Raw genomic sequence first — 55555 nt, forward strand, 5'->3', positions numbered from 1 at the left:
TTGAGATGGTCCGTGCGGTTGCGGCTGCGTTGGACGACTTCGCGGCAGACGCCACTATCGCCACCGTGGTCGTATCGGGGCAGGGGGAACGCGGCTTCTGCGCCGGCGGCGACATCCGCGCATTGCACGAAAGCGGCCGTGCCGGCACGGATTTGGCCATGACCTTCTGGCGCGACGAGTTCCGCCTGAACTATCGCATCGCCACCTATCCGAAGCCCTATGTGGCGCTGATGGACGGGATCACCATGGGCGGAGGCGTCGGTCTGTCTTCACATGGCCGCCATCGCGTCGTGACCGAACGGACCAGGCTTGCCATGCCGGAAACCGGGATCGGCTATTTTCCGGATGTGGGGGCGACGTGGCTGCTGTCGCGCACGCCGGGCGAGGTCGGCACCTGGATGGGCCTGACTGGGCTGACCATCGACGCGGCAGACGTCATCTATGCTGGTCTGGCCGACCACCACATCGCCTCCTTTCGGCTGCCGGATCTTGTCGATACGCTGGCCGAGCTCCCGCGCAACGCCGCATCGCGCGATGTCGAAGCGGTGTTGAAGAATCTGTCCAGCGATCCGGGAACGAGCGCCGTCAAAAGCAATAGAGACCTGATCGAGCGCAGCTTTCATTTCGGCGCTGTCGAGGAGATCATCCATGCGCTTGAGAACGAGCCTGATGATTTTGCCGCCGAGATGCTGCGCATTCTCCATACGCGCTCCCCGACCAGTCTGAAGCTGGCGCTTCGTTTGTTGCGCCAGGGCAGGCAAAGTCGGAACCTCGCCGAATGCCTCAACCGCGAACTCGGTGCTTGCGTGCAGATATTGAAAAGCCCGGATTTTTATGAGGGCATTCGTGCTGCCATCATCGACAAGGATCGCAATCCGCGCTGGATGCCAGCGACCGTCGAAACGGTCGACCCGGCGGTCATCGATGCCTTCTTCCGGCCTGCCGAGCCGCCGTTGGCGCTGTAATCTCTTGTTTGACGCATGTCTTTGGCCCGAAACCGGCTCCCTGTTTCAGAAGACAGCTCTAGCGCCACATGCCGCGCATGCGCGCCCCGACATCGACGCGTACCTGCCGCGCCTGGTGCGATGCTCCGCCATCGGTCCTGGCCTGCGGCCAGCCCACCACCTCGAAGAACTGCAGCAGCGTCGCCGGAATGAAGCGTGTGCGTGACGCGTAGACATGCCGGTCGCCCTGCGCGTTCTGGCCGTGCGTGAAGAAGCGCTGCGGCACGACGAGGTCGAGATTGTCCTTGGCGCGGGTCATCGCGACGTAGAGCAGCCGCCGCTCTTCCTCGATCTCGGCGCTGGTTCCGACCGCGAGGTCGGAAGGGATGCAGCCATCGACAACGTTTAGCATGAACACTCTGGTCCACTCCTGCCCCTTGGCGGAATGGATCGTGGAGAGGATCAGATAGTCCTCGTCCAGCAGCGGCACGCCGGCCTGGTCGCTGGTCGCATCCGGCGGGTCGAGCGTCAGCTCGGTCAGGAAACGCTCTCGCGAAGGATAGCCGCCGGCGATCTGTTCCAGTTGCAACAGGTCGGCCTGGCGGGTCGAGGCATCCTCGTGCAGGCGTTCCAGATGCGGGCAATACCACTCGCGAACGAGACCAATCTCGGCCGGCCATCCGGCCTTGCCCGTCTTGACTTCCTGCAGCATCGAAACGAAGGCGGTCCAATTCTCGCCGGAACGGGGCGGGGCCGGCAGTTCGGCGAGCGCCTGCAGCGGGCTGGCATCGGCAGCCATTTGGTCGATGACGCGCTGTGCGGTCGAAGGCCCGACGCCCGGAAGCAACTGCATCAGCCGGAAGCCGGCGACGCGATCGCGCGGGTTCTGGGCGAAGCGCAGGGCGGAGAGCATGTCCTTCACATGCGCGCTGTCAAGGAACTTCAGTCCACCGAATTTCACGAACGGAATGTTGCGCCGGGTCAGTTCGACCTCCAGCGCGCCGCTGTGATGGGAGGCGCGGAACAGCACCGACTGCTGCTTCAGCCTCACGCCCTCTTCGCGGTTTTCCAGCACCTTGTCCACAACGTATCGCGCTTGATCGGCTTCGTCGCGCACCGTGACGAGACGTGGACGTTGGGCGGATTGCCGTTCTGTCCAGAGGTTCTTGGTGAAGCGCTCCGAGCCAAGGTCGATCACCGCATTGGCCGCTGCGAGAATCGGCTGTGTCGAGCGATAGTTGCGATCGAGCGTGACAATATTCGCGGCAGGACTGAATGCCGCCGGGAAGTCGAGGATGTTGCGCACAGTGGCGGCGCGGAAGGAATAGATCGACTGCGCGTCGTCGCCAACGACCGTCAGGCCTTGTCCGCCGGGCTTCAATGCCAGCAGGATTGATGCCTGCAGGCGGTTCGTATCCTGATACTCGTCGACGAGGACATGATCGAAACGGCGGCCTATATCGTCCGCGATGATTGGCTCGCTGACCATCTGCGCCCAGTAGAGAAGCAGATCGTCATAATCGAGAATGTTCTGGTTCTGCTTGGCTTCGACATAGGCGCCAAAGAGCTCCTGCAGCTGATTTTCCCAAGCCGAACACCAGGGAAAGGCGTCGCGCAGCACCAGGCTGAGCTCGCTTTCCGAATTGACCACGCGCGAATAGATCGCAAGACAGGTGCCCTTCGTCGGGAATCGGCTCTCCATCTTCGAGAAGCCCAGCTCGTGCCGGATGAGGTTCATCAGATCGGCGCTGTCTTCGCGATCGTGGATGGTGAAGGCCGGGTCGATGCCGATCTGCTCCGCATAATCGCGCAAGAGCCTCGCCCCGATACCGTGAAACGTTCCGCTCCAGGCGAGCGCGTCCGCCATGATGCCGGAATTGCTACCGAGCACCTGGGCGCAGATGCGCTCAACGCGGCGCGCCATCTCGGCGGCCGCGCGACGGGAAAATGTCATCAGGAGGATACGGCGCGGATCGGCGCCTTTGACGATCAGATGCGCGACGCGGTGCGCGAGCGTGTTCGTCTTTCCCGAGCCGGCTCCGGCGATCACGAGCAGCGGACCGGCAATGTGGGCGCCATCAGCGAGCGTGCCGTATTCGACGGCCGCGCGCTGCTGGGGATTGAGCTTTTCAAGATACATTCAGCCGTCCGGTTGCTTCGGCGGAGAATCGCACCGCGGAAATGTTGAACGTTCCTTGAATGTTCTCGAACGGCGTCGCTGTCAAGCGGCAGCATGTCAGGGGAAATCGGGAACGATGACACGCCTGGTCAACTTCAGGGTGCGATCCGGCTGGAGGATATAGGTTTCCCTAACCCTGGTGCCGGTGGAATCGTAGAAGGAATTATAGATGGCACTGCCGGGCGGCGATTTGGTCAACTTCGTGCGCGGCTGCCCGCCGTAGGTAATACTGCCCGGAATCGGCTGAACCTCGGTCGAACTATCCGTGGTGCAGCCCGATAGCATCACGACCGATAGAACCGTCGGAAGCAGTACCTTCATCGTTGCAACCCCGCCTAAACCCCAAGGATATATGGCTCGGCAGGTCGAAACGCCAAGTGCGAGCGCCGGCCTCGGCGAGCTTCTTCGGAGTATAGATTGGTGCAGTGCAACTAAAATTGCCCTCCGGCGTTAGCCAGTAACTGGCCTGGTCATTCGGAGGCGGTCATGGTGTTTCGATTTCAGACAACGGAAGGTCACTGCAGTACCTGCGAGCAAGGCCATGGCCTCGCATCGACCCGTGCCTCGGTCGAAAGCGCCCTCAGTGCCGCCTATGACGTTGATAGCAGCGAAATTGTCGTGTCGATCCTCGGACCTTACGTCGTTCTTGAGGGATTCGTTCGGCAGAAGGGCCATTTCAAGCGGGCGGTTGAGATAGCTGAAGGGGTGGTAGGAAAGGACTATGTCCGCAGCCGGATGTTGCGACGTTAGTCAGGCTACCCAAATATAATACTGTAAACTCATCAGTTTTGGCGCTCACATCCAGCATATAGCTGTGCACATGGATGCCAGTACCTACCATCATGTAAAATCATACAATTTAGCTTGATCGAAAATACGACGAATTCACTGTGCGAAAGTAGTAGCGGCAGCACTGGAACTAAAAACGCTTTTCATTAGTTAATGCTTGTAATCAAAACACAGGAGAAGCGCATGCAAAGACTTCTTCGACTGGGAGTGCCGGCTTTTGCGCTGGCAATAGGGACCTTTATCACGCCAGCTTCGGCTTCGCTCGAGATCACGAGCGACTATTCCGCTATGCCGCAGGATGAGATGGCAATGAACGAATATAGTGGCTCGGTGTCCTGCACCGCGCCGACGACGCATTATGTTCCATCCTTCATTCGGTCTTTTGACGGCGCCATTATCGGCGTCGGCTACCTCGAGGTGCAGAGTGACGGTCGCTGTTGATCGTCCCCGTTTCGTTTTGGAATTCCTGACATAGGGTCGCCAAGATCGCGCTCTCCCACGCAGGGCCGATCAACTTTTCTGGTTGCGCGTTGTGCATTGCAGCACATTGCGTTAGCTTCCGCGAAGCTGAGCCTCAACCGGAAGGATACCCGATGATCATTGAGAGCAAGCGGATCGGATGCCTTGACGGGCTGCGCGGCCTTGCTGCGCTTTGGGTCCTCTTAGGTCATAGCCTGCAACTGACAGGTTGGCATCTTCCGATCCTGTCGTCGCCGGATCTGGGCGTCGATCTTTTTATTATGCTGTCCGGCTTTCTGATGGTCTTTCACTATCGGTTACGCGAGACCGCCAATCCTTGGGAAAAGCCGACCACTTGGTTCGGTTTCTGGCTCAAGCGCTTCTTCCGTATTGCGCCGCTCTATTACGTGATGCTGTGCATCGCGCTGTTGCTGGGGCCGCAGCTCTATGAGAGCCGGATGGTCATCGACACCTTCCTCGCGCATGGCCCGCAATTGCCGGAGCGCTATCTGGACGGCAGCCTGCGCAACCTTCTCATCCACGCAAGTTTCCTCTTCGGGCTGCATCCGACCTATGCGTTTCGCACGCCGCTGCCTGACTGGAGCCTCGGCCTGGAGATGCAGTTCTATGTGGTTTTTCCGCTCGCGATGCTGCTTTTGAGGAAAACCAGATGGTTGCCCGGCGCCGCCTTGATTGCGCTTGCCGCCTTCATCGTCGCCAAGGCTGTCCAGGCCGCACATATCGATTTCCCGATGCCGTCTTTCCTGCCGCTGAAGATGCACGTCTTCCTGTGCGGCATGCTGATTGCCAATGGGTTGTTCGTGACGCAGCGGCAAACCGTGATGAACGGCTTGCTTGCCGTCATCCTGGTGATGATTCCGATCGGCGGCGACATGACCTCGACGAAGGTTTCCGTCCGCCTGCTACTCGTGGTCGCCTTCTTCGCGCTGGTGCACTATCATCTGTTGCCCGGCCTGGTCGGAAGGCTCGGCGACCGCGTCTCTTCTCTCATGGGAAATCGCTTCTGCCATTGGCTAGGCGAGCTTTCGTTCGGGGTCTACCTGATCCATCTGCTGCTGCTACAGCCGATCGCCGCATTCATCATCAGGCATTTCGGGTCTGAGATTTCGGCGCCGGTACGCTTTGCGATCGTGGTGACCGCTCTCCTGCCGCTAGCCTATGCGCTGGCTTACCTGGGTTTCACCCGCATCGAAGGGCCGGGCCAGAAGCTCGGGCGCAAAGTGTTGGACAAGATCGGGAGAAGGCGTCTGAAGCCGGCGTGAGACTGCTTATCGCAATCGAGGCTCGTCTGCTTTCGCAGAGGGTGACGAGCCTCTGACCATCATCATGATGGCTGCCAATGTTTTATTGAGGGACGTGCCTGAATGGCAATGAGGTTCGTCGCGATCCCAACAGCAAGCGCCGCCGAGGGTTAAGTAAAAATAAATCATTGCCCTGTTCCGGGACAGGTTATCGACAATCTGCCGGTAGTCAGCGGACCGAATGCCCGATCAATTGACCTTCAGCTTTGCTTCTTCCGCGGCGGCAACAAACTCCGCTCGAGCCTCTTCGACCGTCTTGCGACCGTCAAGGGCAGCTCTGCAGGTGCTTCTTGCCTTAAGATAACGCAACCCGCGAGCGCTCGGCCAAAGGTCTGCCAGGCACTTCAACGCGTCCAGCGGACCGAGGATGGTGCGCGCGCCGGTATTTTCGAACCCCACATGAATTGGATCATTCCATTTCTCTATGGCCATCGGCGTATTCCTCCATTGCTTACGCCAAAACATGCGAATCAGCCTCCACGTTCCTCCAGAAGGCCGCAAGCAAAGGATATTTTAGCGATATTTTCGGGGCTCGCAAACGGGAAAACCGGTGCGCTGCTTGATCCCGTATTCATCGGCATGCGCGTTTCCGATCTTTTTGCCGCGCAAGACGTTGTTCCCTCTGAGCGGCGGCAGATCGCTGCTTTTAACAGGCTGAAGACGACACTTTGTGCAACCATGGAAGGCTCAACGTCAGTCGCCCCTGTCAGCGTTGGAGATCGGTGATGCAGAACCTCAAGCATGTGCTGACTGCGGAGTGCCAGAAGTATGTTTCTCTGGTCGTCTTCATGCGGCGTGGCGAGCAGCGATGGCTCGAAATCGATGACGCCACGGGTAGGAACGTGGACGTTACCGATGCGAAGCTTGCTACATTTGAGGAGACTGTCCTAACGCTCAGACGGATGATCGAGGATCTCGACGCATCCGACTATCTGTCGTGCCGTCCGACGAAGGATTGGCACTTCGACGCCTGACCAAGACATTTCGTCTTCGAGCCAACGACTTCGCGGGGCCCGCGAACCCGAACTGAGGTTATAAAGCGATTCCGAATCGTAGACGCAGGCGCAGTCGAACAGGCACTGCCGCTTACAAGCCGCCTGTTGATGTGAGCGCACGCGCGCGACGGTTCACGAGTTTCGGCGTTCGCCCTGCCGGTTCTGAAGAGCGGTTTCAGCGACTTTCCGGAGCTCAATATCCGCGTTGCTTTCGAGGGCATACGAGACCTCTTGATTGCTAAGCTTGGTGTCATACCAACGAGCGCTAATCAAAACCGGTGCGCCCAGTCACGCATTCCAATCGACATGATCTTCCACGGCTGAGCGACCAGCTTGTTCCATGCGTCGCAGCAATGGGCGACGATGTCCTCGTAATCTTTGAAGATCCGGTTGGACAACCAGTTGTCACGCAGAAATTGCCACACGTTCTCGACGGGATTTAATTCGGGCGAGCGTGGCGGCAGGAAGAGCAGTGTGATGTTGTCGGGCACATCGAGCTTCGGCGTGACATGCCACCCCGCCTGATCAACGATCAGCACGGCATGAGCGCCGTCATCGACGGCCTGGCTGATTTCGATCAAATGCTGGTTCATGGCGCTGGTGTCGCAGTAGGGAAGAACGAGACCCGCACCTTTGCCCTTCTTGGGGCAGATAGCGCCGAAGATATAGGTCCACATCGTGCGTTGATCGTGTGGTGCCGAAGGCCTTGTTCCCCTGCGTGCCCATCGCCGGGTGATCTTGTTCTTCTGCCCTATCCGAGCTTCGTCGGCCCACCAGAGCTCAATCTCGATGTTCTTGGGGAGCCTGCTTTTGATGGTTGCCAGTGTGGCGGGGAAGTTTTTTTAAAACTCTCCAGGTCGCCTTCGTTCTGGGCGTAATGGCGCGGGCGGGCAGACAGCTTTGCAAAGCCGAGCGCCTTCAATTCGCGGCCAATGGTCGTTTCATCGACGGATATCCGATATTCTTGGAACAGCCATTGAGCAAGATCCTTGCGCCGCCAGCGCACAACGCCATGCACCGCCGGTATCGGGCCACTTTCGACGATCTTTGCCAAAGCCTGGCGATGCACGTCGGAAAGCTTTCCTTGATTGCCGGGTGCTTTGCCATTGATGAGCCCCGACGGGCCACGCGCATTGAAGCGAATAACCAGTCGCGGACAATTTGCAGGGTCACGCCTCCGATCCTGGCCGCATCGCTGCGGGAATGGCCATCATAGATTTCGGCAAGGGCAAGAAGCCGCCGAGCCTGTGCCGCATCCTTCGTGCCTTTGGCCAACGCCCGAAGAGCGAAGCCGTCGAAGTCATCGCGCAGTGGAATTCCTGATGTCATCCGCAAACCTCCGTTTGCGGTATTGATTCAGAACTCAACTGATTTGGAAACCTCAAAAAGAGTCAGAGATCGCTCACGCTGGTATCAGAACTGATCTTTAACCACGGGATCGCTGCCGTATCGACGTAGTCGGGGATCGGCTCCAGTAGCTCTGGCTGTGTCAGAATACGCTTCAAGAGAATAGGACCCTTTGACGCGAGTTTCGGGGTGGCTTGCCAAATAGCGAGCGCTTTGCGGTCAGTCCTTATGATGTACTCAAAAAGATACATGACCCAAAAGTAATGAAGGGGCTTCCCGCGCTTTGTATAGTATTTCACCATCAACCGGAACCACTTGCACACAAGGTAATTTTGCGGCTCCGCAGCAAGAAAAGAAATCCCCATTGTCCGGCCGGGATAACTGTCGGGAAATGCGAAAAATCCGCTCTCCATCAACGGTGGCAGCCATTCGTCCAGTGGTTTGACACAAAAAGTCGTCGCATCCACCCAAACCCCGCCAAAGTCCCGCAGCAGGGCGACCCTGATTAAGTCCGCCCGCCACTGAATTTTGCGGTTGCTTTTGGGAGGTGGTACGTTAACGAATTCGGCTACGTTTGCATCGCTCAGGACGTTCACATCCCAGGAGGGATTTTTCCTGATCCAAGAATCGACAGCATAGCGGACAACTGGCGGCGCTTGCTCCAGAGGTTTGTCCCAATACATCCACACTGCGCGAGGAAGTTTTTTAGGCATCGTTTCGAATGCATAGCGAGCATTCTCTGAATGGGACTTCTTCTTTCCAACAAAGCTGCGTCGTATCGAATGGGCTACTTTCTTCCAGATCAGAAATGCGTCAAATAAAAACATTGATAATCCCGCTGTCTCTTACAAAGGCAGGCTGCCCAGCAAAGCCGGAAAGGTGGCGCTCTATTGATTTCTTTAAGGAAAACTGGTGCTGCCGAGTGGGATTGAACCACCGACCTCACCCTTACCAAGGGTGTGCTCTACCACTGAGCTACGGCAGCAAGGACCAGACGCGCAACCGAACCGGCTGCATTGCGTGAACGGGGGGCTATTGCCACAGCTTCATGATAAGCGCAAGCCGCAATTTCCATCTTTGTAGAGATTAAGGTCGGGCCACTTTTGAATTGGCGCAAATTCGGGTAAGCCTGCGGCATGACTGAGAACACCGAAAAAGGCCAGCACAGCCGCAAGGCGGAGATCGAACGACAGGCGACACTGCGCCGCGAGCGCGCCGCCGAAAAGCTCCGTGAAAATCTGTCCCGCCGCAAACAGCAGACCCGTGCCCGTCGATCGGGGCAGGCGGATGAGACGAATGGGCTGCCTGCCGCAAAAATGGACGAATCGTAATGTTCGGTTCACAGCGAATTGAAGCCCCCGCTAATTTCGTCTAAACACCCGCATCTTTTTTTACAGACAGCCTTTCAGAAAGGCGGGCATCGCCCGTAAGCGCACATGGATCGTATTAGAATTGTCGGCGGTAATGAGCTTAACGGCATCATTCCGATTTCCGGCGCAAAGAATGCCGCCCTGCCGCTGATGATCGCCTCGCTGCTCACCAGCGATACACTGACGCTCGAAAACGTGCCGCATCTGGCCGATGTCGAGCTTCTGATGCGCATCCTTGGCAATCACGGCGTCGATGTTGCCGTCAACGGCCGCCGCGAGCGCCAGGAAGATTCCTACTCGCGCACCATCCACTTCACCTGCCGCACCATCGTCGATACCACCGCTCCCTACGAGCTTGTATCCAAGATGCGCGCTTCCTTCTGGGTCATTGGCCCGCTTCTGGCGCGCGAAGGCCAGTGCCGCGTCTCGTTGCCGGGTGGTTGCGCCATCGGCACGCGCCCCGTCGATCTGTTCCTCGATGGCCTGACCGCGCTTGGCGCGAACCTCGAGATCGACAGCGGCTATATCAATGCGACCGCTCCGAAGGGTGGCCTAATCGGCGCCCGCTACACCTTCCCGAAGGTATCGGTCGGCGCGACGCACGTGATGATGATGGCAGCGACGCTCGCCCGCGGCACAACCGTCATCGGCAACGCCGCCCGCGAGCCTGAGGTCGTCGACCTCGCCAACTGCCTGAACGCCATGGGCGCCAAGATTTCCGGCGCCGGCACGAGCACGATCACAATCGAAGGCGTCACCTCGCTCTCCGGCGCGCGTCACCGCGTCCTGCCGGACCGCATCGAGACCGGGACCTACGCCATGGCCGTTGCCATGGCCGGCGGCGATGTGACGCTTGAGAACACCGATGCCGCGCTCCTCGACACGGCGCTTGAAACGCTCCGCCGCGCCGGAGCCGAGATTTCGCCGACCAACAACGGCATGCGCATTCGCCGCAATGGCGCAGGCATCAAGCCGGTCGATATCGTCACCGATCCCTTCCCGGGCTTCCCGACCGATCTGCAGGCGCAGTTCATGGCGCTGATGACGCGCTCGACCGGCATCTCGCATGTCACCGAGACGATCTTCGAAAACCGCTTCATGCACGTGCAGGAACTGGCGCGTCTCGGTGCGAAGATTTCGCTGTCTGGCCAGACGGCGAAGATCGAGGGCGTTCCGCGGCTGAAGGGTGCGCCAGTCATGGCGACCGATCTGCGCGCTTCCGTTTCGCTCGTCATCGCCGGCCTTGCTGCCGAAGGCGAGACGATGGTGTCGCGGGTTTATCACCTCGATCGCGGCTTCGAGCGCTTGGAAGAAAAGCTCACCCGCTGCGGCGCCATCGTCGAGCGCGTCAGCGAGTAGTTAAAAGGGCGTCACTTCGCCCTTTGTGCCGGTTGCGCATTGCGTTGCCGCGCCTTATGTCCGTTGTCAGACGCATCGCCATTCCGGCGATGCATTGGCGATGGGGTATTGCCTGCATGACCGATCTGAGGCTTGTTGCGCTCGATAGCGAGGATCTTGCCGTCGTCTCTGCGCATTTGCAGGATAGCGTCTTCAAGATCGCCGATATCGCCTGGTCGCCGCGCGAGGGTCAGGTCTCGGTCGCCGTCAACCGCTTCGTGTGGGAGGAAGCCGGCAAGAAGCGCAAGGGCTTCGAACGCCGTCGCGCAGCTGTCGTCTTCAAGCGCGTGCTTGCGGTGCGTTCGACCGGCATCGATCGCAAGAATGGCGACGAAGTCTTGTCGCTGCTGGCCATCCGCTTCGAACAGAAAGGCGAGGGGCCGGAAGGCATGGTTGAGCTGGTACTATCGGGCACGGCAACGATTGCGCTGGATGTCGAGTGCATCGAGGTTCAGCTTGCGGATGTCGGCGGGGCGTGGGAAACCGCATCCAAACCGCGTCATCCCGGCGCTTGAGATCTGGTTCGTCTGTTATCAAAGAGGAATATCGCATTGGCAATCTGGCTGGAGCAGGCATCGGAAGGCTTCGAGCAACGGTTTGCCGCCTTCCTGACGACCAAGCGCGAAGTTTCAGAAGACGTGAACGCGGTCGTTCGCGCCATCATCGATGATGTCAGGGCGCGCGGCGACGTGGCGCTTGCGGAATATTCGAAGAAGTTCGACGGGATCGATTTTGCCGTGACGCCGATGCGCGTGACCGAGGCCGAGATCGACGCCGCCATTGAGGCGGTTCCTCCCGAAGTTCTGGGTGCGTTGAAGGTCGCGGCCCTGCGCATTGAATCGCATCACCGTCGGCAGCTCCCGAAGGACGATATCTACGAGGACGACATGGGCGTCGGGCTCGGCTCCCGCTGGACGGCTATCGAGGCGGTCGGCCTCTATGTGCCGGGCGGCACTGCGAGCTATCCGAGCTCGGTGCTGATGAATGCCGTGCCGGCGAAGGTCGCCGGCGTCGATCGCATTGTCATTGCCGTTCCCGCAACAGGCGGTGCCGTCAACCCGGCCGTGCTTGCTGCCGCCAAGCTCGCGGGCGTCACCGAAATCTACCGGCTCGGAGGCGCGCAGGCCATCGCTGCACTTGCCTATGGCACAGAAACCATCACGCCTGTCGCCAAGATCACTGGTCCCGGCAATGCCTATGTTGCCGCCGCCAAGCGCCAGGTCTTCGGCACCGTCGGCATCGACATGATCGCCGGTCCCTCGGAAGTGCTGGTGATTGCCGACAAGGACAACAATCCGGATTGGATCGCCGCCGATCTCATGGCGCAGGCCGAGCACGATACGAGCGCGCAGGCGATCCTCGCCACCGATGATGCCGAGTTCGCAAAGTCGGTAGAAGCAGCCGTCGAACGGCAGCTGAAGACGCTCAATCGCGCCGAGACCGCTGCCGCAAGCTGGCGGGACTTTGGCGCGATCATTCTCGTGAAGTCCCTGGAGGGCGCTATTCCGTTGGCAAACAGGATCGCGCCTGAACACCTCGAGCTTGCCGTTGCCGATCCGGATGCACTGCTGTCTCGTATCCGCAATGCTGGCGCGATCTTCCTCGGGGCCCACACGCCCGAAGTGATCGGCGACTATGTCGGGGGCTCGAACCACGTTTTGCCGACGGCACGTTCGGCGCGGTTCTCCTCCGGTCTTTCCGTGCTCGATTTCGTCAAGCGCACCTCGCTCCTACGTCTCGGTCCCGAGCAACTCCGCACGCTAGGCCCCGCTGCCATTGCGCTCGCCGTGTCCGAAGGGCTGGACGCGCATGCGCAATCGGTTGCGATCCGCCTCAATCTGGAAAGGTGAGAGATGGCAGCGGGCGACTTCCGGCTTTGCGACGTCGTCCTTGACGACACCATCGGCCGAGCGACGCCCGACGTCGAGCACGAGCGCGCGGTCGCTATTTTCGACCTCGTCGAGGAAAACAGCTTCACCCCTATCGGCCATCACGGTGGCCCGTACCGACTGAATATCTCGCTGGTCGATTCCAAGCTGGTTTTCGCGATCACGACCGAGGACGGAGGTGCCGTCGCGACCCACATCCTATCGCTGACCCCGTTTCGCCGCATCGTGAAGGATTATTTCCTGATCTGCGAAAGCTACTACGAGGCAATCCGCTCGGCGTCGCCGAGCCGCATCGAGGCGATAGACATGGGACGGCGCGGCATTCACAACGAGGGCTCGCAGACGCTGAGGGACCGTCTGAACGGCAAAATCGAGGTCGATTTCGACACTGCCCGGCGGCTGTTTACGCTGGTCTGCGTGCTCTACTGGCGCGGCTGACGGCGATGGAACCCGCGGTCGAGGCAGGCGAGGGGACAAGGCCGGGCGCCATCCTGTTCATGTGCGGAATGAACGCCATCCGCTCCCCCATGGCCGAGGTGATCGCCCGCAGCATGCTACCGGCGAACGTCTACATCAAGTCTGCAGGCGTTCGCGCCGGGGAGCGGGATCCCTTCGTCGACGTAGCACTGGAGGAGATCGGACTTTCTCTCGGTCGGCATCATCCGCACACGCTGGAGGAGCTCGAGGACGACTACTTCGATCTCATCATCACGCTCTCGCCGCCAGCGCACCACGCCGCGCTGGAGCTGACACGGTCAAATGCCATCGAAGTCGTTTACTGGCCGACCAAGGATCCGACCGTCGTTCAGGGCACACGAGAGCAGATTCTGGACAGCTATCGGGAAGTCCGTGATCATCTGACCGAACTCATCGAGAGCCGGCTGGTTAGAAGAAATACCATCGCCGCGCAATCGGCGTGAAACAAATGACAGAAACGCGATCAATTAGGTTCACAAACCTCCGTTGATTGTGTAGTTTCCGCGCAAAATTTGGGGCGGCTGCCGCCGTCATCTCAACCGACAGGAAGAAAACCACTATATGCCTAAAGAAGAAGTCCTCGAATTTCCGGGTATCGTGACCGAGCTTTTGCCGAACGCGACGTTCCGCGTAAAGCTCGAAAACGAACACGAGATCATCGCCCACACGGCCGGCCGTATGCGCAAGAACCGCATCCGCGTTCTGGCAGGCGACAAGGTTCTCGTTGAAATGACTCCCTACGACCTGACCAAGGGCCGCATCACCTACCGCTTCAAGTAGGCCTGGCCTCAAAGGCTCGAAAGGCTATTTTCTTCGTCTTCCGGTGGTCGAGGTTCCATGGCGCTGAAATACAAGCTCATTCTGGCTTCCGGCTCGCCCCGCCGCGTCGATCTGCTCAACCAGGCAGGGATCGAGCCTTCGCGTCTGATGCCGATGGATATCGACGAGACGCCGAAGAAGTCGGAACACCCGCGCTCGCTTGCGCGGCGTCTGTCGACGGAAAAGGCCGAGGCGGCGCTCGCTGCCATCAAGGGCGACATGATGTGGAAGGGCAGCTATATTCTGTCCGCCGATACCGTGGTCGCCGTCGGCCGCCGCATTTTGGGGAAGGCCGAGTTTGCGGATGAGGCATCGGCCTCGCTGTATCTCTTGTCTGGCCGCAGCCACTGGGTCTACACCGGCGTGTGCCTGGTGACGCCCGACCGCAAGATCCGCCAGAAGATTGTCGAGACCAAGGTTCGCTTCAAGCGGCTCTCCGGTTTCGAGATCGAGAACTACCTTGCCTCCGGGCAATGGCGCGGCAAGGCCGGCGCCTATGGCATCCAGGGCCTGGCCGGCACATTTGTGCAGAAGATGGTTGGCTCCTACTCCAATGTCGTCGGTCTGCCACTTTATGAAACCATCCTTCTGCTGACCGGCGAAGGCTTTGACGTGCATAGCCGGTGGCCCGAGGGCTGATCCTCGAAGGGACCGCTTATGTCTGACGAAAAGAAAGCAGCTGCCAAGGTGGAACCGCTGCGCAAGACGCACCCTTGCCCGGAATGCGGCAAGCCATCCCACCGCGAACACTACCCGTTTTGCTCGAACCGCTGCCGCGAAGTCGATCTTTCGCGCTGGCTCTCCGGCTCCTATGCCATCCCCGTTGCCGACGACGAGGCGAAGGCGGATTACGAGGACGAGGAATAGGCTCGTTTTCCACGGGCGAAGCCCTTAAATTCGTTGATGAATCCGGAAAATTCAAAGGGTTCTCAAAAAACTGTCATTTGGCGCTTGCCATGTCCCGACAAGATGCTATAACCCCGCTCGCTTCCGGGGCGAACCAAGGCCCCCGGTACTTTCTCGGGAAAGAACATCTGCGAAGCGGGTTAGCCCAGATAGCTCAGTTGGTAGAGCAGCGGATTGAAAATCCGCGTGTCGCTGGTTCGATTCCGGCTCTGGGCACCAAATCACCATTGATTTTATTGTGTTTTATTTTGCTAGGTGTCCAGAATCTCGTAGGGCTGGATACCACTATCTCTCAATGACCGTTCTCGGCCCCATTGCGGACACTCCGGTGACCGGAGTTCCGCGATAGCATGGGCTCCAGACCTGACGCGACGATTGGGATTTCGAACATGGTTGGGCGGCTGACTTAGCGTTGGTTTGCCGCTCAAGCGGGACACACGTTGCAACTCCTCTCGAGCTTTTCCAAAGCGGCAGCACCGGCCCAGCCCTCAAAGCCATATGCCTTGACGCGCTGCTTTATGAGGCAGCAGTCGGCACGACCGGCCAGGGCCGGCTCAAGCGGATCATCGGTCCAAAACCTTTCAGCAGGCTTCCAGTAGCCTAGAACATCGAGCAGCGACACGCCGAAATAATATTCGTCGGCATAGGAGTCCCCGTAGCCGGGATCGTGCCGATAGGTACCATCGGGGTTCAGGGTGTTCCCGATTGACCAGCGCAACATCTGGCGGATCTCATCGCGGGCCGTCCTGCGCTCCTCCTCGCTCATGTGCGGCCAGCCGAACTTGAAGATCGTCGCGACATCGTAGAGGTTGTGATTGTTAAACTTCCCGCCACTGCGCCACCCGAACGGATAAGGATCGTCTTTGATGGCGAGGGTCGTCCTGATGATCTGCGGCCAATGATCCACTTTATAGCGCGGCGATCTGGATGAGAGGCCGCATTGCCTCGCCAAAAATGCTCCTTGATTATTGGCCGTTGCCTCATCTGATTTGCTCCCAGCATTTGTGGGTGCGGAGCAAATCAGATGAGGCACATCAGCGTGACGACCAAGAAAGAATTGATTGCAGCTTTAGCAAAGCGCTACCTCCAAGGCAGCCGAGAGGAAAAATCGCGCATTCTCGATCAGTTCGTTGCGATCAGCGGCATGCACCGGAAACATGCGATGCGGTTACTCCGCGGCACACATAATCAAGTCGCGTCTCGACCACGTCCTCGGATCTATGACGAAGCCGCCCGCCAAGCGCTTATCGTGTTGTGGGAGTCGTCCGACCGTGTTTGTGGAAAGCGGCTAAAGGCGCTGCTCCCGACGCTGGTCATCTCCATGGAGCGGCACGGACACCTCAACCTGGATGACCGGGTTCGGGCTCTGTTATTGCAGATGAGCGCCGCGACGATTGATCGCGCTCTGAAAGACATTCGCGAAACAGCGGGCGGCCGGCGACGCCGGCATTCGGTGGCTTCGTCTGCGTTAAGGCGTAGCGTCCCCGTCCGGACATTCTCTGACTGGGATGATCCCGCGCCTGGGTTTGTTGAAGCAGATCTTGTCTCCCACTCCGGCCCCGTTGCGCGGGGCAGCTTCGTCCAAACGCTAGTCCTCACCGATATTGCCAGTGGCTGGACGGAATGTGCGCCTCTGCTTGTGCGTGAGCAGAAGCTTCTGACGGAAGTGTTGAGTGAGTTGCGGCGTCTGATGCCGTTTCCGCTGCTCGGCTTCGATACGGACAATGACAGCGTGTTCATCAACGAAACGATCAGGGATTACTGCCTTGATTCCAATATCGAGTTCACGCGTTGCCGTCCCTACCGCAAGAATGATCAGGCTTTCGTCGAGCAGAAGAATGGGTCGATCGTTCGCCGCATTGTTGGTTATCATCGCTATGAGGGGGTCGAGGCCGCTGCGACCCTGGCCGATCTATACCGATCGGTGCGCTTGTTCATAAACTTCTTTCAGCCATCCTTTAAGCTGCGGGAGAAGCGTCGCGATGGCGCGGTGGTCAAAAAGATCTATCATCCTCCTGCGACACCCTATCAGAGGCTCTTGGCAGATCCGAGAACACCGACCGAAGTCCGAAATCGGCTATCGCACATCGGCGATCAGTTGGATCCTGTGAAACTATTGCGCGATATTCGAACAGCGCAGCAGCGTCTTGTCGAGGTTGCCAGCAATGCCTCGCTGTCAACAGCCACGCCGGATATCGAAACGTTCTTGCAGAACCTGCGCCACGCCTGGACGGAAGGCGAAGTCCGTCCGACGGCCAAAGCGAAACCAAAACTGCGCCGAGAGCGACGTAGACCAGACCCGCTCATCCGCGTGACCGACGATCTCCGCTCTTGGTTTGAGGAGGAACCTTGGCGGACAGGCCGCGAGTTGCTCGAGCGGCTTCAAGAGCGTTATCCGAATGAGTACCCCGACGGACTCCTGCGAACAGTGCAACGGCGCGTCAAAGAGTGGCGTCGAAATAAAGCCCATGCCATGATCTTCGGCGCAAATTCCGAAACAGCTCAACTCTCCGCGACTTGAACGCTCGCAGCAGAAAGGAGCAATCTTGTGAGGCAATGATCAAGTGCATCAGGAACATTCACAGGCGAGGCAATACGATTCTCATCCTGATTGTCGCGCCGCACCACTTCGCCCTTGCTGTACCGCACGACATGAAATGTCATGCTGAGATCGGCGGTCTTGCGTATCTTACCATCGATGACGTACCAGGCTCCCCAATAGCCAGTTCCGATATCCTGTGAGCCGTGGATAAAAAACCAGGCAGCCTCGCGCATTGCATCCCAGTCAATGTTCTCGTCAAGCGCTACAAAGCCGGCAAGGACATCCTGGAGATCGCGCTTGTAGGCTGCCGTTGAATAGCTCGTCATCACGCTGCTGAGTTCGCCGCGGTGGTCGATGCCTGTGTTTTCGATATCCGAGATGAGCAGGCCCTGCAAATAGTTGATGAGGTCGCGTCCGGTGGTGAGCCGCGGGCGCAAGCGATACCGAGGGGGTTGCCCCTGGCTTGTGAGAAGGCCAAAGGCCGTCGCTGTCGCGCCTACTCGCATGAACCATTGATCGTAGCAGAGTCCCCAGAAACCATCCACCGGCGATTGCTCGGTGGCAAAGTCCTGGGTTTTGTCCTGCAAGCTCCGCTCGATGCGGTCCAGCTTGTCCTTGAGTGCATCCCAGTTTGCCGTATAGCCGAGCAGCCACTTTGCCTCGAGATACATTTGCTCCGAGCATTGCAGCGTGTTACCCGCAGCTTGCTCGGCTGCGATCCTGGCGGCGAGCGCCCCGAGGCGCTCCGCATACTGCTGACGCCGTTCCCGATAATTGGGGTCGAACGCCTCGAACTCGCGAACAACGACGTCGCGCATGTCGACCGTGTCCGCGAACGCGGCTGACGGGGAGCCGCTGAATATCACGACCCCCGCAAGCGCCAGCAGCGTCGGCCGAAAACCTGCAACAATGCGGCGACCGCAAAGCGAGTGTGCCATTGTCTCCTCCACATCCATCAAGGCTTGTTCGTTTGCGGGACTGTTACATATGCAGCGCGTCTATCAGCTTTGCGTCTTTGTGAGCCTCGCGGGCGTTATTGATCGCCATGAGCAGGTTGGCCTGGCTGAGCTTGCCCAGCTTGGGATCGTTCTTCAACGCCTCACGCACCGTAGAACCGATCTTTACCACGCCCTGGTGGCTGGCTGCATTATGATCCTTGCAGGTCACCGTGGCCGGTCGATCTGAACCGCGCCGAGAGCTGGCAGAGCGGCGGCGGCGAAGACGAGCGAAGGTGGAAGGTGGCGAACCATCGATTTCCTCCCTGGTTAAACTCGCCCCCGCAACAAGGCGAGGCCGAGGCAGTCTAGCAGAAATTGAAAACCCAATCGCGCATGATGTGCGCTTACGCTTCTATCGCTCTCACTCCCAGGGTTGTATCATTCGCCAGGAAAACGAGCGTCATGTGCGCAGAGCACACTGTCCAAAGGGAGGATGCCTTGCCTAGATCGTTGTTCCTCTCACTAGCGCTGGCTGCCGGTCTGTCCCTCGCGTCAATCTCCCTGCCGACCTGGGCAAGCGCACAGACCAATATCACCATCAACATTGGCACCGATCTCAATAGAGGCAGAGGGATCAGTTGCAGTGAGGGCGAGAGGCTGCTCCGCAACCGCGGTTTATCCGGCGGATCGACTGCCGCGGTAGGGGCAGTAGCCGGTTCGAGATTGCCGTGCCGCAGCACGATGGCCGCGTTGTAGACATGCGCCGCATCAGTAGTAGAAGGCGATAGTGCCTGCCGCAAAATTTGCCGACTGTGTTTCTGGAGGTCACGTCCCGGTAGTATGGCAGATCGCATCGTGCCAGATGATCAGCTGCGCCCGGTTTTGAACGCTTTCCGGCCGAGCTGTTCGTCTGCTTGGCGCAAAGCGGACCAAAATAGGCTGGACACTTTTCCAAAAAACCTAATGATTGCGTAGCACGATCCGGTGTCCAGCGGCGTGCTAACTATATTGTTTTTGTTGAATTTCCGTGTCTCGGCTCTGGGCACCACTCCTTTTCGAAGCAGATACAATCTAGTCGCTCTTCGCTTCGGTTATTTCAGCCAATTCGCGTCGCGTTGCGTTGCACGGCCATTGCCGCATTTCCCAGCGACTGAATACTGCGACAGCCGAACCGTTTTCGTCCAGGATAGCTGCGGGGTCTCCCCGGTTTGTCAGGGCCCTCCAAAAATTCATAAAGGTGCTACGAGATGCGGGAGCAACGACCAAGATCGTTGGCGACGAGCAACAAGTTGCGCTTGGATTAGAGGACGTCGTTCGCCTATCCGGGCGTTTCGCCGAGGTGAACGTCACTGACGAAGAACTCGTTCTGGACGGCGTACTGCTCGGCATCTACCAGACCCATGAGTTGCAACTACCAGAGGGCGGCACTCTAAAAGGAACAGTCGTAGAAGGTCTGGCTTTCAACGATCTCCCCGATCAGGCGTTTGAAGAACAGTTCCTCCTCAAGCCGGCGCTCGCGTATGTCACGGTAACGAAGACATTGCAGCGCGGTTTCTTGAGCGCCTCGAGAAGCCCTCCGCTTGAGGGCGCGGCCGATCAGATCAGCCGGCTTCACCCACCCTGTCTAAGCGGGTGCCGCTACGCCATCCGTCGTAGCACATCGAGCAGCGTCTTGGCGTCGTCATTGGCGCCGATCCGCCCGAGGCTGTCGTCTGCAAGCGTGATAATGGCCTCGAGCGCTTCGTCCTCGCTCCAGCCCGCTTCGACCGATGCCGCGACGAGATCGCGAAATGCGAACTGCAGGGCGTCCTGGCAGCGGATGTCCCGGTCGGGGTCATCGCTGGCGACAAAGGGCTTGTAGATCTCTCTCATCTCGCTCTCCGCGAATGTGCCGGCGAGGCAGAATAGTCGAGATGAGTTTAAGGAAGTGCTTAAAAATGCGCTACTGTTCAGAAGCTGCGTCGCCTCCGCGACGAGCCGGCAATGCCGCTTCGCGGATGGGGTCGCCGGATGGTAACATGATAGTTTGGCGAAGGTTAAATCTCCGAAGGTAGGCCGTTCTCAATTGAATTGCGCAATGATAATACTATCGGAGCAAACGGAAGGGGATACTCTATGCCACGCATCTCGCAGTTATACTTCAAGACCGCAGTCATATTTCTGATCGTCGGCGTCGTCATGGGTCTGAACATGGCAATTTCGCAGGATCACAGCGTCATCGGCGCGCATGCGCACTGTAATCTGCTGGGGTGGGTGACCATGGCAATCTTTCTCGGTTACCATGCGCTCAATCCCCAGAAGGCCGAGAAGCGCCTCGCGATGATCCAGTACTACGTGTACACGGCTGGCATCGCCCTGATGGTGCCGTCGCTCTACCTCATGCTTCAGGGCAACCCCGCCATGGAGCCGCTTGTCGCTCTTGCGTCGATTATCACTTTGGCAGGCGTCTTGCTCTTCGCCTTCATCATCGTCTCCAACGGCAAGGTGGTGGTCACACCGTCGGCGCCGTCTTACCGCTGATGCCAGCCCAATGCGACGTTTGGCAGGGCGTGATCGCCTTGCCGGACGGTCTCCCTTAGCACAATTTTCGTGCTGGGTGCGATGCCGGTTCGTGCCAGGCGTCACGTTGCGCGGACATCGCGCAGAGATTCAATGGATGATCTGTATGCGGATCTGTTCCTTCGCCGCATAGGTGTGGCAATCACTGGCCGCATCGCCGACGAAGATCACGTCGCCATCGGAATCGAACAAGCCCCAGCAGGCCTCGTCGTCGACGTAGACCTTTCTGATATAGCCGAACGGTTCGGCATCGATGATGACGCTGGGTGCAACAGGAACAGCCGCAAGTGCTCGCATGGATAACTCCAATGAGTCGTTTCTGTTTTAGTGCACTCTTATATTGCCATTTGAAGCTGACGTGGGGCTATCCTCAGAAATCGGGATGGGAAACTGAGGTTGACGTGCGGGCGAATTGAAGCCGACCGAATCACCTGGGGTGGTTTGTTTTCCTCCCGCCGCTGGAACAGAAGCGCGTTGCCGTGAACACTCAAAATGCCTATCTAGTACCGCGCCACAGAGATTATGACGGGTTGGGTTATCGTAGAATGGGCAAGTCTTCTGGTGGGATGAGAAGTTGGATGCTGCGTGCTGCGCCTGGCACGCGGGATATAAATCCTGCCTTCTCGAGGGTCAGCACCATCTGGTGAACAGACGGAGCCGTAACGGCGAAGTGGCGACGCATGTCGGCTTCGGCCGGAGGCTGTTTGAAGATGCGGCTGTAGGCGTAGATGAAGGCCAGGTACTGGCCTTGGACTTGCGTAAGGCCATGTCTTGCCGTTGCGGCTTGCGGGTCAAGTGAGGGACTCATTTTCGGATTCATCTGCGTCTCCGCGCTGAAGGAGGTGTCGATGAATATAAAGTTTCACGTAGAGCTTAGCCAATCGGAACGTGATCAACTGGCCGTTTTGTTGAGCGGGGGACGCCATGCGTCGCGCAAGATCAAGCGCGCCCAGATCCTGGTGGCGGCGGACGAAGGCTTCAGCGACGAGGTGATCGCGGCAACCTTGAACGTCAGCGGATCGACGATTTACCGGACCAAGCGCCGGTTTGTGGAAGCCAATCTGGAAGGCGCGCTCAGTGAAGAACCGCGCCCGGGTGTTGAGCGCAAGCTATCGAGCAAGGAGGAGGCGCTGTTGGTGGCGACCGCCTGCTCAAAGCCGCCGCCCGGGCGAGCCCGCTGGACCCTGGAGCTTCTGGCCGATGAGATGGTCCGACTCACCGATCATGACGAGTTGTCCTCGGAGACCGTACGTCGCCGGCTGGCTGAGAATCATCTCAAACCTTGGCGCAAAGACATGTGGTGCATCCCAAAGCTCGATGGGGAATACGTCGCGCGCATGGAGGATGTTCTCGACCTCTACGCAGAGACGCCTGATCCACAAAGGCCCGTGGTCTGCTTCGACGAGAGCCCGACCCAACTCATCGGCGAAGTGCGCGAGCCCATTGCGGCCAAGCCTGGCCAGCTTGAACGCTACGACTGCGAGTATCGCCGAAACGGCACGGTCAATCTGTTTGTCTTCATGGACGCCCACCAGCCCTGGCGCAGGGTGAAGGTCACCGATCGGCGAACCAACCAAGACTTCGCCCAGTGCATGCGCGAACTGGTCGACGTCGATTATCCCGACGCCCCGATCATCCGCGTGGTGATGGACAACCTCTCCACCCATTCCGCCGGGGCGCTTTACGACGCATTTCCAGCCCCGGAGGCTCGAAGGGTGCTGAAGCGACTGGAGTTCCACCACACGCCCAAGCACGCCAGTTGGCTCAACATGGTCGAGATCGAGATCGGTGTCCTGCGCAGCCAATGCCTCGACCGTCGTATCGACAATAAAGACACCATAATCGCCGAAGTCGCAGCCTGGGAGCAGCAACGCAACGCTAATGGCGCAAAGATCCAATGGATGTTCACAACCGAAAAAGCCCGCCAAAAGCTCCGCAAAGCTTACCCCGTCAAAGAGTCATAATCTCTGTGGCGCGGCACTAGTGCCCGTCCATAAACGGTAAACTGCTGAAATTATTGTAGGAATCGCGATATCTCCGCGGGCAAAGCCCGGCGGTTTCAGGTATACTTTAGATCAAGCGACTGATTCTAAAGACAAACCCGTAACCGCCGGAGCCGACAATGCGCCAAGAACGCACCGTCCAATCCAGTATATTCGATCTTTTTGCCGGGCACGAGATCGGCCGTGAATTGAAGGCGATGTCGCAATGGCTGGATGAGCATCGCGATCTGCTCGGGCTGGTGACGCGGGACCTGCGCCGGCATGGTCTCAAGGAGACCGGTCGCGAGGGGCTGCCGGCCGAGGCTGTGCTGCGCTGCGCGCTGCTCAAGCAGCATCGCCAGCTGAGTTATCAGGAACTGGCCTTCCATCTCGAAGACTCCGCCTCGTTCCGGGCCTTTGCCCGGCTGCCGTGGGGATGGAACCCGAAGAAGTCGGTCTTGCACAAGACGATCAGCGCGATCCGGGCGCAAACCTTTGAAGAGATCAACCGGGTGCTGCTGGCGAGCGCCAAGCGGGAGAAGCTGGAAAATGGCAAGGTCGTGCGTGTGGACAGCACCGTCACCGCGGCACTGATCCATGAGCCGAGCGACAGCAGCCTGTTATGGGACGCCGTGCGGGTGATGGTGCGACTGTTGCAGCAGGCCGAGGCACTGGGTAGCGCCATTCCATGGCACGACCATCGCCGCGCGGCAAAGAAGCGGGCTCGGGCGATCGAATATACCCGCGGCCGTCCCAAACGGGTGAAGCACTACCGCGCACTGCTCAAGATCACGCGCACGACCTTGAGTTATCTGCAGCAGGCGAGCGAACAGTTGCCCCAGACGGCGGGCCCGGCCGGCGAACTGTGGCAGGCCCAGCTCCGCCACTACCGGCCACTGATCGCACGGATCCTCGCCCAGACCGAACGGCGGGTCCTGGCCGGGCAGCCGGTCCCGGCCGGCGAGAAGCTGGTGAGCCTGTTCGAGCCGCATGCCGACATCATCGTCAAGGGCAGCCGCGACGTCGACTACGGCCACAAACTCAATCTGACGACCGGCAGAAGCGGACTGGTCCTCGACCTCGTCGTCGAAACCGGCAACCCGGCCGACAGCGAGCGCTTGCTGCCGATGCTGGAACGCCACATCGCCTTTTATGGCCAGGCGCCGCGTCAGTCGGCAGCCGACGGCGGCTATGCCAGCCGCGCCAATCTGCGCGGAGCCAAAGCCTGCGGCGTCCGCGACATGGCCTTCCACAAGAAGTCCGGCCTCCGCATCGAAGACATGGTCACAAGCCGCTGGGTCTATCGCAGGCTGCGCAACTTCCGCGCCGGCATCGAGGCCGGCATCTCTTGTCTGAAACGCGCTTATGGCTTGGGGCGCTGCACCTGGCGCGGGCTCGACCACTTTAAGGCTTATGTCTGGTCCTCGGTGGTCGCTTACAATCTCGCCCTCTTCGCCCGCCTCAGGCCGACCTGACACCCCTCATCCGGCAGCGTTCAGAGCACACCCGGCGAGCGGTGGCCGATACCTCATGACCCCATTGCCACCAGATCGCGCTTCGCGCCATAACCTGCAGGGTTCTGTGCCATCACCCGTCCCAACAAACATCCTTCAGTGGACAAGCAACCTTGAAAACCCCAGAAAAACAGGCGTTTATGGACGGGCACTATCTAGGATCGGCTATCATCACCAAAGGATTTACCCATGGCCGATCTCAAGGCCCGTCCCCGTCCTGTTGGCGCAACCGCCGTTCTTAGCCGTACAGGTTTTCCGCATGTCACCTCGGCCACCAAGGGTGAGCTCGATATCGTCACCGGCGCCTCGCAGCCCGGCTTCAATCCGCTGGATCTCCTCTATGCGTCGTTGTCGGCCTGTCTCGTACTGAGCGCGCGCATTGCTGCGAGCCAGATGGGCATTCTCGACCGGGTCACCGAGATTACCGCCGACGTCACCGGCGAGAAGGCGAGTGAGGGGCCGTCTCGCGTCCAGGTATTCAACATCGCCTTCTCGATCAAGGGCGACCTCGACGAGGAAACGCGCCTGAAGATCGCGCATGCGGCGGAGGAGATCTGTACGGTCAGCAACACCATCCGTGGCACGCCGGAATTTTCGACCATCATCACCGGCTGATTGGCGGTGCTGCAAATTCGCATCGGCGGACAATAAGATTGCGCTTTTGCCTGCGCTCGTCGTTCATTGGCTATCCGCCCGCCACAGCTTCTGATAGGTCCGATGCTCGCCGCCAGCCTTGAGGCGGTGAGAAAGCATCGAGAGTCATGTCGCAGGCCGCTTCCGCCATCGCCGAAACCCCCAGGTCCAACCGATTTGCGCTTGCCGCCCTGATCCTCGGCGGCGCGGCGATCGGCGGCTCGCCAATCTTCGTGCGGCTGTCGGACGTCGGGCCGATGGCCACGGCTTTCTGGCGGGTTGCCCTGGCCTTGATTCCGATCTTCATCTCCTCGCTTGCCAAGGGCAAGGATGCCGGGCCGAAGCCTGAAAAGGCCTCGGATTATGCCCTGCTGATCCTGCCTGGTGTCGTCCTCGCCATGGATCTTGCCGCCTGGCATCTCTCCATCACCATGACGTCGGTGGCCAATGCAACGCTGCTCGCCAATCTTGCCCCCGTCTTCGTCACGATAATCGGACTTCTGTTTTTCGGCGCAGTGGTCACCCGCGTCTTCGTTCTCGGCCTCGTATTGGCGCTCGCCGGCGTGGTCATCCTGAAGGGCGGCCCCGCGGCGCTCGGCAATGGCGACCTGCGCGGCGATGGTGTGGCGGTGGTCGCAGCCGTGTTCTATGCGGGTTACATCCTGGCGATTGGCAAGCTGCGCAGCCGCTTCGATACGGTCCGCATCATGCTCTGGAGCACCGCGTCGGCCGCTGTCTGCATCTTCCCGCTCGGATTCTTCTACGAAGACCAAATGCTGCCGCCGACAGCCTATGGTTGGGCGATCGTCTTCGGCCTCGCCTTCGTCAGTCATGCTAGTGGACAGGTGGCCATCGCCTATGCGCTTGCCTACCTGCCGGCGGCCTTCTCGTCACTGACGCTGCTGCTGCAGCCCATCGTGGCGGCAATTCTCGCCTGGGTTCTGCTCAGCGAGCCGATCGGGCCAATGCAGGCGATCGGCGGCGGCGTTGTGCTCGCCGGGATTCTGGTTGCCCGGCGAGGCTGATTTCAATCAGGCGACCGCTGCCGGGGCGACCCTGCGTGCATCGAGAATGGCGAGTGCCTCGTCGACCGTCGAGGCAAGCTCTGCCTTGTCGCTGTTGCAGGTGCCCCACGCCTCGATGAAGCTGCTCGTCTTGCCGTAGCTGTTGTCGAGAACGCAATGATCGGCGCCCAAGAGCACGCACATGATATGACCGTGCATGCGGTCGGTGATGACCTGGCGCGCCGAGCTGAGCAGGGCGACGCCACGGTCGAAGCGCTGCTGCGCCCGTTCACGATAGGCAAGCTCGGTCATCCGCGCCCGACCGCCGATGCGGCCGGTCAGCAGGCCTTTCAAAATTGCGGCACGCTTTGTCTGGCACTGGAAATCGGCGGGCTCGTCGGGCCAGTCCGACTTTACCGTGCCCGGACGCAATGTTGCAGCGGTCAGGTCCTGTGCAGCGCCGACTTCCTGGTCTTCGCGCAGATTGAGCAGCAGCTCATGTTGCGCCGCCGGGCGAGCGACCGGCCCGATGCAGAAAGCCATGTCGGGGCAAAGGCGTGTTTCGCATGGGAACCAGCGCCGGGCAAATTCCAGGCTTCGCTGGTCGCGGACGAGAAGCGTGAACTGGCCGTGGCGCTCGATCGCGCGCGCGGTGCTGTCGATGTTGGCCTGCTCCTTGAAGTGGATCGTCTGCGGCATCTGCACGATCGGGCGGCCCTTGTGCTTGTTGAGCAGACCTTCACGGAACTGGCGATAGCCGGCCCAGATGTCGCCGAAATTGCCGCCGCCGTGCAGGAAGATGCGACCGCTGCCGATCGTGCCCAGCATGCGACCTTCATCATACGTCGGAATTTCTGTCACAAAGGACGGGCGCGTGCGTTTGCCGTCGAAATAGGCAAGTTCGCCGAGCCAGATTGCGCTGTCGCCGATGTTGTAGTGGTTCGGAAAGTCGAGAAGCGCAAAACGCTCGGAGGGATCAAAGAGATCGGAAAGGCAATTGGCGATCACGCCCTGAAGGCGGTTGATGATCGTAATATTGGATTCCATTAAATGCTCCTTGTTTGCGGACAAGTGGTCCATGCAAGCGGCTATGCTTCGGCCTGTTTGCGGAATGGGTTGAGGGACATGGCGAGTGCGATATAGGGGCGGATGACCGAGCGGCCGAAGATCGGCAGGAAGGCAAGGTAGATCGCTCCGCCAAGGCCGATGCTAAGGCCGAGCGCCAGCCAGCGGTTGTGAACGTGCGCCAGGATGACGGGATTCGCAAACCAGACGCAAACGGCCATGAGTGCAGCGCCGCAGAACGGCAGGGCGACGGCCTTCAGTGTGCTCTTGGCGTCGATGTGCGCATATCGTGCCAGGACATATTGCTGATAGGGCATCGTCAGCCAGGCACGCAGCGTATAGCCCGCCGCGACTGCAACGACGCCGTAGGGAACGAGCAGCCAGGTCAGGATCAGCGTCGTCACGAGCTGCAAGGCGGCGACGGAAAGGATCGATTCCGCCCGGTTGACCGCAGAGAGCGCGGATGAGGCGAAGAAGTTCATGACGAAGGGAACCGCCATCAGCACCAGCACGGTCGCGATGTCTCCGGCATTGCCCCACTTGTTGCCGAAGAGCAGCGCGATCATGTCGTTGGACAAGGCGCCGAAGCCGAGCAGCAGCGGAATGGTGCCAAGCGCGGCTGCACCGACGATCTTGTTGTAGGCATTGCGGAAGGCGGTGGCGTCATTCTGCAGGCGCGACAGCGTGACGAGCGACACGCTGCCGATCGGCGCAAGCACCGCCTGGCCGATCAGCTCGATCAGCCGCCAGGCAATGCGATAACGGCCGACTTCGACCGGGCCGAACCAGCGCGAAATGAAGATGTCCTGTACGCGGGCAAGCAACATCCACATCAGCTGGGTGACGACGAGGCTGATGCTGAAGAGGAAGACGGAGCGGAACATCGTGACGTTGAAGCGAAACTTCGGCATCCAGGGGTAGTAGTACCACCCGAGCAGCACGGTCACGGCGGCGTTGACTGCGGTCTGCGCGACGAGCGCCCATACGCCCCAGCCGAGAAAGGCGCAGACGACGGCGGTGATGCCGGATAGCAGGCTCGCGGCAATTGCCTGCCCGGCGAGGCTCTTGTGGCCAAATTCACGGGCGAGGCGAGCATTGTGGATGACCGCCAGCGAGGAAATCGGAAGCAGCGGCGCGAGCCAGCGAAGAATGCCGGAAACGGACGGATCGCGCACCAGATCGCCGTAATAGGGCGCAAAGAAGAACACCAGCGAGGCAACGATGCCGCTAAAGGCGATCGTCGCCCAGAAGGTCGTGTCGGCAAGCTCCTCGTCGAGATCGAGCTGGCGTGTAACAGCATCGCCGAGGCCCGCATAGGCAAGCACGCGGCCGATTTCCACGAACAGGCTTGCAAGCGCAAAGGTGCCGAAATCGCCGGGGCCGAGAATGCGCGCAAGGATGACGAAGATCACAAAGGTTGCGATCGTGCTCCAGGCCACCCGGATGACCGACCACAGGACGGAGAGCGCGGTTTTCTTCTTAAGCTCGGCGTGGGCAATTGCCGTATCGGCCATGCATTATCCCATCGAATTTGGTTCGCAAAGGCTTGCGCGTTGGTTCTGTTGGCGGCGTGCGGCTGCCTCAGGCGGGCTGCCTTGCCTTTGGAGCCCGCCAATAGGCGAGCATGCCGGTAATTGTCACGAAGCTGGCTGCGGTAGCTCAGGCCGAGTTCCTCGTTGAGTTTTTGGCGCCCCATGGCTTCCATGACCGCCTGGCGGATTTCCCAGCGCAGCATGCCGCGCATGTTTGAGCGGCGATCGAAGAGATATTTGGCATACAGTGCTCCGTTGCCGAAGGCGTAGCCGGTCTGGAGGCGCTTGATGTCCGCGAGCTCGCGACGCCCATGGAAGTGCTTGACAGCAAAATCCGGCAGATATTCGACACGCACACCGGCATTGAAGGCGCGGTGCACATAGTCGGTATCCTCTCCGGAGCGGAACGGCGATCCGGCCCCGAAGCGAGTATCGAAGAGGCCGATCTTCTCGACCAGCGCATAGGGAAACGCCATGTTGGCGCCATGAACGAAGCCGCCGGCATGCAGGTCGCTGGTCAGTACCGCAGGTTCCATCTCGGGCTTGATCGTCACCGGCAGGTCGCGTGTATCGCCAAGCTCGATCCGGCCGCCGCGCATGACCATCTCCGTATCCGAGCTGAAAAGCGCCGCAAGCGTGCTGAAATAGTCGGGGAAGATCTCGCAATCGTCGTCGGTAAAGGCGAGGATGCGTCCCCTGGCGGCTTTGAGCCCCACATTGCGTGCGACGGCGAGGCCCGGTTTGACCTCGTAGATCAGGTTGGTCTTGATCGGAGCGGTCGACGCCCACTGGCGAACGACCTCGGACGTCTCGTCTGTGGACCCATTGTCCACGAAGACCAGTTCAAGTCTCAAATAGTCTGCCTGGCGGGCGGCTTCAGAAACGGCATCCAGGCAGTTTGTCAGTCCATAGGCCCGATTTCTCGACGAGATGATCGGGCTGATGTCCACGGGCCGAGGAGGCATTCAATTTCCCCTTCTGCGATCGATGTCGAAGCGAGGATAGGGCTGGGATCCCGCTTCGGCAAGGAGCATTTTTGCGGTGCAGCAAAATAGAACAGATGGAGCAGTTCGCAGACGAATGTGGTAATTTCTTGCCTTAAATAGATATGAAGTTAATATAAATATAGATCTTATGTTAAGTCGCAGCCTTATATGAAAAGAATAGTCAAAAGTAATCTATTAAAATTCTATATCACGCACTGCCAAATTTTGTATTGGTTTATCAATGGAGAGTTTATGTAAGAGTGTTAAGATATATAGTATAGATTTTAGAACGCTGGTGGTGATTTATTTCAATAATCGATGCGTTGTAATAGATGATACAGGCTCCTTCAGATCTATGGAGAAATAAACAGAAGCATCCTTCTGGGTGGCAATAATTGATAGCTCCAGCGCCCGGCGATCACTGTTCAGATACGAGATGAAATAGGATTTCGCCCCCTGAAGGGTCGTTTGGCCTTTGTTCACTGCCCGCTTCAGATAAATCAATAGACGGTTGTTCGCCGAGGACGTCGCGCAGACCGAGTTGCTACTCTGGGGCAACGCGAAGACGTGGGTTTGCGCAAGGGCTTGAGCGTCCGGGGCGTGCTTGAAAGGCAAGCGACCGCTGGTGCTCGCACCCGGCGAAGATGCTTAAGTTGATGCTGCCTGGCGAATCGCACGCCATGCCCGCCTCGCTTGAAGGCGCCTCCAAGTCAGTTGATTTGCTGTGACAGCCATTTCTGGATGATCGAAACGTCGGCGTCGCCGAGATCGTGTCCGCCCGAGATGACGTCCGAATCGACGGTCGCTCCCGATTGCTTCAGGCGTGTTTCGAGCTCGCTGGCATACTTGCCGTAAGCATCCGTCTTGCCGCTGATGACCAGAAGATCGGTGCCCTTGAGATCGGCGTGTGGAAACGTCTTCAGGACCGGCATGGAGCGCAACAGAACCGCTTTGTGCACCAGATTCGGATGCAGATAGAGGAGCGAGTTGAGCAGGTTCGCGCCGTTGGAATAGCCGACATAGACGATCCTCTTCGGATCCAGGCCGTATGACGACACGGCCCCTTCGATGAAGGCGGCGAAGGCTTCGGCTTCGCTCTTGATATCGTCCTGATCGAAGGAGAACGGCGTGATGCGCTTGTACCAGCGCGGAATACCTTCCTCGGTCGCGCGTCCGCGCACGCCCAGCAGCGTGGCACGCGGGGCAGCCTCGTGCAGCAGGGGCATCAGCGTCGTCTCGTTCCCGCCCGAGCCGTGCAACAGCACGAAGACGCTGCCGTCAGGGTCCGGCGGCGTATAGAAGCGGTGCACGAAGGGCAGGTCGCGATAGTTGACACGGGGCTCGCCGGGCATCGAAAACTGCGGCAGCAAGACCTTTAGGTCCTTGAGGTCGGTGATCGGATCCTTGGGAACGAAGAGCTTGGTGCCGAGCGTGGGCTGCGGCTCGTCCACCGTCATGCCGGGCTTGTCTGTCGCCAGTTCGATCAGCGTGCCACCCGGCTCGCGGGCATAGAGCGATTCGAAGTATTTGCGATCGTGCAGGTTCGTCGCCGCCGCGCCGTCCTCCTTCAGTGCATCGTGGACCTTGTGAAGTTGCTTTTCGTCGGCGGCGCGGAACGCGACGTGATCGGCCGTCCCGGTGCCCGGCGCGCCAGACCAGAAGCCCTGGGCATCCCTGATGTCGACAATATCGCCTGATTGCGAGACAAGCCGGTCGATGTTGCCGTGGTTGGCCTGGAAACGGTAGCCGAAATGGCGCTCCACGAAGTCACGGCTTTCGGCCGGTTTCTCCGTCAGCATGGTAACGCCGCGCACCCGTTGAACGGCGTGCTCGACCGGCACGCCAGCGCCATCCCAGGCGGCCGGTGATTTCAGATCGCGGGCACCGGCGAGCTTGACGATGATGTTATCGGGGTCTTTCAGGCGCAGAACGGGTTCGCCAAACTCATCGGCCGGACCTTCCGAGCGAAGCCCGAAACTCATGCAGCGGGTGAGCCAATAGCCGATGCTGGCAGGATCGATCGCCAGTGACAACTCACCGATCTGGCTGTGGCCGACGCGGCCGGGTGAACCGTCCTCCCATACCAGGAACGTCACGAGCGACCCCGGGCTGCCTACGGTGTCCCCATAGAAGAGATGAAGCTGTGTAGCATCTTCAAAACCGGCGGTCTGCTTGACCAGCCGCATGCCAAGAAACCCCGCGTAGAAGTCCACGTTTGCCTGCACCTTTCGGGTAAGGAGGGTGACGTGATGGATGCCAGATACCATTGAGTACAGTCCGGATGGGTTGGAAGGCGTCGTGAGCGCCAGAATCAGTGCGAGTATAAACGTCATGCCGTCATAATTGGAGTTTGCCTCGAATGTTCCGCATAAAGAACTAGGCCATCTCCGCGCCGCTGCAAATCCAAATGGTCCAGTCCGTCCAAAACCTCCCGGAATTGCTGGAGGGTTGGCGGCTTGATCATGTAGGCGCTTGCGCCGAGGTTCTTGGCGCGCTGCATGTCATCTTCGTCGCTGGAGGTGCTCAGGATGCAAACCGGGATGCTCTTCAGCTGCGTGTCTGCCGAAAGCGCATCGAGAACCTCGAAACCGTCCATGATCGGCATGTTGATGTCGAGCAGCATCAGGTCGATCCCGGGCCCGCCATCGGCGGTCGCGCGCTCCTGCAGAAGCCGCATCGCATCGCGGCCGTTGGCGGCGACGTGAAGGTTGAAGCTGACCTTGGCGCGTTGCATCAGCTTAATCTTCAGGAGTTGGACGTCCGCCGGACTATCCTCGACGAGAAGAACCTCGGCCAGCCTGGACGATCCTTCGGGCGGGGGCGATACCGCCTTGGCGCCCTGCCCATCCGGCGCAGTCGTCGAAGCAGTGGCAGCAGGCCGGGCAAGCGGCAGCTCGACGATGAAGGTGGATCCGACAGGCTCCTTGCCTTCACACCAGATCGCGCCGCCGTGCAGTTGCACAATGCGCCGGCAGATGGCAAGTCCAAGCCCGGTGCCTTCGACGCCGCGGCCCACCAGCCGTTTGAACGGCTGGAAGATGACCTCCCGGTGTTCGGGGTCGACACCGGGACCGTTGTCCTGCAGGGCAAGGCGGCATATGGCGCCATCGCTTTCGGCGGAGACAAGGACTTCGGGACGGTCGGCGCAATAACGGATTGCATTCGAAACGAGGTTCTGCAGCAATTGCACCAGTAAGGTGGCATCGCCCATCACGTCCGGCAGATCGCCATAGGAGATCGACGCCCTCGAACTGGCGATCTGTTCGCGAAGATTGCTCTCCACCCGTTCGATCGCTGTCGAAAGCGCGACGGGCTTCAATTCGAGCTCGCCCGAAACCTCCAGTTTCGTGAAGCCGGAAACCTTGACGATGAGGTCTTCCATGTGGTCGGCGGCGCCGAGGACATAGTCCAGCAGTTCGCGGTCCTCGTCGGATAGCGTCGGGGAAACCTGGAGGATCTTGCTGAATGATTTGATCGTGCGCAGCGGCTCTTTAAGATCGTGGGCCATGGCGCGCGTGAAGATTTCGAGCGACTGGCGCTTCTGCTCCAGCTTGGCTTCGAGGTTGCCGTGCATGATGGCGTTCTGAATGCACCAGTGGAGCGCTTGCGGGGAGAGTGCGTCCTTCGTCAGATAGTCGCGAGCGCCGGCCTTCATCACCTCGACGGCGACGGTCTCGCTCCCCTGGCCGGTCAGCATGACGACATTGGCGGTCGGATCCTGCTTCAGCATGTCCTCCAGCACGCCGACGCCGTTGCGGCCGGGCAGGGAATAATCCAGCAGGATGCAGTCCGGACGTTGCTGTTTGCTCAGTGCAAGGCCTTCGTCGCCATTCCCGGCCTCGCGGACGCTGTAGCCAGCTTCGGGCACGCGCGCGAGCATGCGCCGATAGAATTCGCGGTCGTCGACATTGTCGTCGACGATGAGTATGGCGCAGTCGTCAGCCACGGCCGTCCCCATCCACGGGCAGGATCGCGATCTCGAACCAGTATTCCTTCAGCCGCTGTATGGCGGCGAACAGGCCGTCGAGGTCCACCGGCTTCTGCACATAGGTATTGGCGCCGAGCGCGTAGCATCCCTCGATATCCCGCTCGTCATCGGAGGTCGTCAGGATCACGACCGGAATCTTACGCCAGTCCGGATTGGATTTGATCGCCTCCAGCGTCTTGCGACCGTCGAGGCCGGGCATGTTGAGGTCAAGCAGGATCAGGCCCGGCCGCGGCGTCATGACCGCCAAAGCTTCCAGTGCCTCGTGGCCGGACGCCGCCCAGCGGACGGGATTCTTCAATTTAGCGCGCTGAAAGGCCCGAAGCGTCGCCTCGAAATCGTCCTCGCTGTCTTCGACAATGAGGATCGGCTGTGTCTCACGCTGTGACATGCTGGTCCTCTCGGTTGTGGCCCAGTGTGAAATAGAAGGTCGTTCCCTGGCCGAGCTCGGATTCGAGCCAGATATCGCCCTCGTGTCGCGCAATGATCTTGCGCACGAATGTCAGGCCTGCGCCCGTTCCGTCATCGGAATCCTTAGGCTTTTCCAGCCGTTTGAAAATACGAAAAATGTCCTCGTGGAACTCCGCCGGAATGCCTTTGCCATTGTCCCTGACGAAAAAGACGTCGCGCGCTGAGGTTCCGCCGTTGCCGGTGAAGTGCTCGATATGCCCGATCGTCACGAGCGGCTCGGGCTTGTCATTGTATTTGACAGCATTGGTGATCAGATTGCGGTAGACCTCGGTCAGCCGCAGCGCATCGCAGACGATTTCGGGCAGGCGACCCTCGACCTTAACCTGCGCATGCCGCTCTTCGAGATAGAGCTCCATCGTCGAAACGACGTCCCTGACGATCGCATTGACATCGCTGCGCTTGACCGCCAGCTGCTGTCGGCCGATGCGCGAGAAATAGAGCAGGTCGTTGACGAGCTTTTCCATCCGCTGGCTGAGGAGAACGAGGCGGTTGAGGCGCCGCACGCCGTCCTCGTCGAGCTGCTTTTCATAGTCTTCCAGCAGAAATCGCGAGTGGTTGTGCAGGCCGCGCAGCGGTTCCTTCAGATCGTGCGAGGCAATGTAGGCGAATTCATCGAGGTCGGCGTTGCTGCGCTCGAGATCCACGGTATAGGCCTGTAGTCGACCGAACATCGTTTTGAGCTGCTCTTCGTGTGCGACGCGATCGGTGATGTCACGGAGGATGCCGACGAAGGTGATGGTGGTGTCCGTGGCGAGCCTGCTGACGGAGAGATCGAGAGGAAATACCTCGCCGTTCTTGCGTCTGCCGGAAACCGACCGCGTCGTCCCGAGGATATGCTTTTCGCCGGTCCGGGCGTACCGATCGAGATAGTCGTCATGCTGGGAGTGAGAGGGCTCCGGCATCAGCAGTCGCACGTTCTGGCCGATTGCCTCCTTTGCGGCATAGCCAAAGATCACTCCTTGCGCGTTTGTGGCGATGACAGCGTTGGGCGTGTTTCGAGTGACGCTGTCGAAGCGAATGCGCTCCGCGTTCAGGCTGCTGCTGTTGCGGAGGAAATAGAAGACCAGCAGGGCGACCAACCAGAGCGTCGCTATTGTGATCGCCCGGTTGGTGGCCTCGTACCAGTAGCCGACACCCTCCCGATCGACCGCAAAGAATCCCAGAGACACGAGGACCGAGCAGGCGAACGCGAAGGAGAAGGGCGCATTCTTGTTGCCGAACCACAGTGAGGCCAGCACGAGGGGCACGTAGAGAATGCCGTTTGCCACGCCAAGCGGCGTGTAGAGATCGACGAAAAGGCCGGTAAGGCAAATGACAGCCGGCAGCCAGATCGGCATGCGGCCGCTGCTCTCCGGCTTCACCCACCAGGAGCGCGCGAGCGTCGCGGAGCCGAGCAGCACCAGTCCGGCCGCCGTATGGACGGCCATGCCGATACTGGCGCCCCATTGATAGCCGTGCTCGGACCGCGTCGCATAGCCGGCAAGCGCTGCCATACCGAGGCCGATGACGACATAGCCGACGAGCTCCTGCACGAGCTGCGCTCGTTCCTCGCGGCCGGACAGCGCGAAGGCGAGCGAGAGATTGGCAACGAAGAAGACGACCGCTGTATTCGGCGCCATGCCGCTGTCAATCCTTGCAGTGAAGGCCGGCTCGACAATCAACCCGGTGAGAAAGTGCTCGATGATCTGTGTCTGATCTCCAACGAAGACGATCTCGATCAGCCGCTGCCCGCTCATTGCTGCTGCCAGGCTGAAGAGGAGGAATGCCAGCATGTGGCTGCGCTGACCCGTTTGAACGGAGCAGATGAGGCCGAGCCCGGAGAGCGCAAAGCAGAGAGCCGTATTCAAGGCCATTCCCGAAAAGCCGGGCAGCACGGAGAGAATGGGTTGGATCTGTCTGATCCATACGACGATCACGATCACCCCGAGCGCAACGAGGAGGGCACCGATCGCCACGACGACGAACCGGTACTGCCGTTGTCGGCGAAGGATATCGGCACTCGCAGCCTGGATCGGCTCTGGCACGCGGTCTCTCCCGTTTTTGTGCGCTCATCTAGGTCTGGAAATTGCAAACTTTCAATACGGTTCGTTGAGATCGGGAGAGCTTTCCCCGTGCGCGTGCACGGATGCGTATTTGGATTTTCGCGCTGCCCGATCCTGGGGCATAGTGGAAGCTCGATGGTTCGAACGGATCAATATGCCGACAATATTTTACGTGGACGACAATGGAGATGACCTCTTCTACGCCGACTATGTGCGCAAGAAGCAGCAGATCGACGTCACACTGCTGTGTTTCTCCAAGGCAGAGAGTGCCATGCAGGCGTTGGAGGAAGCATGCGTGAAGGGCGAAGGATTGCCGGATGCACTGATCGTGGACCTCTACATGCCGCTCGATAGCGGCCTCGATCTGATCGCGCGGTTGCGGGCTGACTCACGGTTTTCTCGCATCCGGCTTGGCGTCTGCACCGGCTCTGATGCAGAGGAGGATCGCAGGCGCGCGCTGGCAGCGGGCGCAGACTTCTATGCCGAGAAACCCATCGATCTCCCGGCCGTGATCGCGCAGATGAGCTGACGTTGAGAGAAAAAGCCGAGAGCGCCGAGCAACCTTAAGTTTGCCGCCACAAACACAGTCAACCCCTTGACTGAAAGGCTGGTCGGCTCTCTCCGATGCCGCGAGGGCATCGCCTTCCACATACAAGGGGTGTTGCATGCGGAAAGACAAAAGACTTGGAAGGAAATCGCGCAGCCCCTAATCCGGGAGATCGAGGTCTTGCTTCACGCTCTTCCTGCAATAGTCTTGCTAGTGGTAATAATTGTGCCGGTCCAAGACGTGTATCCTTAGATCTTGGGATACCGCCAAATCTGAGAGGCAGCAGGAGGTGCAATGAGTAGTGTCGCCGCCATTCCTTTCCATCTTGGACCGGAACTCGGTCGGGCGATCAATCGTACCGATTTCTTTCGCTTGCTGAGGGCTGCAGCGCAGCACTACCACTTTGAGTGCTTTGCTCTTGCGCGTGTTTCGGAAGCTTCACCGCCATTCAGCAGTAAGCGCTCATTTCCATGCGCCTTTTCGCGTTGAGTTCTCTGCCGCATGAAGTGTCCACTTGAAATAGGTGGACACCAAATATGAATGACGAAGAGCAGAAGCTGCGTGTGCGGTTGGTGGGGCGTGATGGTCGGCGGCGCTATGATCCAGGATCAAAGGCGCGGCTTGTTACGGCTTGCCTCCAGCCTGGTGTTTCTATATCAGGCCTTGCGCTTGGCCATGGGGTCAATGCCAACCTTCTACGCAAGTGGGTCAAGGAGGCCAGGGAGGCTGGCTTGTCGGCGGTATCTGCAAGCTCGCCGTTTATCCCGGTCGTCGCAGCAGACGGCAGCCTGCCTGTCGGGATGCGCTCGCTGGATATACCGGTCGCGTATGGTGAAGAACAACCGGCATCACTGGAGAAGACGGCCCATCTGTCAGGTTTTTCCAAAATCAGCGCGTTGCTGCCGAACGGCGTGAAGCTTTCGCTGGAATGCGGTGATGTGGATGCGTTGACGGCGATCATCGGAGCTCTGGGTCATGTTCAGACTGGGCGCTGATATCAAGGTTTACCTGCACCGCGAGCCGATCGACTTCCGGGCCGGTATCAACAGCCTTGCGGTCCTGGTGCAGGAGGTGATGGAGCTCGATCCGTTTGCGCCTGCGGTCTTTGCCTTTTGCAATCGCCGCCGTGACCGGATGAAGCTCCTGTTCTTCGATCGGTCCGGTTTTGTGATGGTGCTGAAGCGATTGTCGGAAGACCGGTTCCGATGGCCACGTCGGGAGATGATGGTGGTAACGCTGACGACCGAGCAATTACACTGGATTCTCGACGGCATTGATATCGACGCGATGGTCCGCCATCCGGTTCGGCAATACCAGATCGCCGGCTGACAGTTCTCGACGTCTGCGGTTGACGGGGCGAAACGGTTCAGATTCAAGAATCTGATGATCCGACCCGGCGAACCCACTGTTGAGGAGTTGATGGCGCGCATTGCGGCGCTGCAGGCGGAGAACCGTCAGCTCACGGAACGCGTGGTCAAGCTCGAGGAAGAACTGGTGTTGGCGCGGCTTCATCGTTTTGCGCCGAAAAGCGAAAAGCACGTGGACCGCCTCTTCGATGAAGCCGAGCAGGTTGCCGATGAAGACGACGCCGGCGGAGACAATGGGGAGGTCGTCGACCTGCCGGACACGGGCTTTGCGGCGATCGAGAAGCCAGAGGGCAAGAAACGTGGCCGCAAGCCCCTGCCGGAACATCTGCCGCGCGAGCGCGTCGAATATGACCTTGCCGACGACCAGAAGGCCTGTCCTTGCTGCCGTCACCAGATGCATCGCATGGGCGAGGCCGTCACCGAGCAGCTCCACATCGAGGTGAAGGCCAAGGTCCTGCAGAATGTGCGGCTCAAGTATGCCTGCCGCCATTGCGATCGCACCGGGATCAACACGCCTGTTGTCCTTGCGCCAATGCCCGCGCAGCCCTTGCCGGGCAGCATCGCCACGGCCTCGACGCTGGCATTTGCTCTTGTTCACAAATATGTCGATGGCACGCCGCTCTACCGCCTGGCCCAGGCCTTCGAGCGCGCCGGCGTTCCCGTCAGCCGCGGTGCTCTGGGCCATTGGGTGATCGGTTCGAGCGAGAGGCATCTCTCCCGCATCTATGACGCGCTGAAATCGCGGCTCAGGTCTCAAGCCATCATCCATGGCGACGAGACGACGGTCCAGGTGCTGAAGGAAAAGGACAGGGAGGCCACCAGCACATCATTCATGTGGGCGTATCGGAGTGGAGAGGACAGCGACGAGCCGATCGTGCTGCTCGATTATCAACCCGGCCGCGGCCAGATTTATCCGCAGGCCTTCCTCGGCGATTACCACGGCATCCTGATGAGCGATGGCTATTCCGCCTGGCGCACGCTGGCAGGGGCCACCCATCTGGGATGCATGGCGCATTCCAGGCGTCGCTTCGTCGATGCCCTCAAGGCAAGAAAGAAAGGCGGCGGTCCGCCGGAGCAGGCGCTGAAATTCTTCGAGCAGATCTACCGGATTGAAAGCCAGGCGCGCAACGCAAAGCCTGACAAGGGCGAAACGCAAGCCGATTGCATTCGCCGTTTCCGCCAGCAACACAGTGTCCCCATCCTGAATGCTCTCAAGGTATGGCTCAACGACATCGCCCCGAAGGTCTTGCCCGACAGCAAGATCGGCGATGCCGTGTCCTATACCCTAAATCAGTGGGACTACCTGACGCGCTACACAGAAGACGCCAGGATGCCGATCGACAACAACCTACTCGAGCGCGATATCAGAATTTTTGCCACTGGCAGAAAATCCTGGCTGTTCAGCGACACCGTGGACGGAGCGAGGGCCAGTGCCGTCGTCTACAGCCTAATGCTGACCTGCCGAGCTTGCGGCATCGAACCCTTGGCCTACTTGCGCCACGTGCTTACCGAACTGCCGCAGCGCGCAACAGATTCCGACATCACTGATTTGCTGCCCTTCAACTTCGCCAAAACTACCGCTGCCTGATCCGATAGGGCCGTCACAAAGCGACCCACGTCAAATGGGCCACGTCAACGCGCATGGAAATGAGCGCTTACATTCAGCACGCGCGAGATCATCATCACCAACGTTGCCGAAAGGCGCACAGCCTTGTTTCTCTACGGCATGCGTCAGGCTCTCGGACTTTTGAAGACAAAAGCCTCGCAATTTCTCGCCACGCCGCTGACCGGAAGCGGCAGTCTGCCGGAAGACTATCCGCGCGACCTCGTCCTCAACGAATTTGACAGCAACTCCTTCCTCCTCGTTCCCCTGTTCACGCCGGAGGGCAAGCGTTACTGCGTCGCTTTCAGCGGCAAGCGTGCCGAACCGGATCAGGGAGAGGTCGCCGAAGTCCTTCTCGACACGATGCGGATATTCGATAAGTTCTACGAGGAGATACTGGCGCACGAAATCTCGGGGCGCCTCACTCAACGCGAGACCGAAGTCGTGAAGTGGACGAGTGAGGGCAAAACCTCCGCGGACATCGCGATCATCCTCGGCCTTTCGGAACATACCGTCAATTCCCACATAGCGGCCGCCGTCAGGAAGCTCGACGCCGTCAACCGCGTCCACATGGTCGCGATCGCGCTCAGGATGGGGCTGGTATCGTGACTGAAGAAAGTGGAATGGCAGTCGAAACCGGCCGTAAGGCCGTCAAGGTTCTCTTCGTCGACGACGAGGTCATCGAGTTTCGATCGCTGAAAAAGAAACTCGCCACGCTGACCGAGCCGCCAGTCGCCATCGAGTATGCGCAATCGATCGACGATGCTCTAGAGAAGCTTGGCGCCGACAAGTTCGATCTGATCCTGCTCGACAATCGCCTGTTGCCGAACGCCGATTTCCGTGAGACCGTGCCGAAGCTGCGCGGCAGCGGCTATACCGGGCCGATCGGCGTCGTCTCCATGGATATCTCGGACGGTTACTTCCAGCACTTCCCGGATTATGGCGTGGATTTCCGGATCGGCAAGGACGAGATGGACGTCGAAGCCCTGCAATACATCATCCGTGAATACGTCACCTACAATGTGCCAGACGTCTGGAAAGACGACTACACGAGATGAAATTTATGTTCGCGGGGAGGGGAGGCGAATAGCAAATCGGCTTCCGCCCGCGTCCGAGCGCTCGAGACGAATGCCGCCGCCGAGCGCCCGCAACATCTCGCGCGCGGCCGTGAGGCCGAGCCCCGGACCGGCCGTCCTTCCATCCTGCGGTCGTTTCCAGAACGCGTCGAAGATCTTGTCCTGATGGGTCGGGTCGATGCCAGGGCCGTTGTCGGAAATGCGTATTGTTACATCAGCAGAATCCTGCTCCGCTTCGATCGTCACGACAGGAGGCGATGCGCTGCGATAGGCCAGCGCATTGGCGATCACGTTCGTGAGCGCGATCCTGACGATCGCGGCATCCGAAATAATTGTTGGCAAGCTGTCGTGCTGCAATGTCGCGCCTGATGCGGCGACTTCGCTCGCCATGTCGACCCAGATCTCGCGGACAAGACCATCGAGATCGATCTCGGTTGCAGTCACCTGCGGCGCGCTGCTCGCAAAGCCCATCAGAGCTTTTGTCAGCCGCTGCGCCGTCTCGGCTTTATGGAGGATGGTTTGCAGGCTTTTCAACTGGTCGCCGTCGAGCCTGTCGGCCAGGTCGTCGAGCAGGATTTCCGCGTACATCGCGATGTGGCGCAGCGGCGATTGCAGATCGTGCGAAGCGATCGCCAGGAAGCGGCGAATGCGCTCCTCGTTTTCATTTGATGCAGCCGGTTGTTCGGACGACATGCTGAAACCTCCCACCCCGCGAGAATAGAAAGAGGGCGCCGGCTGTGCAACCGGCGCCCTCGTTTCGTTTCATCTCGGCATGGTACTCAGCCAGCGGTCTTGCGCGGCTGGCCCTCTTCCGGAGGGATGATCTCCGCCGCGGCTTCCGTCGTGGCGACAGCCGCCCGGTGGCGGCGGCGCCAGTCGCCGAGGAAGAGCAGGATCGGAGCTGCAATGAAGACCGACGAAGCACCGGCAACGAGGATGCCGAAGACCATCGGAACAGCGAAGCTCTCGACCGCGCTGCCGCCCCAGATTGCCATCGGCAGCAGGGCGAGGAAGGCGGTCGCGTTGGTGTAGAGGCTTCGGGCCAGCGTCTCGTTGATCGACCGGTCGATGATCTCGCGCAGAGGCATCGACTTGTAGAGCCGCATGTTCTCACGCATGCGGTCGTAGACCACGACCTTGTCGTTCACCGAATAACCGACCAGGGTCAGGATTGCGGCGATGGCGGTGAGGTTGAAATCGAGGCCAGTCAGCGCGAAGAAGCCGATCGCCTTGGTCACGTCGAGGACGAGCGTGACGATGGCGCCGACCGCGAACGGCCATTCGAAGCGCCACCAGATGTAAAACAGCATCGCCAAGCTGGCGATGACGACCGACAGGATGCCGGCCCAGGCGAGCTCGCCGCTGACCTTCGGACCGATGACGTCGGTGCCGGTGACGGTTGCCGATGGGTCGATCTTGAGGATTTCCGCCTTCAGCTTCTCGACTGCCGCCGTCTGGGCTTCTTCACCGCCGTCCTGCCTCTGCGCGCGCACCGCCATCGTGTTGTTGTCGCCGTAGGATTGGAGGGAGACTTCGCCGAGGCCAAGGCTGTTCAAGCCCTCACGGAAGCGACCGAGATCGCTGGCGTCCTGCGTCTTCACCGACATCTGGATGCCGCCGCGGAAGTCGACGCCATAGTTGAGGCCGGGATGGATGAAGAGAACGATCGAGGCGATCGACAGGAGTGCCGAGACCGTCACGCCGAAGAATCGAGCCTTCATGAACTGGATGTGGCGGCCATAAGGGTTGAACATCATCGGTATCAGGGGACGGATGTTCAGGACCTTGAGCTTACGGCGGCGGGTGATCTCGATCATCGTCACGCGAACGAAGGCGACGGACGTGAACATCGAGATGATCAGGCCAAGCGCCATGGTCACGGCAAATCCGCGGACCGGTCCAGAGCCGAACCAGAACAGGATCGCGGCCGCGATCAGCGCCGTCATGTTGCCGTCGATGATCGTCGAATAGGCGCGGCGGAAGCCGGTGTCGATCGCGGCAAAGGCGCTCTTGCCCTTGCGTGTTTCTTCGCGGATGCGCTCGTTGATGAGAACGTTGGCGTCGACCGCAAGGCCGATGCCGAGGACGACGCCGGCGATGCCGGGCAGCGTCAGGGTCGCTCCGACAAGCGTCAGCGCCGAGAAGGTCAGGATGGTGTGGATCAGCAGCGCGAAGTTCGCGAGAAAGCCCCACGTGCCATACAGGATGAAGATGAAGGCGGCGACCAGCACGAAGCCGACGACGCCGGAATAGATGCCCTTGTTGATGGCGTCCGCGCCGAGATCGGCACCGACGGTGCGTTCTTCGATGACGGTGAGCTTGGCGGGCAGGGCGCCGGCGCGCAGCATGGCGGCAAGCGTGGTTGCGCTGTCGGCAGAGAAGCTGCCCGAGATCTGGCCGGAGCCGCCGGTGATCGGCTCGCGGATGACAGGCGCGCTCAACACGGTGTCGTCGAGAACGATGGCAAACGGATTGCCGACGTTCTGGCGGGTGATGTCCGCGAAGCGGGTTGCGCCGGCGCTGTCAAAGCGGAAGCTGACGACCGGCTCATGCGTATTCGGATCGAAGCTGACGCGGGCATCCGAGAGACGGTCGCCGGAGATTTCCACGCGGTCGAGAACCGGATAGGTGTTGCCCTTCTCGTCCTTCAGCATCGTCACGCCCGGCCCCGGAGCATTGTTCGGAGACAGCATGTGGAACGACATTTTCGCGGTCGAGCCGAGAAGCTGGCGCAGACGGGACGGGTCCTGTGCGCCCGGGAGCTGCACGAGCACGCGGTTACCGCCGATGCGCTGGATCGTCGGTTCCGCAACGCCCACCTGGTCGACGCGCTGGCGAATGACCTCGAGGCTCTGCTGGACGGCAGAATCGACGTTGCTGGCGATACCGGCCGGCGAGAAGGCGATGAGGATGTTGCCGCCGTTCGTCGTGACCGAAAGATCCGACTGGGCGGCGCTGAGGCCGGTGGCAATCGCGTTACCGAGCGTCTTCAGCTGTGCAACCGCATCATCGCTCTGTGCCGGATCGGTGAGCGTAACGACGATCTGGTTCTGGTTGCGAACGATCGACTTCGTCTGGATGTTCTTTTCACGAAGCACGCGACGGGCATCCTGCAAGAGCGATTGCAGGCGCTCGCGGGTCAGGTCCGCTTCGTCGACTTCGAGAACGAGATGCGAGCCGCCGCGAAGGTCGAGACCGAGCGAAACACGGTTGTGCGGCAACCACGAGGGCAGACGATCGAGGGTGGATTGCGGCAGTGCGTTCGGCAAAGCAATCAGAATGCCGAGGAGAATGATCACCGTATAGGTGAACACCAGCCATGGTGAATTACGCATGTTGTTGTTTATCCTTGATAACGCTTGAGCCTGCGCTCCTCGCGCAGGCGGCGTGTCTTAAAAGCGATGGAAAGCGCCGGACAGGCGCACGTTCATGCCGCGGCCGCCGGCGGGCCATGTGAATCGTAAGCCTTGGCATCGGCCGCGCGGAGCGCGGCATGGAAGGCTTCCAGCCGCTGTGGCTCGCCGGCCAAGGGCAGTTCGATGCTCGGAGCCGCGCCAAGGGCTGCGACGCCGGAATCAAACGGCGCGTATTTTGGAGCCGCCTTGCGTTCGGCCGTCAGGATGCCGCGGACGGCATCTCGGGCGCTCAACTGCAGCGGCTGGCCGTCCTTGCTGGACGAGGAAATGGAGTTCGCGCCGCGCGTGGGACCGATGACGAGGTTGCCGCCGAGCAGCAGGCCGAGATAGGCGAAAACGGCAACGAGCAGCGAGATCGCAACGCGACTGCTCATGCGGCGCGCGTCGAGCCTCATCTCGTGATCGTTGGGATTTTCAACCTCGTACCGGCTCAACGGCGCAAAAGTCTCTCATTCTTTGTCGGGAGAAGGCGTTTCCTCGGCTGCGATTGTAGCAGTGTCGGCTTCGCCTTCATAGGGCACACTGTCATGATGCACTTGGGCGAGCCGGTCAACCATGCCCATGGCGATTTCCCGTTCGCCCATGATGACGGTGTCTGCACCATATTCCTTCAGCTCGTCGACCTCGGCGTCCGAATGCGCGCGTGCGACGATCAGGATGGAAGGGTTGATGGCGCGACCCTGTTCGGCGACGCGGCAGGCCTCGAAGGCGTTGGGGATGGCCACGACAAGACTGCGGGCCCCGGCGATGTTGGCAAGGTCGAGCACCTCGCGCGACACCGCATTGCCGCTGATCGCTTCGATGCCCTGATCCCGAAGCTCGCCAATGCGCTTGTCCGAGTCCTCGATCACAAGGAAAGGGGTGCTGGACGATTTGAGGTTCTGGCCAACGATGCTGCCCACACGGCCGTAACCGACAAGGATCGCATGCCCGCGAAGCGCCGTCGGGTGTACGTCGTCCTCCTCGGCCACCGGCTCGTCAGCTGGTTCGGGTAGCTTCTCTGCCATCGGTTCGGCGACAGGCTCGTCGCGCTTGGTCCGCTCCAGCATCGGGCGCAGATGATCGCAGACGTAGAAAAGTAGCGGGTTGAGGATGATCGAGATGATCGCGCCTGCGAGGATGAGGTCGCGTCCCTCCTCAGGCAGCAGGCCAAGCGCGACACCGAGCGTTGCCAAGATGAAGGAAAATTCGCCGATCTGTCCGAGGCTTGCCGAAATCGTCAGCGCCGTGCCGACAGGCTTGCGGAATAGCAGAACGATCAGGAAGGCGGCGATCGATTTGCCGATAACGATAATGAAAACGGTGGCGAGCAGCGGCAGCGGCTTCTCGACTAGGATGTTCGGATCGAACAGCATACCGACCGAGACGAAGAAGAGAACCGCGAAGGCATCGCGAAGCGGAAGGCTTTCCTGGGCGGCACGGTGGCTGAGCTCGCTCTCGGCCAGTACCATGCCGGCAAAGAAGGCGCCGAGCGCCAGCGACACGCCGAACATCTTGGAGGCGCCAAAGGCAACGCCGAGAGCGATCGCAAGGACGCCAAGGCGGAAGAGTTCACGGGATCCGGTGTGAGCGATGCGGTGCATCGTCCAGGGAATGATACGCCGCCCGAAAACCAGCATCAGCCCGACGAACACTGCGACCTTGATCAGGGTCATGACGATGATGCCGCCGATGCCGAGGTCGAGGCCGAAGAGCCGGCCCACTGCGGCGGAAAGAGGCTCGACCGTCGCGTGCTCCCCGCCGCCGAGGCTGGCAGCCGCCGGGATGAGGACGAGCGCCAGAACCATGGCGAGGTCCTCGACGATCAGCCAGCCGACCGCGATCTTGCCGCGATCGGTCTCGACCAGCCGCCGCTCCTGCAGTGCCTTCAAGAGGACGACTGTCGAAGCGACGGAGAGAGCGAGTCCGAAGACGAGGCTCCCTCCCGTCGGCCATCCCATGAGCGCACCCAGTCCCCAACCGAGCAGCGTCGCAAATGCAATCTGCGCAACGGCGCCCGGAACCGCGATGCCACGGACGGAGAGCAGGTCTTTCAGAGAGAAGTGCAGCCCGACACCGAACATGAGAAGGATGACGCCGATTTCGGCGAGTTCAGGTGCAAGGCTCTGATCGGCAACGTAGCCGGGCGTATGCGGACCGACGAGCACGCCAGCGACGAGGTATCCGACCAAGGGGGGCATTCGAAGCCTGTTGGCAAGCGCGCCGAGGATGAACGCAAGCACGAGGCCTCCGACGATTGTCGAAATCAAAGGCGTATCGTGCGGCATCACTTTCTCCCGAACTGGAAATCCCGTTTAAAACATGACATATATGACCTATATCAACCAATATGGGTGGTTTGGCAGTATGGGTCAAGGCGCAAAGGAAACAATTCTGACCCCGGCATTGTGCCGGGCCGCTCGCGGATTGCTTGACTGGACGCAGCTCGAGCTCGCCGAGCATGCGGCCGTGTCGCGCAGTACCATCCGTGACTATGAAGGAAAACACCACGAAATTCATCGAGCAACCGAGGCGCAGCTGCGTCTCGCGTTCGAAAAAGGCGGTGTCGTATTTGTGGAGGTTGAAGGGATGGGAACATGTCTTGGCCTCCCATCCGCGACGAGGTGACGGTCTACTTACCGGCGAGGCAGGCCGGCGAAATCCTGTAGGAAAAGATCGTCTTGCCGCGGTAGTAGCCTTCCGTTGGCCGCCAGCTCTGGACTAGTGCCGCGCCACAGAGATTATGACTCTTTGACGGGGTAAGCTTTGCGGAGCTTTTGGCGGGCTTTTTCGGTTGTGAACATCCATTGGATCTTTGCGCCATTAGCGTTGCGTTGCTGCTCCCAGGCTGCGACTTCGGCGATTATGGTGTCTTTATTGTCGATACGACGGTCGAGGCATTGGCTGCGCAGGACACCGATCTCGATCTCGACCATGTTGAGCCAACTGGCGTGCTTGGGCGTGTGGTGGAACTCCAGTCGCTTCAGCACCCTTCGAGCCTCCGGGGCTGGAAATGCGTCGTAAAGCGCCCCGGCGGAATGGGTGGAGAGGTTGTCCATCACCACGCGGATGATCGGGGCGTCGGGATAATCGACGTCGACCAGTTCGCGCATGCACTGGGCGAAGTCTTGGTTGGTTCGCCGATCGGTGACCTTCACCCTGCGCCAGGGCTGGTGGGCGTCCATGAAGACAAACAGATTGACCGTGCCGTTTCGGCGATACTCGCAGTCGTAGCGTTCAAGCTGGCCAGGCTTGGCCGCAATGGGCTCGCGCACTTCGCCGATGAGTTGGGTCGGGCTCTCGTCGAAGCAGACCACGGGCCTTTGTGGATCAGGCGTCTCTGCGTAGAGGTCGAGAACATCCTCCATGCGCGCGACGTATTCCCCATCGAGCTTTGGGATGCACCACATGTCTTTGCGCCAAGGTTTGAGATGATTCTCAGCCAGCCGGCGACGTACGGTCTCCGAGGACAACTCGTCATGATCGGTGAGTCGGACCATCTCATCGGCCAGAAGCTCCAGGGTCCAGCGGGCTCGCCCGGGCGGCGGCTTTGAGCAGGCGGTCGCCACCAACAGCGCCTCCTCCTTGCTCGATAGCTTGCGCTCAACACCCGGGCGCGGTTCTTCACTGAGCGCGCCTTCCAGATTGGCTTCCACAAACCGGCGCTTGGTCCGGTAAATCGTCGATCCGCTGACGTTCAAGGTTGCCGCGATCACCTCGTCGCTGAAGCCTTCGTCCGCCGCCACCAGGATCTGGGCGCGCTTGATCTTGCGCGACGCATGGCGTCCCCCGCTCAACAAAACGGCCAGTTGATCACGTTCCGATTGGCTAAGCTCTACGTGAAACTTTATATTCATCGACACCTCCTTCAGCGCGGAGACGCAGATGAATCCGAAAATGAGTCCCTCACTTGACCCGCAAGCCGCAACGGCAAGACATGGCCTTACGCAAGTCCAAGGCCAGTACCTGGCCTTCATCTACGCCTACAGCCGCATCTTCAAACAGCCTCCGGCCGAAGCCGACATGCGTCGCCACTTCGCCGTTACGGCTCCGTCTGTTCACCAGATGGTGCTGACCCTCGAGAAGGCAGGATTTATATCCCGCGTGCCAGGCGCAGCACGCAGCATCCAACTTCTCATCCCACCAGAAGACTTGCCCATTCTACGATAACCCAACCCGTCATAATCTCTGTGGCGCGGTACTAGCTCAGGCGATTGCACGCAGTCTACCGGATGCATCGTCACAAAAAGGACGCTGTCTGTGATATCGCCCGGCAGGGAAAACGTCTGCTCGTAATAGTTGTCGGGCGCGCCGGCAGGCGGCTTGGCATAGATCCGGACAGGATCGTTTCGCAGCGTGTGGAACATGTCAGCCAGGAGATCGCGGCTGTCGCTGACGATGATCGAGGTGGCCGACCGCCGTGCGAGCTCACCTGCCTCGCGACTGATCGCGCTGCGACCAAGATAGCGCTTCATGATCTCGTTTCCGTTCGGCAGAACGAGCTGGTGCGCAAAGACCGCAGCCAGAGGAAACAGGAAGCTGGCCGTACCATTTATAGCAAGCGAAAGGCGCAAGCCTTTTGGCCAGAGGCGGTGAAGCAGCCATACGGCGAGAATCGTTCCCGCACTATAGGCGGTCACACCCCAATTGGCATAGGCTTTGGCGACCAGCGCCTGAAGCGTGATCAGCAGAACGACGGGGATTGACAGCCAGATCAGCAGCGCCTCTCGTTCATTGTTCTTACCCTTGAAGGCGCGCGCGACGGCCCAGAGCATCGCAAAGAAAACGATTGGCCCGACGACGCCGAATTGCGCCGCGAAGAATTCGAGACCCCCGGCGACGTCGATACCGAGCTTGCTCCAATGTGCAATGTTCGTGGTGTGACGGATGGTCGTGCCGTCGTGGGCAAGATTCCACCAGAAATTCGGCGCAGCGACGGCAAGTGCGACGATGACGGATATGAAAAAATGGCGCCAGGCTATGCGCGCGCTTGGAAGCAGAATGAGCGCGATCAGCCCACCGGGGACGACGAAGAGGATCGCGTATTTCGAGAGGAACGCGCAGCCGAAGGCAAATCCCATGAGGATGGCGAGACTTGCAGAGGGCTTCGCTATCAGGCCGAAATAGGCCCATAGCGCAACAGTCAGGAAAAAGAGAAGCACGACATCGGTGGAAAAGAACGCCGATGACAGCGCAACGCCCGGCAGTGTGATGAAGGTGACGCCGGTCCACCCTTCGATGTCAGGCCCGACAAAGCGCTTGGCCGTCTTCATGAGCATGATCGAAGTCGCCATGTGGATCAGCGGTCCGCCAACCCTGATCCAATAGATCGATGTCGATCCCGCGAGCTCCGTCATCGCCCGAATGACCCAGGCGATCATCGGCGGCTTTGAATAGTAGCCGAAATCAAGATTCTGCGACCAGAACCAGTATTGCGCCTCATCGACGAACAGATCGGTCGTGTCGAAATGAAGGGTGATGACTCGCCAGAGTGTCACGCCAAGGATGATGAAGAGGCCAAGTCTGGCAGACATGAACGGAAATTCCGCTGAACTCAAACGCTGTAGAGCCGAAGGTTAGCGCCCTGGCGAACCGGGCGTGTTATTGCCTGGTTGCGAAGAATCAAAGAACGCGCAGGGCAACCTGGCCGCGGGTCGCTTCGATCTGGTCAAGCAGCGTAACGGCTACGAGAACAGCAATTGCGAGGAAGCACGACCCCAATCCAAGAACAATCATTGCCCAATCCTTCTGACGTCATGTCACGGTTATTTCTGGGCGTATAACACAAAGCTTGCGTCGGACTTGTAGCAGCGCTGCAACGCAAGCCCAGTAATTCGTAGATGGTTATTAGGGCCTGCTGGAAAGTCGGCATTCATAAAATACGCATTAACCTTCAGGCAAGGAATTAACCATAAACATTGCATGACACGTCGGAATGGGAAAACTCACTCGTTCCCACCAGGCATGACGCCGCCCCGCCGTACCGGTCGATCCGGAATCCATCTCATCAAGCAGCTCCGAAGCAGAATCTACTGATCGGGAGGCTTCAGGCCGCCGGCTGCCGCCGGAGGCAAGCCACCCATCGGCAGCATGCCTGCCGCGCGGAGCAACAGATTTAATGACGGGCATACGCCCGGCATGTGGTTGGGGACAGGCGTTGGGGCAGGAAATGCCATCAGATCAGGCTCGAGGAGCGCAGGCAGGCAGCTTGCGTGACCGGTTGCGCTTTGCCGGGCTCGACGCCGAGCACTGTGATTTGGTCCGGCGCCACCGTGTCGATCTTCAGCAGCATCTCGCCGCCGGCCTGCGCGATCTTTTCCAGCGTTTTCAATCGTTTCCCGACGCAGCGCGCAACTTCGAGAGTGAGCGTCAGGTCGAGCGGCTTCACGACTTGCAGGCCTCGCACTGGGACGTTTTGACCGATGCGCGTTTCGACAGCCTCTATGCCGAGCGCGTCAAGGTTCTCTCAGATTCCGAAAGCAAGATGGGCCTCGACCCGCGCTGGCATGTCGCGGGTCACGGGTCGTTCTCGAGCACGTCATCGGCGGCCTTGCGACCGAACTGGCGGGTCGCTCCTTCCTGCCGAGCAGTCGTCGTCGGGCCAATGAAATCTCCGACCTGATGTCGGCGATCATTCGTCTCGTGATGGTGGATGTCGAGATTGCCGTCTCTTTGCGTTTCAATGCCTTGCGTGCTGCCCAGCAGCGCGCGCTCGCCGATCGGCGCAACAATGACAAGGCGGACATCGCGCACGTTTTCGCCGATGTGATCAACGGTCTTGCCGCCCGCGACCTCACTGTTCGAGCAGCCGTTGAGGAAGACGGCGCCCACCGGGACATCGCGCAGGCGCTGAACGGCGCGCTCGATGTCGTCCAGTCCGAATTTCAGGCGATCGCCGAAAAGACAGCGGCGGCTGGAACGTCCGTGCAGACGCTTGGTGATGCCTCGAAGCAATTTGCCGGCAATGCATCCATCCATGCCCAGCAGCTGCTCTCCTCCGCCGCCGCCCTTGCCGACCTCTCGCAAAGCGTCCGCCACGGTGCCGCAGGCAGCCGTGCTGCAGAGCAGGCTGCCGCCTCGACGCGCACCGCGGCGGAAGAAAGCGGCCAGGTGGTTGGACGCGCGATTGCCGCCATGGCGGATATCGAGCAGTCCGCCGAAAGAATCGGCCAAATCATCGGGGCGATCGACGAGATCGCCTTCCAGACCAATCTCTTAGCGCTCAACGCCGGCATTGAAGCCGCCCGCGCAGGTGATTCGGGACGTGGATTTGCCGTCGTGGCACAAGAGGTGCGCGCCTTGGCGCAGCGTTCCGCTGACGCTGCGCGCGAGATCAAGACGCTTGTGAGCGCCACCAAATCGCAGGTGGATGCCGGCGTGCAGATGGTTGGACGTACTCAGGATTCGATCGGCAGCATCGTTCGTCAGGTCAGTGAGATCAACACGGCGATCGCGGCGGTCGCAACTCAGGCAAGCCAGCATGCCGCGAACCTCGATGTCGTGACGGCCGAGGTCAAGGGCCTTGGCGTGCAGATGACCGACAACGCCGCTTGCGCATCGCGTTCTGCCGAAGGTGTGGACGACCTGCACGCCGTCATCGTCGAACTTGGCCAGACGATCCGCGAATTTCGCGTTGCCCGGCTGAACGCCGAGACCGCGCGCCCCGCGCAGCTGTTGTCCCCGGCCGTCGATGTCAGGCGCTCTGCCGATGTCGTGGTTGACGACGAGGATTTCGGATTTGTGCAGCCCGTCGCCTCGGTCGGAGGGCGGATTGTTTACTAACGAACCGGTATATGAGCCATGCTCACATTCGTTGAGCGGGAACTAAGAGACAAGGAAGAGCTGATGGCGGCAAGGAAAACTGGGAAGACGCTGAACCTGTCAGCGGTGCTTGATCTGAACGAAGCGACCGCGCTTCGCGACAAGCTTGCTTCGTTGCGCGGCAACGATCTGGCCATCGATGCCTCTGCAGTCGAACGCGTTGGTGCACTGAGCGCGCAGGTCCTTATGGCCGCGGCCAAGACCTGGGACCAGGACAAGCTCGCCTTTACGTTCAGCAAGGCTTCGGACGCATTTCAGAAAACCATGCAACTGATTGGTGTCGATATCCACCATCTGCTCGCTAAGGAGATCCGGCAATGAAGAAAAAAGTGCTTACCGTGGACGATTCACGGACCATTCGGAACATGCTTCTCGTGACGCTCAACAATGCGGGCTTCGAGACGATCCAGGCCGAAGACGGCGTCGAAGGCCTCGAGGTTCTGGAAGAATCCAATCCCGACGTCATCGTCACCGACATCAACATGCCGCGCCTCGACGGTTTCGGCTTCATCGAAGGCGTTCGCCGCAACGACAAATATCGCGCGATCCCGATTCTGGTCCTGACAACCGAAAGCGATGCGGAAAAGAAGAACCGCGCGCGCCAGGCAGGTGCCACCGGCTGGATCGTCAAGCCTTTCGACCCTGCCAAGCTGATCGATGCCATTGAGCGCGTAACCGCTTAAACCCAGGATTTTCGCCTATGGATATGAACGAAATCAAAGAGATCTTTTTCCAGGAGTGCGAGGAGCAGCTCGCCGAACTGGAATCCGGTCTTCTGAAAATGAATGATGGCGATCGCGATCCGGAAACCGTCAACGCGGTGTTCCGTGCCGCCCATTCGATCAAGGGCGGCGCTGGCGCCTTCGGTCTGGATGATCTTGTCGCTTTCGCGCATGTCTTTGAGACCACACTTGATTGCGTTCGTTCCAACAAGCTTGAGCCGACACAGGATGTCCTGAAGGTCATGCTGAAGTCGGCAGACGTGCTGGCCGACCTGACCAACGCCGCCCGCGATGGCGTCAGCGTCGATGAAAGCCGCAGCCGCGGCCTGGTCAAGGAACTGGAAGCGCTCGCCAACGGCGAGCTGCCCAAACAGTCGGCTGCCGTGGAAGCACCGGCCGCGAAGCCGGCGACGGTCGCCGCCGCTCCGGCGCCTAAGCCCACCGATGACAGCGGCTTCCAGCCGATCCCCTTCTCCTTCGACGACTTCAGCGGTGAGGAAGAGGCTGGCTCCGATCTGCCCACATACGAAATTACCTTCAAGCCGCGCTCTGACCTCTATTCCAAGGGCAACGACGCGACGCTGCTGCTGCGCGATCTAAGCCGTCTTGGCGAGATGAGCTGCTACTGCAACATGGATGCGTTGCCCGGTCTCGACGAGGTCGATCCGGAAGCGGCGTATTTCTACTGGAACGTGACTCTCAAGACCGACAGGGGCGAGGACGCGGTCCGTACGGTCTTCGAATTTGCCGAGTGGGATTGCGACCTGGATGTCCTCGCCACTGAGACAAACGCCGTGGCTTCTGCCTCCGAAGAACTGCCGATGATCCCGGTTCCTTTCGATCTGTCGATCCTCGATGACGGTGCTGCGGAAGCGCCAGCAGAGCAGCCAAAGTCCGATGCGGCAGCTGCCGTTGCTGCTGCCGAAACCGCGTCCAACGTCACGCAGATGGCTGCCGCCGCTGCCCGCGTCGAAAAGAAGGAATCCGCTGCCGCCGCTGCTGCGAGCGCTGCCGCTGCCGCCCAGAACAATGCCGCCGCCGGCCAGACGATCCGTGTCGATCTCGACCGCGTCGACCGCCTCATCAACCTCGTTGGCGAGCTCGTCATCAACCAGGCGATGCTGTCGCAAAGCGTCATCGAAAACGACACGACCGGCACGTCGTCGATCAATATGGGCCTCGAAGAGCTGCAGCAGCTCACCCGCGAGATCCAGGATTCGGTCATGGCGATCCGCGCGCAGCCGGTGAAGCCGGTCTTCCAGCGCATGTCGCGTATTGTTCGCGAAATCGCCGACATGACCGGCAAGACAATCCGCCTGATCACCGAAGGCGAGAACACCGAAGTCGACAAGACGGTCATCGACAAGCTGGCCGAACCGCTGACGCACATGATCCGCAACGCAGTCGACCACGGCATCGAAACGCCCGAGAAGCGCGCCGCCGCCGGCAAGAACGTCGAGGGCACGGTTCGCCTGACGGCCAAGCATCGCTCCGGCCGCATCCTGATCGAGCTGGCCGACGACGGCGCCGGCATCAACCGCGAGAAGGTGAAGCAGAAAGCGATCGCCAACGAGCTGATCCCGTCCGACGCAAATCTGACGGATGAGGAAATCGACAACCTGATCTTCCTGCCGGGTTTCTCCACGGCTGACAAGATCTCTGACATCTCCGGTCGCGGCGTCGGCATGGACGTCGTCAAGCGTTCGATCCAGGCGCTCGGCGGCCGCATCAACATCACCTCGAGGCCGGGGCAGGGCTCTGTCTTCACGATGAGCTTGCCGCTGACACTCGCCGTTCTCGATGGCATGGTCGTCACGGTGGCCGGCCAGACGCTGGTCGTGCCGTTGACGGCGATCGTCGAAACGCTGCAGCCGGAAGCTGCCGCGATCCACTCCTTCGGCGCCAGCCATCGCCTGATCTCGATCCGCAACAGCTTCTGCCCGCTGGTCGATGTCGGTCGCATCCTGAACTTCCGTGCCACCCAGGCCAACCCGGTCGAAGGCGTTGCTCTTCTCGTGGAGTCCGAAGGCGGCGGTCAGCGCGCCCTCATGGTCGATGCGATCCAGGGCCAGCGCCAGGTGGTTATCAAGAGCCTTGAGGCGAACTACACGCACGTTCCGGGCATCGCTGCGGCAACCATCCTCGGCGATGGCCGCGTGGCGCTGATCCTGGATGTCGACGCGGTCGTGGGAGCTTCCCGCGGTCAAGCGCTGAGGCAGGAAGTGTCGCTGGCGGCGGTGGGGTAAGCGATGTCATATGCCGTAAAAAGTCTGAAGGATGGGGACCGCGAGTTGATCGCGTTCCGCATCGGGGATCAGGAATTTTGCGTGAATGTCATGTCGGTGCGCGAGATCCGCGGTTGGACGCCGGCAACGGCGATGCCGCACTCGCCTGGCTACATGAAGGGCGTCATCAATCTGCGCGGTGCGGTGCTGCCGATTATCGATCTGTCGGCTCGCCTCGGTATGCCGCCAACCGTGCCGACAGCGCGACACGTCATTATCGTGGCTCAGGTGCACCGCAAGGTCGTGGGTCTGCTGGTTGATGCCGTATCCGATATTCTGACCGTTACCGAAGATAACGTTCAGCCGACGCCGGAAATCGCATCTGAACTGCAGCGTCAGTTCGCTCGCGGTATCCTGGCGATCGACAAGCGCATGATCTGCCTGCTCGAACTCGAAGCCATTTTCCCCGAAACGGAAAGCGAAGCCGCATGAATGTCCTGAGTGCAAAAGACACGCGGCAGGGAAGCCCTGACGAGGTGCTGGCGAGCGGAGAATATCCGCTGACGCGCCGCGACCTCATGGAAATTGCTGCGATGATCTACTCGGATGCGGGGATCTTCCTGAACGAGACAAAGGCGTCGCTGGTCTACTC

Annotated in this window: 57 protein-coding genes, 2 tRNA genes and 4 pseudogenes (2 of these 63 cut by a window edge); 37 read left to right on the forward strand and 26 right to left on the reverse strand. The window is 59.9% G+C overall.

Annotation, left to right across the window (positions count from 1 at the left end; genetic code table 11):
- Positions 1-965, forward strand: the 3' portion of a protein-coding gene (locus WGT02_RS04495) for an enoyl-CoA hydratase/isomerase family protein (RefSeq protein ID WP_024313084.1). Its footprint begins 100 nt before the window's first position; only the last 965 of its 1065 coding nucleotides appear in the window; its start codon lies beyond the left edge, outside the window; its stop codon occupies positions 963-965.
- A 58-nt stretch (positions 966-1023) separates the two neighbouring features.
- On the opposite strand, the gene WGT02_RS04500 is transcribed toward WGT02_RS04495, so the two are convergent.
- Positions 1024-3084: an ATP-dependent helicase gene (locus WGT02_RS04500; protein WP_208248875.1), complete on the reverse strand. Its 2061-nt coding sequence runs from the start codon at positions 3082-3084 to the stop codon at positions 1024-1026.
- 96 nt (positions 3085-3180) lie between these two features.
- Complete coding sequence (locus WGT02_RS04505) at positions 3181-3444, reverse strand: hypothetical protein (RefSeq protein ID WP_024313082.1); 264 nt, start codon at positions 3442-3444, stop codon at positions 3181-3183.
- A gap of 165 nt (positions 3445-3609) precedes the next feature.
- Between WGT02_RS04505 and WGT02_RS04510 the strand changes: the two genes are divergently transcribed.
- The 3 genes from WGT02_RS04510 (at position 3610) to WGT02_RS04520 (ending at position 5654) form a co-directional block, all read left to right on the forward strand.
- Positions 3610-3873 (forward strand): hypothetical protein, encoded by a 264-nt coding sequence (locus WGT02_RS04510; RefSeq protein ID WP_024313081.1) that lies wholly within the window; start codon positions 3610-3612, stop codon positions 3871-3873.
- Between the two features lie 222 nt (positions 3874-4095).
- Entirely contained in the window at positions 4096-4353 is a 258-nt protein-coding gene (locus WGT02_RS04515; protein ID WP_024313080.1) for a hypothetical protein, read from the forward strand.
- Between the two features lie 152 nt (positions 4354-4505).
- Positions 4506-5654 carry an acyltransferase gene (locus WGT02_RS04520; protein WP_208248872.1) on the forward strand — a complete coding sequence of 383 codons (1149 nt, stop codon included), beginning with the start codon at positions 4506-4508 and terminating at the stop codon, positions 5652-5654.
- Positions 5655-5882: 228 nt separating this feature from the next.
- Here WGT02_RS04520 and WGT02_RS04525 read toward each other — a convergent pair whose 3' ends face one another.
- The gene (locus WGT02_RS04525; protein ID WP_024313079.1) at positions 5883-6125 is read right to left on the reverse strand and encodes a DUF982 domain-containing protein; all 243 of its coding nucleotides are present in this window, start codon (positions 6123-6125) and stop codon (positions 5883-5885) included.
- Here WGT02_RS04525 and WGT02_RS04530 point away from each other — a divergent pair.
- Positions 6093-6419, forward strand: a complete 327-nt coding sequence (locus WGT02_RS04530; RefSeq protein ID WP_162392068.1) for a hypothetical protein — start codon at positions 6093-6095, stop codon at positions 6417-6419. The genes WGT02_RS04525 and WGT02_RS04530 overlap by 33 nt on opposite strands.
- Entirely contained in the window at positions 6419-6667 is a 249-nt protein-coding gene (locus tag WGT02_RS04535; protein WP_024313078.1) for a hypothetical protein, read from the forward strand. Before WGT02_RS04530 ends, WGT02_RS04535 begins: the two co-directional genes overlap by 1 nt.
- Positions 6668-6957: 290 nt before the next feature.
- Here the strand turns inward: WGT02_RS04535 and WGT02_RS04540 are convergent.
- The 3 genes and pseudogenes from WGT02_RS04540 to WGT02_RS04550 all read right to left on the reverse strand — a co-directional run bounded on the left by WGT02_RS04540 (position 6958) and on the right by WGT02_RS04550 (position 9020).
- A pseudogene (locus WGT02_RS04540) lies at positions 6958-8017 on the reverse strand (IS630 family transposase).
- A 62-nt stretch (positions 8018-8079) separates the two neighbouring features.
- The gene (locus WGT02_RS04545; RefSeq protein WP_225039567.1) at positions 8080-8862 is read right to left on the reverse strand and encodes a capsular polysaccharide synthesis protein; all 783 of its coding nucleotides are present in this window, start codon (positions 8860-8862) and stop codon (positions 8080-8082) included.
- Positions 8863-8945: 83 nt separating this feature from the next.
- A tRNA-Thr gene (locus tag WGT02_RS04550) sits at positions 8946-9020 on the reverse strand.
- Positions 9021-9171: 151 nt separating this feature from the next.
- Between WGT02_RS04550 and WGT02_RS04555 the strand changes: the two genes are divergently transcribed.
- From WGT02_RS04555 to WGT02_RS04600, 10 genes are all read left to right on the forward strand, one after another.
- Entirely contained in the window at positions 9172-9366 is a 195-nt protein-coding gene (locus WGT02_RS04555; protein WP_024313076.1) for a hypothetical protein, read from the forward strand.
- A 105-nt stretch (positions 9367-9471) separates the two neighbouring features.
- Positions 9472-10764 carry a UDP-N-acetylglucosamine 1-carboxyvinyltransferase gene (gene murA, locus WGT02_RS04560; protein WP_024313075.1) on the forward strand — a complete coding sequence of 431 codons (1293 nt, stop codon included), beginning with the start codon at positions 9472-9474 and terminating at the stop codon, positions 10762-10764.
- Between the two features lie 116 nt (positions 10765-10880).
- Positions 10881-11318: a DUF2948 family protein gene (locus WGT02_RS04565; protein ID WP_024313074.1), complete on the forward strand. Its 438-nt coding sequence runs from the start codon at positions 10881-10883 to the stop codon at positions 11316-11318.
- Between the two features lie 36 nt (positions 11319-11354).
- Positions 11355-12653, forward strand: a complete 1299-nt coding sequence (gene hisD / locus WGT02_RS04570; protein WP_208248870.1) for a histidinol dehydrogenase — start codon at positions 11355-11357, stop codon at positions 12651-12653.
- Positions 12654-12656: 3 nt separating this feature from the next.
- A complete protein-coding gene (locus WGT02_RS04575) occupies positions 12657-13130 on the forward strand; it encodes a UPF0262 family protein (protein ID WP_024313072.1) in 474 nt (157 codons plus the stop codon).
- Positions 13131-13135: 5 nt separating this feature from the next.
- The gene (locus WGT02_RS04580; RefSeq protein ID WP_024313071.1) at positions 13136-13612 is read left to right on the forward strand and encodes a low molecular weight phosphatase family protein; all 477 of its coding nucleotides are present in this window, start codon (positions 13136-13138) and stop codon (positions 13610-13612) included.
- Positions 13613-13730: 118 nt separating this feature from the next.
- On the forward strand, positions 13731-13949 hold the full coding sequence (gene infA / locus WGT02_RS04585; RefSeq protein WP_003545338.1) for a translation initiation factor IF-1: 219 nt from the start codon (positions 13731-13733) through the stop codon (positions 13947-13949).
- A gap of 57 nt (positions 13950-14006) precedes the next feature.
- Positions 14007-14627, forward strand: a complete 621-nt coding sequence (locus tag WGT02_RS04590) for a Maf-like protein (RefSeq protein ID WP_024313070.1) — start codon at positions 14007-14009, stop codon at positions 14625-14627.
- An 18-nt stretch (positions 14628-14645) separates the two neighbouring features.
- Positions 14646-14855 carry a DNA gyrase inhibitor YacG gene (yacG, locus tag WGT02_RS04595; protein ID WP_024313069.1) on the forward strand — a complete coding sequence of 70 codons (210 nt, stop codon included), beginning with the start codon at positions 14646-14648 and terminating at the stop codon, positions 14853-14855.
- A gap of 182 nt (positions 14856-15037) precedes the next feature.
- Positions 15038-15113: transfer RNA gene (locus tag WGT02_RS04600), tRNA-Phe, on the forward strand.
- Positions 15114-15318: 205 nt separating this feature from the next.
- Here WGT02_RS04600 and WGT02_RS04605 read toward each other — a convergent pair.
- A complete protein-coding gene (locus tag WGT02_RS04605) occupies positions 15319-15801 on the reverse strand; it encodes a hypothetical protein (RefSeq protein ID WP_208248867.1) in 483 nt (160 codons plus the stop codon).
- A 117-nt stretch (positions 15802-15918) separates the two neighbouring features.
- On the opposite strand from WGT02_RS04605, the gene WGT02_RS04610 reads away from it, so the two are divergent.
- Entirely contained in the window at positions 15919-17415 is a 1497-nt protein-coding gene (locus WGT02_RS04610; RefSeq protein WP_208245018.1) for a DDE-type integrase/transposase/recombinase, read from the forward strand.
- Here the strand turns inward: WGT02_RS04610 and WGT02_RS04615 are convergent.
- The 4 genes from WGT02_RS04615 to WGT02_RS04630 form a co-directional block, all read right to left on the reverse strand.
- A complete protein-coding gene (locus tag WGT02_RS04615; protein WP_208248864.1) occupies positions 17397-18374 on the reverse strand; it encodes a hypothetical protein in 978 nt (325 codons plus the stop codon). The two genes, WGT02_RS04610 and WGT02_RS04615, sit on opposite strands and share 19 nt — an antisense overlap.
- A gap of 43 nt (positions 18375-18417) precedes the next feature.
- Positions 18418-18603 carry a hypothetical protein gene (locus WGT02_RS04620; RefSeq protein ID WP_208248862.1) on the reverse strand — a complete coding sequence of 62 codons (186 nt, stop codon included), beginning with the start codon at positions 18601-18603 and terminating at the stop codon, positions 18418-18420.
- 1200 nt (positions 18604-19803) lie between these two features.
- The gene (locus WGT02_RS04625; RefSeq protein WP_024313065.1) at positions 19804-19989 is read right to left on the reverse strand and encodes a hypothetical protein; all 186 of its coding nucleotides are present in this window, start codon (positions 19987-19989) and stop codon (positions 19804-19806) included.
- A gap of 23 nt (positions 19990-20012) precedes the next feature.
- Entirely contained in the window at positions 20013-20246 is a 234-nt protein-coding gene (locus tag WGT02_RS04630) for a hypothetical protein (RefSeq protein WP_024313064.1), read from the reverse strand.
- A gap of 243 nt (positions 20247-20489) precedes the next feature.
- Between WGT02_RS04630 and WGT02_RS04635 the strand changes: the two genes are divergently transcribed.
- A complete protein-coding gene (locus tag WGT02_RS04635) occupies positions 20490-20894 on the forward strand; it encodes a hypothetical protein (RefSeq protein WP_208248860.1) in 405 nt (134 codons plus the stop codon).
- A gap of 129 nt (positions 20895-21023) precedes the next feature.
- Here WGT02_RS04635 and WGT02_RS04640 read toward each other — a convergent pair whose 3' ends face one another.
- Positions 21024-21230, reverse strand: a complete 207-nt coding sequence (locus WGT02_RS04640) for a hypothetical protein (RefSeq protein WP_024313062.1) — start codon at positions 21228-21230, stop codon at positions 21024-21026.
- A 238-nt stretch (positions 21231-21468) separates the two neighbouring features.
- A complete protein-coding gene (locus tag WGT02_RS04645) occupies positions 21469-21753 on the reverse strand; it encodes a LexA family transcriptional regulator (RefSeq protein ID WP_225039569.1) in 285 nt (94 codons plus the stop codon).
- Between the two features lie 28 nt (positions 21754-21781).
- On the opposite strand from WGT02_RS04645, the gene WGT02_RS04650 reads away from it, so the two are divergent.
- The 4 genes from WGT02_RS04650 (at position 21782) to WGT02_RS04665 (ending at position 26087) form a co-directional block, all read left to right on the forward strand.
- Complete coding sequence (locus tag WGT02_RS04650) at positions 21782-22897, forward strand: IS630 family transposase (protein WP_208245192.1); 1116 nt, start codon at positions 21782-21784, stop codon at positions 22895-22897.
- Between the two features lie 158 nt (positions 22898-23055).
- Complete coding sequence (locus tag WGT02_RS04655) at positions 23056-24390, forward strand: ISNCY family transposase (protein WP_208246032.1); 1335 nt, start codon at positions 23056-23058, stop codon at positions 24388-24390.
- 228 nt (positions 24391-24618) lie between these two features.
- The gene (locus WGT02_RS04660; protein WP_024313061.1) at positions 24619-25044 is read left to right on the forward strand and encodes an OsmC family protein; all 426 of its coding nucleotides are present in this window, start codon (positions 24619-24621) and stop codon (positions 25042-25044) included.
- A gap of 146 nt (positions 25045-25190) precedes the next feature.
- On the forward strand, positions 25191-26087 hold the full coding sequence (locus WGT02_RS04665; RefSeq protein ID WP_024313060.1) for a DMT family transporter: 897 nt from the start codon (positions 25191-25193) through the stop codon (positions 26085-26087).
- 6 nt (positions 26088-26093) lie between these two features.
- On the opposite strand, the gene WGT02_RS04670 is transcribed toward WGT02_RS04665, so the two are convergent.
- The 7 genes from WGT02_RS04670 to WGT02_RS04700 all read right to left on the reverse strand — a co-directional run bounded on the left by WGT02_RS04670 (position 26094) and on the right by WGT02_RS04700 (position 36129).
- The gene (locus WGT02_RS04670; RefSeq protein WP_208248858.1) at positions 26094-27113 is read right to left on the reverse strand and encodes a polysaccharide pyruvyl transferase family protein; all 1020 of its coding nucleotides are present in this window, start codon (positions 27111-27113) and stop codon (positions 26094-26096) included.
- 41 nt (positions 27114-27154) lie between these two features.
- Positions 27155-28645 (reverse strand): lipopolysaccharide biosynthesis protein, encoded by a 1491-nt coding sequence (locus tag WGT02_RS04675; protein WP_208248857.1) that lies wholly within the window; start codon positions 28643-28645, stop codon positions 27155-27157.
- The gene (locus tag WGT02_RS04680) at positions 28540-29628 is read right to left on the reverse strand and encodes a glycosyltransferase family 2 protein (RefSeq protein ID WP_225039570.1); all 1089 of its coding nucleotides are present in this window, start codon (positions 29626-29628) and stop codon (positions 28540-28542) included. The genes WGT02_RS04675 and WGT02_RS04680 overlap by 106 nt, the downstream gene beginning before the upstream one ends.
- A 731-nt stretch (positions 29629-30359) precedes the next feature.
- A complete protein-coding gene (locus WGT02_RS04685) occupies positions 30360-31982 on the reverse strand; it encodes a VOC family protein (RefSeq protein ID WP_024313057.1) in 1623 nt (540 codons plus the stop codon).
- Complete coding sequence (locus tag WGT02_RS04690; protein WP_208248855.1) at positions 31979-33595, reverse strand: response regulator; 1617 nt, start codon at positions 33593-33595, stop codon at positions 31979-31981. The genes WGT02_RS04685 and WGT02_RS04690 overlap by 4 nt, the downstream gene beginning before the upstream one ends.
- Complete coding sequence (locus WGT02_RS04695) at positions 33588-34025, reverse strand: response regulator (protein ID WP_024313055.1); 438 nt, start codon at positions 34023-34025, stop codon at positions 33588-33590. Before WGT02_RS04695 ends, WGT02_RS04690 begins: the two co-directional genes overlap by 8 nt.
- The gene (locus tag WGT02_RS04700; protein WP_208248854.1) at positions 34012-36129 is read right to left on the reverse strand and encodes an ATP-binding protein; all 2118 of its coding nucleotides are present in this window, start codon (positions 36127-36129) and stop codon (positions 34012-34014) included. Before WGT02_RS04700 ends, WGT02_RS04695 begins: the two co-directional genes overlap by 14 nt.
- A 172-nt stretch (positions 36130-36301) precedes the next feature.
- Here WGT02_RS04700 and WGT02_RS04705 point away from each other — a divergent pair, with 172 nt between their 5' ends.
- The 7 genes and pseudogenes from WGT02_RS04705 to WGT02_RS04735 all read left to right on the forward strand — a co-directional run bounded on the left by WGT02_RS04705 (position 36302) and on the right by WGT02_RS04735 (position 40722).
- Positions 36302-36676: a response regulator gene (locus WGT02_RS04705; protein WP_024313053.1), complete on the forward strand. Its 375-nt coding sequence runs from the start codon at positions 36302-36304 to the stop codon at positions 36674-36676.
- Positions 36677-36988: 312 nt separating this feature from the next.
- A pseudogene (locus tag WGT02_RS04710) lies at positions 36989-37153 on the forward strand (helix-turn-helix transcriptional regulator); the annotation flags it as partial.
- Between the two features lie 77 nt (positions 37154-37230).
- On the forward strand, positions 37231-37689 hold the full coding sequence (locus tag WGT02_RS04715; RefSeq protein ID WP_208245161.1) for a transposase: 459 nt from the start codon (positions 37231-37233) through the stop codon (positions 37687-37689).
- Positions 37670-38023, forward strand: a complete 354-nt coding sequence (gene tnpB, locus WGT02_RS04720; protein WP_208245162.1) for an IS66 family insertion sequence element accessory protein TnpB — start codon at positions 37670-37672, stop codon at positions 38021-38023. The genes WGT02_RS04715 and tnpB overlap by 20 nt, the downstream gene beginning before the upstream one ends.
- 54 nt (positions 38024-38077) lie before the next feature.
- On the forward strand, positions 38078-39649 hold the full coding sequence (locus tag WGT02_RS04725) for an IS66 family transposase (RefSeq protein ID WP_208245164.1): 1572 nt from the start codon (positions 38078-38080) through the stop codon (positions 39647-39649).
- Positions 39650-39721: 72 nt separating this feature from the next.
- Positions 39722-40273 (forward strand): annotated as a pseudogene (locus tag WGT02_RS04730) (response regulator transcription factor); the annotation flags it as partial.
- Positions 40274-40287: 14 nt separating this feature from the next.
- Entirely contained in the window at positions 40288-40722 is a 435-nt protein-coding gene (locus WGT02_RS04735; protein ID WP_024313051.1) for a response regulator, read from the forward strand.
- A gap of 3 nt (positions 40723-40725) precedes the next feature.
- Here WGT02_RS04735 and WGT02_RS04740 read toward each other — a convergent pair whose 3' ends face one another.
- The 4 genes from WGT02_RS04740 to ybaL all read right to left on the reverse strand — a co-directional run bounded on the left by WGT02_RS04740 (position 40726) and on the right by ybaL (position 46423).
- Positions 40726-41433, reverse strand: a complete 708-nt coding sequence (locus WGT02_RS04740) for an ATP-binding protein (RefSeq protein ID WP_024313050.1) — start codon at positions 41431-41433, stop codon at positions 40726-40728.
- Positions 41434-41519: 86 nt separating this feature from the next.
- Positions 41520-44075: a protein translocase subunit SecD gene (secD, locus tag WGT02_RS04745; protein ID WP_208248852.1), complete on the reverse strand. Its 2556-nt coding sequence runs from the start codon at positions 44073-44075 to the stop codon at positions 41520-41522.
- Between the two features lie 92 nt (positions 44076-44167).
- On the reverse strand, positions 44168-44551 hold the full coding sequence (locus tag WGT02_RS04750) for a hypothetical protein (protein WP_024313048.1): 384 nt from the start codon (positions 44549-44551) through the stop codon (positions 44168-44170).
- Between the two features lie 54 nt (positions 44552-44605).
- Positions 44606-46423 carry a YbaL family putative K(+) efflux transporter gene (gene ybaL, locus WGT02_RS04755; RefSeq protein ID WP_208248849.1) on the reverse strand — a complete coding sequence of 606 codons (1818 nt, stop codon included), beginning with the start codon at positions 46421-46423 and terminating at the stop codon, positions 44606-44608.
- 34 nt (positions 46424-46457) lie between these two features.
- On the opposite strand from ybaL, the gene WGT02_RS04760 reads away from it, so the two are divergent.
- Positions 46458-46763 carry a DNA-binding transcriptional regulator gene (locus tag WGT02_RS04760; protein ID WP_024313046.1) on the forward strand — a complete coding sequence of 102 codons (306 nt, stop codon included), beginning with the start codon at positions 46458-46460 and terminating at the stop codon, positions 46761-46763.
- A gap of 113 nt (positions 46764-46876) precedes the next feature.
- Here the strand turns inward: WGT02_RS04760 and WGT02_RS04765 are convergent, their stop codons facing one another.
- Entirely contained in the window at positions 46877-47992 is a 1116-nt protein-coding gene (locus tag WGT02_RS04765) for an IS630 family transposase (protein WP_208245192.1), read from the reverse strand.
- Between the two features lie 28 nt (positions 47993-48020).
- Between WGT02_RS04765 and WGT02_RS04770 the strand changes: the two genes are divergently transcribed.
- Entirely contained in the window at positions 48021-48305 is a 285-nt protein-coding gene (locus WGT02_RS04770) for a LexA family transcriptional regulator (protein ID WP_225039569.1), read from the forward strand.
- On the opposite strand, the gene WGT02_RS04775 is transcribed toward WGT02_RS04770, so the two are convergent.
- Positions 48194-49669 carry a glycosyltransferase family 39 protein gene (locus WGT02_RS04775; protein WP_225039575.1) on the reverse strand — a complete coding sequence of 492 codons (1476 nt, stop codon included), beginning with the start codon at positions 49667-49669 and terminating at the stop codon, positions 48194-48196. The two genes, WGT02_RS04770 and WGT02_RS04775, sit on opposite strands and share 112 nt — an antisense overlap.
- Before the next feature lie 635 nt (positions 49670-50304).
- On the opposite strand from WGT02_RS04775, the pseudogene WGT02_RS04780 reads away from it, so the two are divergent.
- The 6 genes and pseudogenes from WGT02_RS04780 to cheR form a co-directional block, all read left to right on the forward strand.
- Positions 50305-51917, forward strand: a pseudogene (locus WGT02_RS04780) (methyl-accepting chemotaxis protein).
- Positions 51918-51980: 63 nt separating this feature from the next.
- Complete coding sequence (locus WGT02_RS04785; RefSeq protein WP_024313043.1) at positions 51981-52277, forward strand: STAS domain-containing protein; 297 nt, start codon at positions 51981-51983, stop codon at positions 52275-52277.
- Positions 52274-52639: a chemotaxis response regulator CheY1 gene (gene cheY1, locus WGT02_RS04790; RefSeq protein WP_007530053.1), complete on the forward strand. Its 366-nt coding sequence runs from the start codon at positions 52274-52276 to the stop codon at positions 52637-52639. The genes WGT02_RS04785 and cheY1 overlap by 4 nt, the downstream gene beginning before the upstream one ends.
- Before the next feature lie 17 nt (positions 52640-52656).
- On the forward strand, positions 52657-54924 hold the full coding sequence (locus tag WGT02_RS04795; protein WP_208248847.1) for a chemotaxis protein CheA: 2268 nt from the start codon (positions 52657-52659) through the stop codon (positions 54922-54924).
- A 3-nt stretch (positions 54925-54927) separates the two neighbouring features.
- Positions 54928-55395 carry a chemotaxis protein CheW gene (locus WGT02_RS04800; protein WP_024313041.1) on the forward strand — a complete coding sequence of 156 codons (468 nt, stop codon included), beginning with the start codon at positions 54928-54930 and terminating at the stop codon, positions 55393-55395.
- A protein-coding gene (cheR, locus tag WGT02_RS04805; protein WP_208248845.1) for a protein-glutamate O-methyltransferase CheR crosses the window boundary here: on the forward strand, positions 55392-55555 show its 5' portion. It continues 748 nt past the right edge of the window; 164 of the gene's 912 nt are visible here — the first part of the coding sequence; it begins with the start codon at positions 55392-55394; the stop codon falls past the right edge of the window. The genes WGT02_RS04800 and cheR overlap by 4 nt, the downstream gene beginning before the upstream one ends.

This window comes from Rhizobium sp. T1470 (assembly GCF_042140505.1).
Taxonomy (GTDB): domain Bacteria; phylum Pseudomonadota; class Alphaproteobacteria; order Rhizobiales; family Rhizobiaceae; genus Rhizobium; species Rhizobium favelukesii.

Excerpts from the sequence above, each read along its gene's own strand:
- WGT02_RS04515 (WP_024313080.1), top strand. The coding sequence starts at position 4,096 with ATGCAAAGACTTCTTCGACTGGGAGTGCCGGCTTTTGCGCTGGCAATA.
- ybaL (WP_208248849.1), bottom strand. The coding sequence starts at position 46,423 with ATGCCGCACGATACGCCTTTGATTTCGACAATCGTCGGAGGCCTCGTG.
- WGT02_RS04750 (WP_024313048.1), bottom strand. The coding sequence starts at position 44,551 with ATGAGGCTCGACGCGCGCCGCATGAGCAGTCGCGTTGCGATCTCGCTG.
- WGT02_RS04645 (WP_225039569.1), bottom strand. The coding sequence starts at position 21,753 with ATGAATCCGAAAATGAGTCCCTCACTTGACCCGCAAGCCGCAACGGCA.
- WGT02_RS04670 (WP_208248858.1), bottom strand. The coding sequence starts at position 27,113 with ATGGAATCCAATATTACGATCATCAACCGCCTTCAGGGCGTGATCGCC.
- WGT02_RS04775 (WP_225039575.1), bottom strand. The coding sequence starts at position 49,669 with ATGTCTGCCAGACTTGGCCTCTTCATCATCCTTGGCGTGACACTCTGG.
- WGT02_RS04715 (WP_208245161.1), top strand. The coding sequence starts at position 37,231 with ATGAATGACGAAGAGCAGAAGCTGCGTGTGCGGTTGGTGGGGCGTGAT.
- WGT02_RS04650 (WP_208245192.1), top strand. The coding sequence starts at position 21,782 with ATGAATATAAAGTTTCACGTAGAGCTTAGCCAATCGGAACGTGATCAA.
- WGT02_RS04630 (WP_024313064.1), bottom strand. The coding sequence starts at position 20,246 with ATGAGAGAGATCTACAAGCCCTTTGTCGCCAGCGATGACCCCGACCGG.
- WGT02_RS04785 (WP_024313043.1), top strand. The coding sequence starts at position 51,981 with ATGGCGGCAAGGAAAACTGGGAAGACGCTGAACCTGTCAGCGGTGCTT.
- WGT02_RS04675 (WP_208248857.1), bottom strand. The coding sequence starts at position 28,645 with ATGGCCGATACGGCAATTGCCCACGCCGAGCTTAAGAAGAAAACCGCG.
- WGT02_RS04660 (WP_024313061.1), top strand. The coding sequence starts at position 24,619 with ATGGCCGATCTCAAGGCCCGTCCCCGTCCTGTTGGCGCAACCGCCGTT.
- tnpB (WP_208245162.1), top strand. The coding sequence starts at position 37,670 with ATGTTCAGACTGGGCGCTGATATCAAGGTTTACCTGCACCGCGAGCCG.
- WGT02_RS04525 (WP_024313079.1), bottom strand. The coding sequence starts at position 6,125 with ATGGCCATAGAGAAATGGAATGATCCAATTCATGTGGGGTTCGAAAAT.
- WGT02_RS04795 (WP_208248847.1), top strand. The coding sequence starts at position 52,657 with ATGGATATGAACGAAATCAAAGAGATCTTTTTCCAGGAGTGCGAGGAG.
- WGT02_RS04800 (WP_024313041.1), top strand. The coding sequence starts at position 54,928 with ATGTCATATGCCGTAAAAAGTCTGAAGGATGGGGACCGCGAGTTGATC.
- WGT02_RS04655 (WP_208246032.1), top strand. The coding sequence starts at position 23,056 with ATGCGCCAAGAACGCACCGTCCAATCCAGTATATTCGATCTTTTTGCC.
- WGT02_RS04765 (WP_208245192.1), bottom strand. The coding sequence starts at position 47,992 with ATGAATATAAAGTTTCACGTAGAGCTTAGCCAATCGGAACGTGATCAA.
- WGT02_RS04555 (WP_024313076.1), top strand. The coding sequence starts at position 9,172 with ATGACTGAGAACACCGAAAAAGGCCAGCACAGCCGCAAGGCGGAGATC.
- WGT02_RS04740 (WP_024313050.1), bottom strand. The coding sequence starts at position 41,433 with ATGTCGTCCGAACAACCGGCTGCATCAAATGAAAACGAGGAGCGCATT.
- WGT02_RS04580 (WP_024313071.1), top strand. The coding sequence starts at position 13,136 with ATGGAACCCGCGGTCGAGGCAGGCGAGGGGACAAGGCCGGGCGCCATC.
- WGT02_RS04695 (WP_024313055.1), bottom strand. The coding sequence starts at position 34,025 with ATGTCACAGCGTGAGACACAGCCGATCCTCATTGTCGAAGACAGCGAG.
- murA (WP_024313075.1), top strand. The coding sequence starts at position 9,472 with ATGGATCGTATTAGAATTGTCGGCGGTAATGAGCTTAACGGCATCATT.
- WGT02_RS04530 (WP_162392068.1), top strand. The coding sequence starts at position 6,093 with ATGAATTGGATCATTCCATTTCTCTATGGCCATCGGCGTATTCCTCCA.
- WGT02_RS04535 (WP_024313078.1), top strand. The coding sequence starts at position 6,419 with ATGCAGAACCTCAAGCATGTGCTGACTGCGGAGTGCCAGAAGTATGTT.
- WGT02_RS04590 (WP_024313070.1), top strand. The coding sequence starts at position 14,007 with ATGGCGCTGAAATACAAGCTCATTCTGGCTTCCGGCTCGCCCCGCCGC.
- WGT02_RS04665 (WP_024313060.1), top strand. The coding sequence starts at position 25,191 with ATGTCGCAGGCCGCTTCCGCCATCGCCGAAACCCCCAGGTCCAACCGA.
- WGT02_RS04725 (WP_208245164.1), top strand. The coding sequence starts at position 38,078 with ATGATCCGACCCGGCGAACCCACTGTTGAGGAGTTGATGGCGCGCATT.
- secD (WP_208248852.1), bottom strand. The coding sequence starts at position 44,075 with ATGCGTAATTCACCATGGCTGGTGTTCACCTATACGGTGATCATTCTC.
- WGT02_RS04610 (WP_208245018.1), top strand. The coding sequence starts at position 15,919 with ATGAGGCACATCAGCGTGACGACCAAGAAAGAATTGATTGCAGCTTTA.
- WGT02_RS04705 (WP_024313053.1), top strand. The coding sequence starts at position 36,302 with ATGCCGACAATATTTTACGTGGACGACAATGGAGATGACCTCTTCTAC.
- WGT02_RS04685 (WP_024313057.1), bottom strand. The coding sequence starts at position 31,982 with ATGACGTTTATACTCGCACTGATTCTGGCGCTCACGACGCCTTCCAAC.
- yacG (WP_024313069.1), top strand. The coding sequence starts at position 14,646 with ATGTCTGACGAAAAGAAAGCAGCTGCCAAGGTGGAACCGCTGCGCAAG.
- WGT02_RS04500 (WP_208248875.1), bottom strand. The coding sequence starts at position 3,084 with ATGTATCTTGAAAAGCTCAATCCCCAGCAGCGCGCGGCCGTCGAATAC.
- WGT02_RS04615 (WP_208248864.1), bottom strand. The coding sequence starts at position 18,374 with ATGGCACACTCGCTTTGCGGTCGCCGCATTGTTGCAGGTTTTCGGCCG.
- WGT02_RS04680 (WP_225039570.1), bottom strand. The coding sequence starts at position 29,628 with ATGCCTCCTCGGCCCGTGGACATCAGCCCGATCATCTCGTCGAGAAAT.
- WGT02_RS04770 (WP_225039569.1), top strand. The coding sequence starts at position 48,021 with ATGAATCCGAAAATGAGTCCCTCACTTGACCCGCAAGCCGCAACGGCA.
- cheY1 (WP_007530053.1), top strand. The coding sequence starts at position 52,274 with ATGAAGAAAAAAGTGCTTACCGTGGACGATTCACGGACCATTCGGAAC.
- WGT02_RS04735 (WP_024313051.1), top strand. The coding sequence starts at position 40,288 with ATGGCAGTCGAAACCGGCCGTAAGGCCGTCAAGGTTCTCTTCGTCGAC.
- WGT02_RS04635 (WP_208248860.1), top strand. The coding sequence starts at position 20,490 with ATGCCACGCATCTCGCAGTTATACTTCAAGACCGCAGTCATATTTCTG.
- WGT02_RS04520 (WP_208248872.1), top strand. The coding sequence starts at position 4,506 with ATGATCATTGAGAGCAAGCGGATCGGATGCCTTGACGGGCTGCGCGGC.
- WGT02_RS04510 (WP_024313081.1), top strand. The coding sequence starts at position 3,610 with ATGGTGTTTCGATTTCAGACAACGGAAGGTCACTGCAGTACCTGCGAG.
- WGT02_RS04640 (WP_024313062.1), bottom strand. The coding sequence starts at position 21,230 with ATGCGAGCACTTGCGGCTGTTCCTGTTGCACCCAGCGTCATCATCGAT.
- WGT02_RS04575 (WP_024313072.1), top strand. The coding sequence starts at position 12,657 with ATGGCAGCGGGCGACTTCCGGCTTTGCGACGTCGTCCTTGACGACACC.
- WGT02_RS04505 (WP_024313082.1), bottom strand. The coding sequence starts at position 3,444 with ATGAAGGTACTGCTTCCGACGGTTCTATCGGTCGTGATGCTATCGGGC.
- infA (WP_003545338.1), top strand. The coding sequence starts at position 13,731 with ATGCCTAAAGAAGAAGTCCTCGAATTTCCGGGTATCGTGACCGAGCTT.
- WGT02_RS04565 (WP_024313074.1), top strand. The coding sequence starts at position 10,881 with ATGACCGATCTGAGGCTTGTTGCGCTCGATAGCGAGGATCTTGCCGTC.
- WGT02_RS04545 (WP_225039567.1), bottom strand. The coding sequence starts at position 8,862 with ATGTTTTTATTTGACGCATTTCTGATCTGGAAGAAAGTAGCCCATTCG.
- WGT02_RS04760 (WP_024313046.1), top strand. The coding sequence starts at position 46,458 with ATGACATATATGACCTATATCAACCAATATGGGTGGTTTGGCAGTATG.